Source organism: Allobosea sp. MMO-172 (assembly GCF_037147855.1).
GTDB lineage: Bacteria > Pseudomonadota > Alphaproteobacteria > Rhizobiales > Beijerinckiaceae > Allobosea.
This window is the reverse complement of the sequence record NZ_JBBCUM010000014.1, coordinates 52872-108585: the sequence shown is the minus strand read 5'-3', so window position 1 is coordinate 108585 and position 55714 is coordinate 52872. Positions and strand designations below refer to the sequence as shown.

At 67.8% G+C, this 55714-nt stretch carries 55 protein-coding genes (2 of these 55 only partly in view); 29 read left to right on the top strand and 26 right to left on the bottom strand.

Annotated elements, in window-relative coordinates:
• The 3 genes in view from WFK61_RS19850 to WFK61_RS19840 are tightly spaced (at most 36 nt apart) and all read right to left on the bottom strand, a layout consistent with a single transcriptional unit that may run on beyond the window.
• A protein-coding gene (locus tag WFK61_RS19850) for a glycosyltransferase family 4 protein (RefSeq protein ID WP_336813807.1) crosses the window boundary here: on the bottom strand, nucleotides 1–1054 show its 5' portion. 68 nt of this gene lie to the left of the window's left edge; only the first 1054 of its 1122 coding nucleotides appear in the window; its start codon is at nucleotides 1052–1054; the stop codon falls past the left edge of the window.
• On the bottom strand, nucleotides 1051–1452 hold the full coding sequence (locus WFK61_RS19845) for a 6-pyruvoyl trahydropterin synthase family protein (protein ID WP_336813806.1): 402 nt from the start codon (nucleotides 1450–1452) through the stop codon (nucleotides 1051–1053). Before WFK61_RS19845 ends, WFK61_RS19850 begins: the two co-directional genes overlap by 4 nt.
• A 36-nt stretch (nucleotides 1453–1488) precedes the next feature.
• Entirely contained in the window at nucleotides 1489–2508 is a 1020-nt protein-coding gene (locus WFK61_RS19840) for a zinc-dependent alcohol dehydrogenase (protein WP_442896337.1), read from the bottom strand.
• A 54-nt stretch (nucleotides 2509–2562) separates the two neighbouring features.
• Between WFK61_RS19840 and mdoH the strand changes: the two genes are divergently transcribed.
• Entirely contained in the window at nucleotides 2563–4377 is a 1815-nt protein-coding gene (gene mdoH / locus WFK61_RS19835) for a glucans biosynthesis glucosyltransferase MdoH (RefSeq protein WP_336813804.1), read from the top strand.
• Complete coding sequence (locus WFK61_RS19830; protein ID WP_336813803.1) at nucleotides 4374–5132, top strand: FkbM family methyltransferase; 759 nt, start codon at nucleotides 4374–4376, stop codon at nucleotides 5130–5132. Before mdoH ends, WFK61_RS19830 begins: the two co-directional genes overlap by 4 nt.
• A 9-nt stretch (nucleotides 5133–5141) precedes the next feature.
• On the opposite strand, the gene WFK61_RS19825 is transcribed toward WFK61_RS19830, so the two are convergent.
• Nucleotides 5142–5534: a hypothetical protein gene (locus tag WFK61_RS19825; RefSeq protein WP_336813802.1), complete on the bottom strand. Its 393-nt coding sequence runs from the start codon at nucleotides 5532–5534 to the stop codon at nucleotides 5142–5144.
• Nucleotides 5535–5711: 177 nt separating this feature from the next.
• Here WFK61_RS19825 and WFK61_RS19820 point away from each other — a divergent pair, with 177 nt between their 5' ends.
• The 4 genes from WFK61_RS19820 (at nucleotide 5712) to WFK61_RS19805 (ending at nucleotide 9803) form a co-directional block, all read left to right on the top strand.
• Complete coding sequence (locus tag WFK61_RS19820) at nucleotides 5712–6689, top strand: hypothetical protein (RefSeq protein WP_336813801.1); 978 nt, start codon at nucleotides 5712–5714, stop codon at nucleotides 6687–6689.
• Between the two features lie 252 nt (nucleotides 6690–6941).
• Complete coding sequence (gene otnI, locus WFK61_RS19815; RefSeq protein WP_336813800.1) at nucleotides 6942–7721, top strand: 2-oxo-tetronate isomerase; 780 nt, start codon at nucleotides 6942–6944, stop codon at nucleotides 7719–7721.
• Nucleotides 7721–8725 carry a glucokinase gene (locus tag WFK61_RS19810; protein WP_336813799.1) on the top strand — a complete coding sequence of 335 codons (1005 nt, stop codon included), beginning with the start codon at nucleotides 7721–7723 and terminating at the stop codon, nucleotides 8723–8725. The genes otnI and WFK61_RS19810 overlap by 1 nt, the downstream gene beginning before the upstream one ends.
• 31 nt (nucleotides 8726–8756) lie before the next feature.
• Nucleotides 8757–9803 (top strand): acyltransferase family protein, encoded by a 1047-nt coding sequence (locus WFK61_RS19805; RefSeq protein WP_336813798.1) that lies wholly within the window; start codon nucleotides 8757–8759, stop codon nucleotides 9801–9803.
• Nucleotides 9804–9939: 136 nt separating this feature from the next.
• Here the strand turns inward: WFK61_RS19805 and WFK61_RS19800 are convergent, their stop codons facing one another.
• Nucleotides 9940–10278: a hypothetical protein gene (locus WFK61_RS19800; RefSeq protein WP_336813797.1), complete on the bottom strand. Its 339-nt coding sequence runs from the start codon at nucleotides 10276–10278 to the stop codon at nucleotides 9940–9942.
• 304 nt (nucleotides 10279–10582) lie between these two features.
• Here WFK61_RS19800 and WFK61_RS19795 point away from each other — a divergent pair, with 304 nt between their 5' ends.
• Nucleotides 10583–12394: an ABC-F family ATP-binding cassette domain-containing protein gene (locus tag WFK61_RS19795; protein ID WP_336813857.1), complete on the top strand. Its 1812-nt coding sequence runs from the start codon at nucleotides 10583–10585 to the stop codon at nucleotides 12392–12394.
• 104 nt (nucleotides 12395–12498) lie between these two features.
• Nucleotides 12499–13245, top strand: coding sequence for a glucose 1-dehydrogenase (locus WFK61_RS19790; RefSeq protein WP_133562802.1), 747 nt, complete (start codon nucleotides 12499–12501; stop codon nucleotides 13243–13245).
• Between the two features lie 10 nt (nucleotides 13246–13255).
• On the opposite strand, the gene WFK61_RS19785 is transcribed toward WFK61_RS19790, so the two are convergent.
• Entirely contained in the window at nucleotides 13256–13891 is a 636-nt protein-coding gene (locus WFK61_RS19785) for a hypothetical protein (RefSeq protein ID WP_336813796.1), read from the bottom strand.
• Nucleotides 13892–13974: 83 nt separating this feature from the next.
• Complete coding sequence (locus WFK61_RS19780; protein WP_336813856.1) at nucleotides 13975–14868, bottom strand: metallophosphoesterase family protein; 894 nt, start codon at nucleotides 14866–14868, stop codon at nucleotides 13975–13977.
• 356 nt (nucleotides 14869–15224) lie between these two features.
• On the opposite strand from WFK61_RS19780, the gene WFK61_RS19775 reads away from it, so the two are divergent.
• Nucleotides 15225–15710 carry an NUDIX domain-containing protein gene (locus WFK61_RS19775; protein WP_442896336.1) on the top strand — a complete coding sequence of 162 codons (486 nt, stop codon included), beginning with the start codon at nucleotides 15225–15227 and terminating at the stop codon, nucleotides 15708–15710.
• Nucleotides 15711–15728: 18 nt separating this feature from the next.
• Here the strand turns inward: WFK61_RS19775 and WFK61_RS19770 are convergent, their stop codons facing one another.
• A complete protein-coding gene (locus tag WFK61_RS19770; RefSeq protein WP_336813795.1) occupies nucleotides 15729–17252 on the bottom strand; it encodes an argininosuccinate lyase in 1524 nt (507 codons plus the stop codon).
• A gap of 343 nt (nucleotides 17253–17595) precedes the next feature.
• Here WFK61_RS19770 and WFK61_RS19765 point away from each other — a divergent pair, with 343 nt between their 5' ends.
• Nucleotides 17596–18111, top strand: a complete 516-nt coding sequence (locus WFK61_RS19765; protein ID WP_336813794.1) for a GNAT family N-acetyltransferase — start codon at nucleotides 17596–17598, stop codon at nucleotides 18109–18111.
• Here the strand turns inward: WFK61_RS19765 and WFK61_RS19760 are convergent.
• From WFK61_RS19760 to WFK61_RS19740, 5 genes are read right to left on the bottom strand one after another with little or no spacing between them, the layout of a single operon-like run.
• The gene (locus WFK61_RS19760; RefSeq protein ID WP_336813793.1) at nucleotides 18095–20185 is read right to left on the bottom strand and encodes a hypothetical protein; all 2091 of its coding nucleotides are present in this window, start codon (nucleotides 20183–20185) and stop codon (nucleotides 18095–18097) included. The two genes, WFK61_RS19765 and WFK61_RS19760, sit on opposite strands and share 17 nt — an antisense overlap.
• On the bottom strand, nucleotides 20185–20355 hold the full coding sequence (locus WFK61_RS19755) for a hypothetical protein (protein WP_336813792.1): 171 nt from the start codon (nucleotides 20353–20355) through the stop codon (nucleotides 20185–20187). Before WFK61_RS19755 ends, WFK61_RS19760 begins: the two co-directional genes overlap by 1 nt.
• Complete coding sequence (locus WFK61_RS19750; protein ID WP_336813791.1) at nucleotides 20355–23183, bottom strand: DUF4159 domain-containing protein; 2829 nt, start codon at nucleotides 23181–23183, stop codon at nucleotides 20355–20357. Before WFK61_RS19750 ends, WFK61_RS19755 begins: the two co-directional genes overlap by 1 nt.
• Before the next feature lie 12 nt (nucleotides 23184–23195).
• Complete coding sequence (locus WFK61_RS19745; RefSeq protein ID WP_336813790.1) at nucleotides 23196–24113, bottom strand: DUF58 domain-containing protein; 918 nt, start codon at nucleotides 24111–24113, stop codon at nucleotides 23196–23198.
• A gap of 4 nt (nucleotides 24114–24117) precedes the next feature.
• A complete protein-coding gene (locus WFK61_RS19740; RefSeq protein ID WP_336813789.1) occupies nucleotides 24118–25140 on the bottom strand; it encodes an AAA family ATPase in 1023 nt (340 codons plus the stop codon).
• 202 nt (nucleotides 25141–25342) lie between these two features.
• Here WFK61_RS19740 and WFK61_RS19735 point away from each other — a divergent pair, with 202 nt between their 5' ends.
• The 4 genes from WFK61_RS19735 (at nucleotide 25343) to WFK61_RS19720 (ending at nucleotide 28174) form a co-directional block, all read left to right on the top strand.
• The gene (locus tag WFK61_RS19735) at nucleotides 25343–25924 is read left to right on the top strand and encodes a DUF1285 domain-containing protein (RefSeq protein WP_336813788.1); all 582 of its coding nucleotides are present in this window, start codon (nucleotides 25343–25345) and stop codon (nucleotides 25922–25924) included.
• Between the two features lie 5 nt (nucleotides 25925–25929).
• The gene (locus WFK61_RS19730) at nucleotides 25930–26583 is read left to right on the top strand and encodes a CoA pyrophosphatase (RefSeq protein WP_336813787.1); all 654 of its coding nucleotides are present in this window, start codon (nucleotides 25930–25932) and stop codon (nucleotides 26581–26583) included.
• A gap of 98 nt (nucleotides 26584–26681) precedes the next feature.
• Nucleotides 26682–26939 carry a DUF6111 family protein gene (locus tag WFK61_RS19725; RefSeq protein ID WP_336813786.1) on the top strand — a complete coding sequence of 86 codons (258 nt, stop codon included), beginning with the start codon at nucleotides 26682–26684 and terminating at the stop codon, nucleotides 26937–26939.
• On the top strand, nucleotides 26936–28174 hold the full coding sequence (locus tag WFK61_RS19720) for a CCA tRNA nucleotidyltransferase (RefSeq protein WP_336813785.1): 1239 nt from the start codon (nucleotides 26936–26938) through the stop codon (nucleotides 28172–28174). The genes WFK61_RS19725 and WFK61_RS19720 overlap by 4 nt, the downstream gene beginning before the upstream one ends.
• On the opposite strand, the gene hemF is transcribed toward WFK61_RS19720, so the two are convergent.
• The 3 genes from hemF to WFK61_RS19705 form a co-directional block, all read right to left on the bottom strand.
• A complete protein-coding gene (gene hemF, locus WFK61_RS19715) occupies nucleotides 28171–29097 on the bottom strand; it encodes an oxygen-dependent coproporphyrinogen oxidase (protein WP_336813784.1) in 927 nt (308 codons plus the stop codon). The genes WFK61_RS19720 and hemF overlap by 4 nt on opposite strands.
• The gene (locus tag WFK61_RS19710; RefSeq protein ID WP_336813783.1) at nucleotides 29075–29572 is read right to left on the bottom strand and encodes a tRNA (cytidine(34)-2'-O)-methyltransferase; all 498 of its coding nucleotides are present in this window, start codon (nucleotides 29570–29572) and stop codon (nucleotides 29075–29077) included. The genes hemF and WFK61_RS19710 overlap by 23 nt, the downstream gene beginning before the upstream one ends.
• Nucleotides 29573–29689: 117 nt before the next feature.
• Nucleotides 29690–30235 (bottom strand): hypothetical protein, encoded by a 546-nt coding sequence (locus WFK61_RS19705; protein ID WP_336813782.1) that lies wholly within the window; start codon nucleotides 30233–30235, stop codon nucleotides 29690–29692.
• Nucleotides 30236–30722: 487 nt separating this feature from the next.
• On the opposite strand from WFK61_RS19705, the gene WFK61_RS19700 reads away from it, so the two are divergent.
• The 9 genes from WFK61_RS19700 (at nucleotide 30723) to WFK61_RS19660 (ending at nucleotide 40384) form a co-directional block, all read left to right on the top strand.
• Nucleotides 30723–32588, top strand: coding sequence for an ABC transporter ATP-binding protein (locus WFK61_RS19700; RefSeq protein WP_336813781.1), 1866 nt, complete (start codon nucleotides 30723–30725; stop codon nucleotides 32586–32588).
• Nucleotides 32589–32779: 191 nt separating this feature from the next.
• A complete protein-coding gene (petA, locus tag WFK61_RS19695; protein ID WP_336813780.1) occupies nucleotides 32780–33328 on the top strand; it encodes a ubiquinol-cytochrome c reductase iron-sulfur subunit in 549 nt (182 codons plus the stop codon).
• Between the two features lie 53 nt (nucleotides 33329–33381).
• Entirely contained in the window at nucleotides 33382–34665 is a 1284-nt protein-coding gene (locus WFK61_RS19690) for a cytochrome b (protein ID WP_336813779.1), read from the top strand.
• Nucleotides 34666–34672: 7 nt separating this feature from the next.
• Entirely contained in the window at nucleotides 34673–35551 is an 879-nt protein-coding gene (locus WFK61_RS19685; RefSeq protein WP_336813778.1) for a cytochrome c1, read from the top strand.
• 237 nt (nucleotides 35552–35788) lie between these two features.
• Nucleotides 35789–36682, top strand: coding sequence for an S-methyl-5'-thioadenosine phosphorylase (locus WFK61_RS19680; RefSeq protein ID WP_336813777.1), 894 nt, complete (start codon nucleotides 35789–35791; stop codon nucleotides 36680–36682).
• A 56-nt stretch (nucleotides 36683–36738) separates the two neighbouring features.
• Nucleotides 36739–37266: an adenine phosphoribosyltransferase gene (locus tag WFK61_RS19675; RefSeq protein ID WP_293806207.1), complete on the top strand. Its 528-nt coding sequence runs from the start codon at nucleotides 36739–36741 to the stop codon at nucleotides 37264–37266.
• A gap of 6 nt (nucleotides 37267–37272) precedes the next feature.
• A complete protein-coding gene (gene mtnA, locus WFK61_RS19670; RefSeq protein WP_336813776.1) occupies nucleotides 37273–38382 on the top strand; it encodes an S-methyl-5-thioribose-1-phosphate isomerase in 1110 nt (369 codons plus the stop codon).
• The gene (locus WFK61_RS19665) at nucleotides 38379–39023 is read left to right on the top strand and encodes a class II aldolase/adducin family protein (RefSeq protein WP_336813775.1); all 645 of its coding nucleotides are present in this window, start codon (nucleotides 38379–38381) and stop codon (nucleotides 39021–39023) included. Before mtnA ends, WFK61_RS19665 begins: the two co-directional genes overlap by 4 nt.
• Nucleotides 39024–39076: 53 nt before the next feature.
• Entirely contained in the window at nucleotides 39077–40384 is a 1308-nt protein-coding gene (locus tag WFK61_RS19660; RefSeq protein WP_336813774.1) for a sensor domain-containing diguanylate cyclase, read from the top strand.
• A gap of 162 nt (nucleotides 40385–40546) precedes the next feature.
• Here WFK61_RS19660 and WFK61_RS19655 read toward each other — a convergent pair whose 3' ends face one another.
• Together WFK61_RS19655 and ychF are read right to left on the bottom strand one after the other, a co-directional pair.
• Nucleotides 40547–41563, bottom strand: a complete 1017-nt coding sequence (locus tag WFK61_RS19655) for a MaoC family dehydratase (RefSeq protein WP_336813773.1) — start codon at nucleotides 41561–41563, stop codon at nucleotides 40547–40549.
• A gap of 14 nt (nucleotides 41564–41577) precedes the next feature.
• Complete coding sequence (gene ychF / locus WFK61_RS19650) at nucleotides 41578–42675, bottom strand: redox-regulated ATPase YchF (protein ID WP_173044831.1); 1098 nt, start codon at nucleotides 42673–42675, stop codon at nucleotides 41578–41580.
• Nucleotides 42676–42884: 209 nt separating this feature from the next.
• Here ychF and WFK61_RS19645 point away from each other — a divergent pair, with 209 nt between their 5' ends.
• On the top strand, nucleotides 42885–43490 hold the full coding sequence (locus WFK61_RS19645) for a DUF5666 domain-containing protein (RefSeq protein WP_336813772.1): 606 nt from the start codon (nucleotides 42885–42887) through the stop codon (nucleotides 43488–43490).
• A 3-nt stretch (nucleotides 43491–43493) separates the two neighbouring features.
• On the opposite strand, the gene pth is transcribed toward WFK61_RS19645, so the two are convergent.
• From pth to WFK61_RS19605, 8 genes are all read right to left on the bottom strand, one after another.
• A complete protein-coding gene (pth, locus tag WFK61_RS19640; RefSeq protein WP_336813771.1) occupies nucleotides 43494–44108 on the bottom strand; it encodes an aminoacyl-tRNA hydrolase in 615 nt (204 codons plus the stop codon).
• A gap of 128 nt (nucleotides 44109–44236) precedes the next feature.
• Nucleotides 44237–44854, bottom strand: coding sequence for a 50S ribosomal protein L25/general stress protein Ctc (locus tag WFK61_RS19635; RefSeq protein ID WP_336813770.1), 618 nt, complete (start codon nucleotides 44852–44854; stop codon nucleotides 44237–44239).
• Nucleotides 44855–44989: 135 nt separating this feature from the next.
• Nucleotides 44990–46843 (bottom strand): putative bifunctional diguanylate cyclase/phosphodiesterase, encoded by a 1854-nt coding sequence (locus tag WFK61_RS19630; protein WP_336813769.1) that lies wholly within the window; start codon nucleotides 46841–46843, stop codon nucleotides 44990–44992.
• Nucleotides 46844–46951: 108 nt separating this feature from the next.
• Entirely contained in the window at nucleotides 46952–47515 is a 564-nt protein-coding gene (locus tag WFK61_RS19625) for a VUT family protein (RefSeq protein WP_336813768.1), read from the bottom strand.
• Complete coding sequence (gene queC / locus WFK61_RS19620; RefSeq protein WP_336813767.1) at nucleotides 47512–48231, bottom strand: 7-cyano-7-deazaguanine synthase QueC; 720 nt, start codon at nucleotides 48229–48231, stop codon at nucleotides 47512–47514. The genes WFK61_RS19625 and queC overlap by 4 nt, the downstream gene beginning before the upstream one ends.
• Before the next feature lie 164 nt (nucleotides 48232–48395).
• Nucleotides 48396–49340, bottom strand: a complete 945-nt coding sequence (locus WFK61_RS19615; protein WP_336813766.1) for a ribose-phosphate pyrophosphokinase — start codon at nucleotides 49338–49340, stop codon at nucleotides 48396–48398.
• Between the two features lie 197 nt (nucleotides 49341–49537).
• A complete protein-coding gene (locus WFK61_RS19610) occupies nucleotides 49538–50098 on the bottom strand; it encodes a hypothetical protein (protein WP_336813765.1) in 561 nt (186 codons plus the stop codon).
• Nucleotides 50099–50319: 221 nt separating this feature from the next.
• A complete protein-coding gene (locus tag WFK61_RS19605) occupies nucleotides 50320–51471 on the bottom strand; it encodes a M24 family metallopeptidase (protein WP_336813764.1) in 1152 nt (383 codons plus the stop codon).
• Between the two features lie 141 nt (nucleotides 51472–51612).
• Between WFK61_RS19605 and WFK61_RS19600 the strand changes: the two genes are divergently transcribed.
• From WFK61_RS19600 to WFK61_RS19580, 5 genes are all read left to right on the top strand, one after another.
• Entirely contained in the window at nucleotides 51613–51867 is a 255-nt protein-coding gene (locus WFK61_RS19600; RefSeq protein WP_047577935.1) for an accessory factor UbiK family protein, read from the top strand.
• A 468-nt stretch (nucleotides 51868–52335) separates the two neighbouring features.
• Nucleotides 52336–52842 (top strand): type III secretion system chaperone family protein, encoded by a 507-nt coding sequence (locus tag WFK61_RS19595; RefSeq protein ID WP_257731321.1) that lies wholly within the window; start codon nucleotides 52336–52338, stop codon nucleotides 52840–52842.
• A 118-nt stretch (nucleotides 52843–52960) separates the two neighbouring features.
• Nucleotides 52961–53782: a pyrroline-5-carboxylate reductase gene (gene proC, locus WFK61_RS19590; RefSeq protein WP_336813763.1), complete on the top strand. Its 822-nt coding sequence runs from the start codon at nucleotides 52961–52963 to the stop codon at nucleotides 53780–53782.
• A gap of 167 nt (nucleotides 53783–53949) precedes the next feature.
• Nucleotides 53950–54684 (top strand): TetR/AcrR family transcriptional regulator, encoded by a 735-nt coding sequence (locus WFK61_RS19585; RefSeq protein ID WP_336813762.1) that lies wholly within the window; start codon nucleotides 53950–53952, stop codon nucleotides 54682–54684.
• A 118-nt stretch (nucleotides 54685–54802) separates the two neighbouring features.
• Nucleotides 54803–55714, top strand: the start of a protein-coding gene (locus tag WFK61_RS19580) for a methyl-accepting chemotaxis protein (protein ID WP_336813761.1). The gene runs 1056 nt beyond the window's last position; only the first 912 of its 1968 coding nucleotides appear in the window; its start codon is at nucleotides 54803–54805; the stop codon falls past the right edge of the window.

Genomic DNA, 55714 nt, shown 5'->3' with positions numbered 1-55714 from the left:
CCGATGCTCTATCGCACAGGCAAACATCTGCGACGATGCGCGCGGTCTCGCTCCACCGCGGCAGATCGCCGGCTGCGGCCCACGCGGCATCGGCACGCTGCCGACGCTCTGCCGGCGCATCAATCAGCCTCGCAAGCGCCTTGGCAAGTGCCGCAGCGTCGCCGGGCGGCACCTTGAGGGCAGCCGCAGCGGGCACGGTCTCGGCCCCGGCGCCGCTCAGCGTGGTGACGATCGGCAGGCCGCGCGCCAGCGCCTCTGTCAGCACCATGCCGTAGCCCTCATACAGCGATGACATCACGAAAAGATCCGCTTCGTCATAGAGTTGCGCGAGCCTGTCCGCTCCGACGCCGCCTGCGAGCCATATCCGTTCCGCCAGTCCGGCACGGGCGATGCCGTCGCGCAATTCCGCTGCTGTTGCCGGGGCATGATCGGGCGAGCCGGCGATGGTGAGGGTCCAGGGCCTGTCGGCGATGGCCGTCAGCGCCTCGATCAGGATGTCGTAGCCTTTGCGGGGAATGAGGGAGCCGACCGCCAGCAGGCGGAGCGAGACATCGCTGCCTGATCCCGAAGCGCGCGAAGCGGGGTCGCAGCCGGGTACCGCGACCGCAATCTCGCCTGCGGGGATGCCGAACTCGGCCTCCAGCGTCGCCTGCGTCGTGGGGCTCGAGGCAACGATGCGGCGCGCCCGCACGAGTGCCAGCCTTTCACTCTGCCGCAGCGCGTCGGCGGCCACCGGGCTCAGCCCCGTTTCCAGCGCCAGCGGATGGTGCACCAGCGCGACCAGCCGCCCGGCGAACCGCGCGGCGAGGGCTTCCGGGAAGGCGCCATAGGCGAGGCCGTCGACGAGCAGGACGTCGTCAGGTGCGGTTGCGGCGAGGAGCTGCTCGGTCGTGGCGAGATCGGCATCCGTGGGGAAGGGAAACGAGCCCGGTAGGGCGAGATGGCGCGCCTCGATACCGGCCTCGCGCCATTCGCGCAGGAGGCGCCGGTCATAGCCGTAGCCGCCTGTCGGCGCATCGATATCGCCGGGGATGGCGAAGACGATGCCGCTCACGCCAGCGCGCCCTCGTAGCTGGCGCGGGCCAGATCGGTCTCGTGGAGCGTGACGCGTATCCGGTCCAACCCTGTGCCGTCAGCGCCGAGCGCGCCGGATTTCGCCGCAGCCGCCATGGCGTCGAAGATATGCTTGCAGAGGAATTCGGTGGTGGTCAGCACGCCCGCGAATTGCGGGAGGGCGTCGAGATTCTGGTATTTCAGCGGCTTCAGCGTCTCGGCGAGGGTGTCGAGCGCGGCGCCGATATCGACGACGACGTTCTGCTTGTTCAGCCTCTCCCGGAAGAAGGCGACATCGACCACGAAGGTGGCGCCGTGCATGTTCTGCGCCGGACCGAAGAAGGGATCGGGCAGGGAATGGCCGATCATGATGCGGTCACGGACTTCGACGGAAAACATGCGATCTCCCGGAGATGGGTTTCGACGGCGGCCCGGTCAGGGCCGCGCTTCATAGCAAATCGCGGCGGTGAGGCCAGCGGCGCCCGGCGCGAGCAGGCCGGGCAGGCGCTGCGGCAACTCGCGAAAGGCGATCTCGTCGGTAATCAAGGCATCGAGCCGGTCGTCGGCGAGCAGCGCCATCGCGGCCTCCGCCCGGCGGGCATAGCTCCAGCGGGCGCGGCGCGAAGCCGAGACCAGTCCGACCTGGGAGGAAACAAGCTGCAAGCGGCGAGCATGGAAGGCGCCGCCGAGCGTGGCGGGAACGGCGCCTTCGCCATACCAGCTGAGCTCGACGATCCGGGCCTCGGTGCCTGCGGCCGCGATGGCGGTTTCGAGGCCTGCCGCCGTCGCGCTGGCATGGAAGACGAGATCGGCATCGCGCGGCGCGGTCTCCGGCGTGGCGAAGTGGAAGCCCAGTGCCGTGGCGAGCCTGGCCCGGCCCGGTTCGACATCGACGAGCGTGACCTCGGAGCCCGGCAAGCGGGCCGCCAGCCAGGCGACGAGCAGGCCGAGAACGCCACCGCCGACGATCACGATCCTGTCAGCGGGGCCGGAGCCGGCATCCCAATGGGCGTTGAGCGCGGTCTCCATATTGGCGGCGAGGATGGCGCGCCGGGGCGGCACCGTATCGGGCACGAGGACGAGCCTGTCGCGCGGGGCGACGAAGCGATCCTGATGCGGATGCAGGCAGAAGGCGATGCGGCCGAGCAGGTCCCGAGGGCCGGCCTCGACGCGGCCGACGGCGCAATAGCCGTACTTCACGGGGAACGGGAAGCTGCCCTCCTGGAAGGGCGCGCGCATGCGCTCGTGCTCGGAACAGGGCACGCGGCCCTCGCAGACCAGCCGCTCGGTGCCACGGCTGACGCCGCTCCACAGCGTCGTCAGCAGGCAGTCGGCCGCGCCCAGCGCGGGCAAGGCGACTTCATTCAGGTTGCATTCACGGGGCGCTGTATACCAAAGCGCAAGAGCCTTGGTCCTTGCGTCAATCGGTGTTGCAGGCTTTAGCTCCCGCGCCATTCGCGTCCGATCCCGTCCGTCCGAGCCTGTCTGCCTACCATGACAGAGACCGCCATGAACCAGCGTCCCGCTCCGACCACGTTCCGGCGGGCGGCGCAAGAGGCCGGGCCGAGCGGTCTGACCCCGGCCGGGCTGCAGGCGGAAACGGTGCTGCGCCGCCGGCGGTTCCTCGTCCTCGTCCTGAATCTCGGAACCTTGGCCCTGCTGCTGGCCGGTGTGGCGCGCGTGCTCGGCGCGGGCGGCTGGAGCGTCGCGGATGTCGTGATCTTCATCGCCTTCCTGTTCGGCGCGCCCTGGACCGTGCTCGGCTTCTGGAATGCCGCGATCGGGCTCTGGCTCCTGCATGGCAAGGCGGATGGGCTTGCCGAGGTCGCGCCCTTCGCTGCGGATGGCGAACAGGCGGTGCCGCTGACCCTGCGCACCGCCGTTCTGATGACCTTGCGCAACGAGGACCCGGCGCGTGCCTTCCGGCGGTTGAAGGTCGTCAAGGATAGCCTCGATGCGACGGGCGAGGGCGCCTGGTTCGACTATTTCGTGCTGTCCGACACCAATGATCCCGCGGTTGCTGCGGCCGAGGAGCAACTGGCTGCGGCCTGGGCGCGCGAACTCGGCGATCCGGCAAGGCTGACCTATCGCCGCCGCGACGACAATGCCGGGTTCAAGGCCGGCAATCTCCGCGATTTCTGCGAGCGCTGGGGCGAACGCTACGAATTGATGCTGCCGCTCGATGCCGACAGCGTGATGGCGGGCGAGACGATCCTCGGGATGGCCCGAATGATGCAGGCGCATCCGAAGCTCGGAATCCTGCAGAGTCTCGTGGTCGGCATGCCCAGCCGTTCGGCCTTCGCCCGCATCTTCCAGTTCGGCATGCGCCACGGCATGCGGCCCTACACCATGGGCTCGGCCTGGTGGGGCGGCGATTGCGGGCCGTTCTGGGGGCATAACGCGCTGGTGCGGATCGCGCCGTTCCGCGAGCACTGTCATCTGCCGGTGCTGCCGGGCGGGCCGCCTCTGGGCGGAGCCGTGATGAGCCATGATCAGGTCGAGGCGACCTTGATGCGCCGCGCCGGCTACGAGGTGCGCGTGCTGCCGGTCGAGGGCGGGAGCTGGGAAGAGAACCCGCCGACCATGCTGGAATTCGCCAAGCGCGACCTGCGCTGGTGCCTCGGCAACCTGCAATATCTCAAGCTGCTCGACATCCCCGGCCTGAAGCCGATGAGCCGGTTCCAGCTGGTCTGGGCGATCCTGATGTTCCTCGGCCTGCCGGCCTGGACGCTGATGATCGCGCTCTTGCCGCTGAAGGTCTTCGAGGATCGGGCGATCGCCGATTACCCGGCCGTGCTGGCCGCCGGGCTCTATCTGCTGTTCCTGGCGATGTATCTCTCGCCGAAGCTCGCCGGCTTTGCCGACATCCTGCTGACGCAAGGCGGCGTCGCGCGCTATGGCGGCAAGGCGCGGTTTCTCGTCTCGGCGGCGATCGAACTCGTCTTTTCCTTCCTGCAGGGCGCGGTCTCAAGCTTCCGGACGACGCTGTTCATGATCGGGCTTGCCTTCGGGCGGGCGGAGATCGGCTGGAACGGGCAGGCGCGCGATGCCCATGCCCTGTCCTTCGCGACGGCTTTTGCCGGCCTGTGGCCGCACCTGCTGTTCGGGGCCTGGCTCTTCGTCACGCTGGGCATCATGGCCCCGGCGGTGCTGATCTGGTCGCTGCCACTGACCGCGGGCTATGTGCTGGCGATCCCCTTCGCCATGCTGACGGCGGCGCCGGCCTGCGGCGCCTGGCTGGCGCGGCGCGGGCTCTGCGGCATCCCCGAGGATTTCGACCTGCCACCGGTGCTTGTCGCGATCCGCGACGAGGAGGCGGCATGAACGCCGTCGTCTATCCCAAGGGGACGGTGAAGGCGCTGTCGCGCTCGCTGCGCGTCTATCACGGCGACAAGGAGCGCCATGCGGCGATGGACCGGCTCTATGGAGCCTTCCTGAAGCCGGGCGATCTCGCCTTCGATATCGGCGCCCATGTTGGCGACCGCATCTCTTCCTTCCGCCGGCTGGGCGCGCGCGTCGTGGCGCTGGAGCCGCAGCCCGGTCCGGCCCGCGTCATCCGCCTGATCCACCGGCGCGACCCGCTGGTGACGCTGGTCGAGGCGGCTTGCGGCGATCACGAGGGCTCGATCGCGCTGCGGATCAACAGCGAGAACCCCACGGTCTCGACCGCCTCGGCCGCCTTCATCGGCGCGGCCGCGGGGGCGGGCGGCTGGGAGGGGCAGGTCTGGGACTATGAGATCACCGTGCCCTGCACCACGCTCGACCGGTTGATCCAGCGCTACGGCCTGCCGAAGCTGCTCAAGATCGATGTCGAGGGCTTCGAGGCGCATGTGCTGGCCGGTCTGACCAAGGCGGTACCGGTCATTTCCTTCGAGTTCACGACGATCCAGCGCGATGTCGCCGAAGCCTGCCTCGTGCTGCTGGAGACGCTTGGCCCCTATCGCTTCAATGTCGCGATCGGCGAGAGCCAGGCGCTCGAACTCGCGGAACCGGCGAGTGCCGAAGCGATGGGCGATTACCTGCGCAGCTTGCCGCATGAGGCCAATTCGGGCGATGTCTACGCCATCCTGACGGGCTGAAGCGCAAACTCAGAGGCTGTCGGCGCCGAGCCAGGCGAGGATTGCTGCGACCAGCAGGCTGAACCAGCCGGGATGGCGCCCGCGCGTCGCGAACAGGACCAGAGCCGAACCCGCCAGCGACGCCGCGATCGCGACCTTCAGCAGCAACGTGTTCGGCAGAGACGTGGCCGGTGCCTGCGCCATCGCGATCAGGATCGCGGCGAGCGCCCAGCCGAGGATGCTGACGAGGTGCCAGCTCGCCCAGAGGATCCTGACATGACGCTCCCGGAGCAGCAGGCCGCCTTCGGTCGGAACGATGCCGCCGCTGCGCAGTTGCCGGAAGATCAGGAGCTCGCCGACGACCGAATGGACCAGCGCCGTCAACGCCATCACCACCCCGGCACCCAAAAGCAGCGGCTGCATCGATCGCTCCGTGCGTTGCGGAGATGGGAACTTCTGTGTCTTCCGTTCGTAGCAGTGCTGCGCCGGCCGCCGGAAGCGGGCTCGTTGTCGCGGTTGCCGCCGTTTCGCCATAAGCCGGTCAGCCGCGGTTCATCTCATAGCGCTCAGGCTGGCCGAACCTCATCATCAGGGATCACCATGACTCGCTGTCTTCGCCCACTCGCGGTTTCGCTCGCTCTCCTTGCCTCGCTGACGGTCGCGCGGGCAGCAGGCGAGGTCGCCGTCGAGGTGAAGAACGAATCCGAGCCGGTGCTCTGCGCCGAGAAGGACAACGTCACGATCAAGGCGATCTCGCCCGAGGTCCGGCGTTTCCAGATCGAGGCGGCGCATCCCGCCTATGTCGCCGGGCTCGTGCGCGACAACTGGGATGCCGACTGGACGAATTGCGACATGAAGGGCGACCCGTCCTTCACGCCGCCGACGCCGCCGCGCCGCGTCACCTTCTACGAATCGATCGATTACTGGCTGGTCGGCTACACCTTCCCGAGTTTCTGGCGCCCGGCCGAGGCGACCTTCCGCGTCGGCGACCGCGTGGAGAAGAATCTGCATCTCGTCCAGCTCTGGAAGCTCGGCAAGGACAAGTCCCACGAGGTGCTCGTCGTCTATCCGCAGGACGGCAACTGGCGTGCCCGGCCGCTGCCGCCGGAGCATCTTGGCTTCTCCTCCTACGGTTCCTCCTTCCTGTTCGGGCCGATCGAGCATGAGGGGCGCCCCGTCGTGAACATCCGCGAAATCGAGTTCGATCCGAAGACGCTGACCTTCAAGCTGAACTTCAAGGACGGTTCGTCCGGCAGCTTGAAGCTCGACAGCGTCGACGAGAACCGGATGGTACTCGATGCCGTGCTCGACAAGCCGGTCACCGGCGGCAAGGGCTTCCTGGCGCTGCGCTCGATGTATGTCACCGAGTTCAACAACGATGTCGCGCGGATCGCCTTGCGCGAGCCCGGCGCCAAGGGCTGGCGCGAGGAGGCGCTGATGTCCTATCCCGGCGGCAAGGCGACCGATATCTGGATGGGGCGCACGACGCATTCGCGCCACAACACCTCCTCGCCCGACATGGTGTTCCGGCGTTTCTCGACCGATCCCAATCCGCCGCCGAAGCCGGAGAAGAAGTGACGTTTAAAGGGCCTGCGGCTTCAAGGTGATGTCATCCCGGACAAGCGGCGATCCGGGATCCATTCCTGAACCTTTATCGGCCGCGTTCCGGAATGGATCCCGGTTCTGCGCTGCGCTTCGCCCGGGACGACCCGTTCTCTGGATCGTGGCCGTAGCGGAACGCATTGCCTCCCTGCCGCGTTTGGCCATGACGCGGCGGGCGCATCGGTTTAGCCTGCGGCGACTGATACCGCCCAGCCTGCAGAGAGACCCATGCCGCGTTTTGCCGCCAACCTGTCGATGATGTTCACCGAGTGGGAATTCCTCGATCGCTTCAAGGCGGCCGCCGAGGCGGGGTTCGAGGCGGTCGAATTCCTCTTTCCCTACGAGCATACGCCCGAGCAGGTCGGGCTCGCGCTGACGGGCGGCAACCTCACGCAGGCGCTCTACAACCTGCCGCCCGGCGATTTCGCCAAGGGCGAGCGCGGCATCGCCTCACTCGCGGGCCGCGAGGACGAGTTCCGGGCTTCGGTCGAAACCGCGCTGTCCTATGTCCACGAGACCGGGGTCAAGCGCCTGCACATGATGGCCGGGCTTGCCGACCCGAACGACCCCGTCGCGCAGAAGACCTACCGGGCTTCGCTCGCCTACGCCGCCGACAAGCTCGGCGAGCAGGGCATCGACCTCCTGCTGGAGCCGATCAACGGCAAGGACATGCCGGGCTATTTCCTCAACGATTTCGATCAGGCCGCAGCTTATGTCCGCGAATCCGGCCGGCCGAATGTCCGGCTGCAATTCGACATGTACCATTGTGAACTGATCCATGGCGACGTCTCGGCCAGGCTGAAGGCGCTCTATCCGCTCGTCGGCCATGTCCAGATCGCCCGCGCCAACGGCCGGCACGAGCCGGACGCCTCCGGGCCGGACTATCCGACGCTGTTCAACGAGCTCGACGGCCTCGGCTATGATGGCTTCGTCGGCTGCGAGTACCGGCCGGAGGCCGGCACCCTTGAGGGCCTCGGCTGGTTCGCGCCCTGGCGGAAGCCGCTCTGATGCGCCCGCCGTCGATCTCCTATCCGGTTCTGGTGGCCGATATCGGCGGTACGAACTGCCGCCTGTCGCTGGTGAGCGATGCGGACTGCGCGCACCGGCCGCTGGCGCGGATCGGCACGGGTAGCCATCCGACGGCGGAAGCGGCCTTTGCCGCCGTGCTCGCCGATCTGCCGGAGAAGCCGCGTTCGGCCGTGCTGGCTGTGGCCGGCCCGCTCGATGGCCGGCAGGCGCAACTGACGAACGCGGTCTGGCATCTCGATGGGCCGCGGATCGCGGAAGCGCTCGGCTTCACCCAGGGGCTGATGGTCAATGATTTCGAGGCGCTTTCGGCTTCGCTCGCCGTGCTGAAGCCGGGCGATCTCACGACCCTGGTCGCAGGCGATTCGGAGCCTGAAGGCGTTAAGCTGGTGCTGGGGCCGGGAACCGGCTTTGGCGCGGCGGCCCTGCTGATGCGTGGCGAGCGCGGCGTGCTGATCCCCACCGAATCCGGCCATATCGGCATCGGACCCGAGGACCAGACCGAGCAGAAGATCTGGCCGGCGTTGAGCGAGGGCATCCCGCGCCTCACCGTCGAGCATCTCCTGAGCGGCGACGGGCTTGTGCGCCTGCACAAGGCGGTGGCACGGACCTCCGGCATGCTGGAGGCCGAGGTCAGCGCGGCCGATGTCTCCCGCCTTGCGCATGACGGTGATCCGGCAGCGCTGATGGCAGTGGTCTGCTTCTGGCGGCTGCTGGGGCGTGTCGCCGGCGATCTCGCTCTGGTCTTCAAGGCGACCGGCGGCGTCTACATCGCTGGTGGCATCGCGCCGCATCTGCTGCCGCTCGCCGACAAGGCGGCGATTCGCGCGGCCTTCGCCGGCAAGCCGCCGATGGAAGACCTGGCGGAGCGTTTCTCGCTGCATGTCATCACCGCGACGGACGCGGCCGAGCAAGGATTGGCCGCGATCGCCGCCAATCTGCATCGCTTCGGGCTCGACGATCCCAAGCGGCTGTGGTTTGGCTGAGCGGCCTTCTCACCATGTCGCACAGGTTCGCGTGCAGCCCATCCATTCGATCCAGGTCCTGCGCGCGCTCGCGGCCTTCATGGTCGCGATCCACCATGTCCAGCCGGATGCGGCCGTCGTCGCCGCGCGCGCGGGCCTGAGCTTCACGCGCAGCGATATCCTGCCCTGGATGGCCGGCGTCGACATCTTCTTCGTCGTCTCCGGCTTCATCATGGTCCATGCCTCGCAGGACCTGTTCGGCCGGGACGGCGCAGCGGGACTGTTTCTCAAGCGGCGGCTGGCGCGGATCGTGCCGCTCTACTGGGCGATGACGACCTTGTTCCTGCTGGTCGGGCTTGCGGCTCCGGCCGTGCTCAATTCCGGCGCGCCAAACCTCCAGCAGGTGCTCGGCGCCTACCTGTTCTGGCCGGTTGTCTCGACGCAAGGGATGGTTCAGCCGGTCTATTCGCTGGGCTGGACGCTGAATTACGAGATGCTATTCTACGTCCTGTTCGCCGCCGGGCTGATGCTGCCGCGGCGCTGGACCTTGCCGGCGATCACGCTCCTTCTGGCGCTGCTTGTCGGCGCCGAAAGCCTGAAAGGACCGCTCCCGCTGCCCTTCGGCTTCTGGGGGCAGCCGATCGTGCTCGAATTCGCGGCCGGCATGGGCATCGCGGTGCTCCGGCAGAAGGGCCTGCGACTGCACGGGGCATGGCGGATCGTGATCGCGCTGGCCGGTGCCTCGCTGCTGATCACGGCTGCCCATGTTCCGGGCACGGGCGGGCCGTGGAGCGGCGTGCTATGGCGCGGCGGGGCGGCTGTCCTGCTGATGCTCGCCGCCGGCTGCGGCCGCGAGGGCATCGTGCCGCTGCCGCCGGTGAAGGCGCTGGCTGCGGTGGGGGACGCCTCCTATGCGCTCTATCTGGTCCATCCCTTCGTGATCCGGGGGATGCGCGAGATCGTGCTGAGGCTCGGGCTCTATTCGCCCGCGCTCTATATCGCGCTGGCGCTTGCCGGCTCGGTGATCGCGGCGCTGCTGCTCTATCGCTTCTTCGAGAAGCCGGCGACGCGCCTGGCCCGGCGCTGGCTCGGCAGCTGAGAGAGCCGTCATGCTCGCCCTTGTGGCGAGCATCCACGTCTTGAACACGGCGCTTGATGAAGGAAGACGTGGATGGTCGGGACAAGCCCGACCATGACGGGAAGGGCAGTGCGCGCCATTGGCCCCGCGGTGTCGCTCAGCTCAGCTTCATGCCCTTGAGCGACTGGCCGACGACGCCGCCATCCTTGCGGCGCTGGGCCCGCTTCGACTTGATCGTCTCGACATGCTCGGGCTGCGGGTAATAGCCGCGCTCCATGATCTCCAGCGAGTATTCCTCATAGGTCAGGCCAAGGGCCGAGGCCTTTTCCTCGCGCCGGAGAGCGATCTCGCGCGGCTTCTTCCAGGCCTTGCGATGGGCGAAGCGCCAGTCGAAATAGCGGCCGATCTGGCCGGAGCCCGTGGCGGCGCGGCGCTTGCGCTCCTTCAAGGGCGGGCCGCCATTATGGCCGATCCCGATCGGGCGTTCGCTGGGCATCGCTCTTGGACTCATCAGGGCTCGATCCCGATCACGATAAGGGGCGGGGAGGAGCTGGCAAGGGCCGTGCCATGGCAGTGATCGCGCGGCTTTGGGGCACCCGCTTGTCATTCCGGGGCGCGCCATAGGCGCGAACCCGGAACCCACGGCTGGGCAGGACATTTTGTGCCGCGTTGCCGCCGGCTCGCCCGGTCGTGGGTTCCGGGTTCTTCGCTATGCGAAGCCCCGGAATGACAAAGGTGGGTTCTGTCAGGAGTGACAGCGGAGCAGTGGCGGTCTATCCCGCAGGCCGAACACAGGACGGATCATGGCCCCCTTGCTGCATCTGCGCGACGTCGCGCTCACTTTCGGCGGACAGCCCTTGCTCGAAGCCGCCGAGATCGCGGTCTCGGCCGGGGAACGCGTCTGCCTCGTCGGCCGCAACGGCTCGGGCAAGTCGACGCTGCTCAAGATCGCGGCGGGGATCGTCGAGCCGGATCATGCCGAGCGCTTCGTTCAGCCGGGCGCGACCATCCGCTACCTGCCGCAGGAGCCGGATTTCACCGGGTTCGACACCGCGCTCGCCTATGTCGAGGCTGGCCTCGGACCGGGCGACGACGCCTATCGCGCGCAATATCTGCTCACTGAGCTCGGCCTGACCGGGCAGGAGAACCCGGCTTCGATGTCGGGCGGCGAGGGGCGTCGCGCCGCGCTGGCGCGCGTACTGGCGCCGGAGCCCGACATCCTGCTGCTGGACGAGCCGACCAACCATCTCGACCTGCCGGTGATCGAATGGCTGGAGCAGGAGCTGAAATCGCTGCGCTCGGCCATGGTGCTGATCAGCCACGACAGGCGCTTCCTGACCTCGCTCTCGCGCGCGACGATCTGGCTCGACCGCGGCGTGACCAAGCGGGCCGAGAGGGGATTCGGCGAGTTCGAGGCCTGGCGCGACGAGGTGCTGGCGCAGGAGGAACTCGACCGCCACAAGCTCGACCGCAAGATCGCCCGCGAGGAGGACTGGCTGCGCTATGGCGTCAGCGCCCGGCGCACCCGTAACCAGCGCCGGCTCGGCGAGCTGCATGCGCTGCGCGACCAGCGCCGCACCGCGCGGGCCGCGCAGGGCAATGTCCGGCTGGAAGCGAGCGAGGCGCAGGCCTCCGGCAAGCTCGTCATCGAGGCGATCGACGTTGCCAAGGCCTATGGCGACAACACCATCGTCAAGAGCCTGTCGCTGCGCGTCGCGCGCGGCGACCGGATCGGCATCGTCGGGCCGAACGGCGCCGGCAAGACCACGCTGATCAACCTGCTGACCGGGGCGCTTGCGCCGGATTCCGGCAAGGTGAAGCTCGGCACGGCGCTGGAGATGGTGACGCTCGATCAGCGCCGCGAAAGCCTCGATCCGGAAACACCGCTCGGCGACGTTCTGACCGGCGGCGGCTCCGACCAGGTCATGGTCGGTGGCCAGCCGCGCCATGTCATCTCCTATATGAAGGACTTCCTGTTCCAGCCGATCCAGCGCGGCACGCCGGTCGGCGCGCTCTCAGGCGGCGAACGCGGGCGACTGATGCTGGCACGGGCGCTGGCCAAGCCCTCGAACCTGCTGGTGCTGGACGAGCCGACCAACGATCTCGATCTGGAGACCCTCGACCTGCTGCAGGAACTGCTCGCCGACTATCAGGGCACGGTGCTGCTGGTCAGCCACGATCGCGATTTCATCGACCGCGTCGTCTCCTCCGTGCTCATTTCGGATGGCGACGGTGTCTGGACCGAGTTCGCCGGCGGCTATTCCGACATGCTGGCGCAACGTGGGCGCGGCGTCGGGGCCAAGGCGCGACCGGTCGAGAAGGCGGCGCCCGCTGCGCCCAAGGCTGCGGCCTCGGCGCCAGCTGCATCCGCCGCCAAACGCAAGCTCTCCTTCAACGAGAAGCATGCGCTGGAGACGCTGCCGAAAAAGATCGACGCCTTGCAGGCCGAGGCTACGAAGCTCAACGCCGCCGTGGCCGGCGATCTCTACACGCGCGATCCGAAGCTCTTCGCCAAGGCCACGGCCCGGCTGGAGGAGGTCGCGCGCGAGATCGGCGAGGCCGAGGAGCGCTGGCTGGAGCTGGAGATGCTGCGCGAGGAGATCGGGGCCTAAGGTCCCGCTATTCGATTTCCGTATCGGCCTGCGCGCGAAAGCGCATTTACGGCCAAGCTCAATCGTTTCAAACATCGCGCAATCGCAGAGCACGAGGAGCGACCATGAGACTGAAGGGCAAGACCGCGCTGGTGACCGGCGCGGCGCAAGGGTTCGGCTTCGGCATCGCCGAGACCTTCGTGCGCGAGGGCGCGCGCGTCGCGGTGCTGGACATCAATGGCGACAAGGCCAAGGAAGCCGCCAAGGCGATCGGCCGCAAGGCTTTCGCCGTGACCTGCGATGTCGGCAAGGCCAAGAGCGTCGACAAGGCGGTCGAGAAGATCCTCGCCAAGGTCGGGCGGCTCGACATCGTCGTGAACAATGCCGGCACCACCCATCGCAACAAGCCGATGACCGAGGTGACCGAGGAGGAGTTCGACCGGATCTTCGCGGTGAACGTGAAGTCGATCTACCTGATGGCGCGCGCCACCGTGCCGCATTTCCGGCAGCATGGCGGCGGCGTGATCCTGAACATCGGCTCGACGGCCGGCGTCCGCCCGCGTCCGGGCCTGACCTGGTATAACGGCTCGAAGGGCGCCGCGAACCTGATCTCGCAGTCGATGGCGGTCGAGCTCGCGCCGGACAAGATCCGCGTCAACGCGATCGCCCCCGTCGCCGGCGAGACGCCGCTGCTCGCCACCTTTATGGGCGAGGACACTCCGGAGCGCCGCGCGCAGTTCACCGCCTCGATCCCGTGGGGGCGCTTCTCGACGCCGCAGGACATCGCCAATGCCGCGCTGTTCCTGTGCTCGGACGAGGCCGACATGGTGACGGGCTCGGTGCTCGCCGTCGATGGTGGCCGCTGCGTCTGATCGCAGACGGTTACTTGACGCCGCGCCGGCCGAACTGGGTGCGCTGGGGCGGCGGCGGAGGCCGCCGGACCGACCCGAGGAAGCCCTGCGGCTGGGCCGGCACCGGAGCTGCCGGGATCGGCTTGGTACCGGCGATCGCCTGTTCCATGGCGAGCGAGAGATGGGAGGGGGCGGCGGTCGTGTCGCCCTCGCTGGCGCGGCTGAAGCCCGAGGAAAACGAACCGCTCGCGGCTGTGGCACCCGGAACGGAAGCTGCGAACAGCAGGTAGAGCCACATGCCGATCAGGATGAAGGCGAGCCCCCCGGCATATTCCGTGCTGTTGAACGGGCTGTCATTCGTCCGCACGATGAGCGCCTGGGTCTGCAGGACCAGCGCCGTGCAGATGCCGATGGCATAGAGGCCGGGGAAGATATCGCCGCCGCCGGCATCGCGATTGCGGCGGATGGCAAAGCCGATGCGCTTGAAGGCGAAGAAGGCGCTGACCAGGAAGGTGGTCGCCGCCAGCCGGTGCCGCCCCTCTCCGGGAGGGCCTAGGAACACCTCGTATTGCAGGGCGACGCAGATCGTGAGCAGGACGGCTTCGGAGATGCCGACCAGGCAGGATCTAACGAAGAACTGGCTTCTGCCGAGCGTCCCAGCGAACATGGCGCATTCCTTCCGCTAGGGAATTCTAGGCGCCCGCCGTGAAAGACCCGTAAACGGCACTCCGGAAACCGCGTGGTATCGCCTCAGGCGGGCTTTGCGTGCAGCGCGATCTCCTGGCGGCGGATGACGGTGCCGTCCGGCTCGAAGCCGCGCTGCTCCAGCGTGATCCGCGGCCGGGCCGCGTCGCCCTCGATTCGGAAGAGATGCCAGGTGCCGAGTTCGCCATGGCCGCGCGGGCCGATCGAGGCCGAGGGTACGCCGACGATCGGCACGTCGCGGCCGGCGCCGGGGCGCCAGGCCAGCGAGAAGCTGTGATTATGGCCGTGCAGGACGAGATCGGCGCCCTTGCGCTTCAGCATGGCCTCGAAGGCCGAGGCATCGACCAGCTCGCGGCCGCGCTTGGCGCCGCCGACATAGGGCGGGTGATGGATCAGCACGACGCGGATCAAGCCTTCGTCGCGGGCGCGGTCGAGCAGCGCCTCGGTGCGGGCGATCTGCTCGCGGCCGACGCGGCCTGTCGCCATCAAGGGGAGAGTAGGTACGCCGCTATTGACGCCGATCAGCGCGACGGGGCCACGGTGGCGATACCAGGGATAGCCGGCCTTGCCCTCGTCATCGGCGATCCAGGGCGCCAGCATGCCGGCCAGCGGCTTCAGCGAGGAGCGCGCATAGGCATCGTGATTGCCCGGCACGAAGCTGACCGTCTCGCGCGGGCCGAGTTCGTCGAGGAAGGCGATGGCGGTCTTGAATTCGTCGGGCAGGCCGATATGCGCGACATCGCCGGTGCAGGCGACATGGTCGGGCTCATGTGCGTGGATGTCGGCGACGATGCGCGCCAGGATATCCATGTCATGGGCGTGCCTGCGCTTGCGACGCCAGTTGACGTAGCCGGTCGCGCGCTTGCCGAAAAGCTGATGCAGCGAAAACCCGGCGAGCGGGCCGAGATGCGGGTCGGACAGATGCGCGAGCTTGAACACGCTCAAGCGCTTGCCCCCGCAGGAGGCCGTCAGTCAAGCGCGCCGATGGCGCGCCTGGACTGCGGAAGGGTCGTGAGACCTCAGTTGGCGGCGCCGGTCAGTTCCGACACGATGCGCGAATCAGTCAGGGTGACGGCGGGCTTCCAGACATAGGCCGGCTTGGCCTTGAAGCGAGCGATGATGAAAGAGAGCAGCATGGTCCTAGTGTCCTGTGGTTGGGCGGCGATATCTGCCTCATTTGGGGCGCGTTTGTGGCAGGGCAACTGATCTACTTGACGGTCCGTCATGCGGTTTTTGCATAGACAATTAACTCGCCCTTGAGAATCGATCGGATGCAATCGTCAAATCCGCAGTCCGTGGCCGATCCCGAGCAGAAGCGGGCGCTCGCGCAGCGTGCGTTGACGCGGGTGCTCCATCTTTATTTCCGGTTCGCGCGGGGCATGACCTTCGGCGTGCGCGCCGTCGTGCTGAACGATCGCGGCGAGGTCTTCCTGATTCGCCATACCTATGTGCCCGGCTGGCACTTCCCCGGCGGCGGGGTCGAGGTCGGGGAGACGGCGGAACTGTCGCTGGAGCGCGAATTATCGGAGGAGGCGGGGATCGCCTCGACCGAGCGGCCCGTCCTGCATGGGCTGTTCTTCAACCGCAGGATCTCACGGCGCGACCATGTCGCCGTCTATGTGATCAGCCGGTTCCGGGTCGAGTCCGTCAAGCAGCCGGACCGCGAGATCGCCGAAGCCGGGTTCTTTCCGCTCGACAACCTGCCGGAGGGCACGACGCCGGCCACGCGGCGGCGGCTGGTGGAGATCACTTCCGGGCAGCCGCCTTCGACGGAGTGGTGAAGGCCGCGCCGGGGCTGTTCAGTTCGCGCTTTTCGCCAGCGTGGCGAAATCGGCGTCGAGCTTCGCCAGCCCGGCTGCGATCCTGGCGCGGCGCTCCTTGATCCAGGCATCTTGCCGGTCGAGGCGCTGCCTGGCCTCGGCCAGCATCCGGTCCATTTCCGCCGGCTGCGGCCCGCCCGACGTGGCGCGGTTCTTGATGATCGCGACGGGATCGAGCGTGGCGCGGAACTCGGTCTCGCTCATCGGCAGATCGGCGGCGGCAAGGCCCATCTCCGGCGCGGCCTTGCGGTAGATCGCCTGCGCCTGGGCATAGGGGAATTCGGTCGGCCTGATATTGTTGAGCTTGGCGTAGTCGACGATTTCCGATGCGAAATGATGGCCGGCGCGGAAGGGCAGCTTGTATTTGCGCATCAGGACATCGGCGAGTTCCTGCGATGCGGTCCAGTCGCTGTTCAGTTCTTCAAGCGCGCGTTCCGGGTCGATGGCGAGCGCCTTCAGGATGCGGTCGAGCCCCTGCAGAGCCCTGGTCGCGCTGTCGGTCATGGCGCTGTTGGTCTTGGCGTCCTTGGCGTCGGGCATGCCGGGCGGGATGTTATGCGCCCTGAAGACCGGCCCGATTGCCAGCGAGAGCGCGGTCGAGGCGTCCTCGCGGGTTCCGTTCAGCAGGCCCGGATTGCGCTTCTGCGGCATGGCGCTGGAAACATAGGTGTTGCCGCCGCCCTCGCGCAGGATGATCCAGGGCCGCGACTGCGCGTATTGCGTCATCACGTCCTCGATGAAGCCGCCGACATGCAGAGCTATGCCGGTGACGATGCCGCCGACCTCCACGGGCAGGTCGGCGGCGGCGATCTGCGAGGCGTCATAGGCGTTCTCGACGAGGCCGGCGAAGCCGAGATAATCCGCCATGCGCTGGCGATCGAGCGGCCAGCTCGTGCCGTTCAGCACCGTCGTGCCCATCGGCGAGCGATCGACGCGGGCATAGGTTTCGCGGATGCGTTGCGCGTCGCGGTCGAGCCCGGCGACGAGGCCGAGCAGGTAATGGCCGTAGCTGTTGGGCTGGGCGGCGACGCCGTTGGTGTAGTTGGGCACGATCGTGTCGCGATGCGCCGCGGCGAGCTCGACCATGGTCCGCGTCGCGCGGTTGAGCTCACCGGCCAGCGTCAGGAGCCGGTCGCGCATGATCGCGGCGCGGTATGTCGCGTGCATATCCTGGCTGGAGCGGCCGGCATGGATCAGGGTGACCTCGACGCCGGCTTCCTTGATCATCAGGGGCTCGAAGGTGATGACGGTCGAGGGCCGCCTGGCGCCGGGCTGGTTGCCGGCCTCGATCACCTTGGCGATGCCCTGCGCCAGCTTCGGTGCCAGCGCCCGGTCGAGCAGGCCCTGCTCGGCGTTGATGACGGTGCTCGCCTTGTTGATCTCGCCGAGCCAGAAGAATTCGTCGCGGACGGGCTCTTTCGGCGGAGCCGGCTGTTGAGCCAGCGCCGGCAGGCAGAGGGCCGCGAGAAGCAGGGCAGGGGCAAGTGGTTTGAATCCGGGCATCGGTTTCCTCCGCTCCGACAGGCGAAACCGCCTGCGGCTTTCGTGACCTGTTCCCCCGCTGGAAGGCGGAGTTGAGACCAATCCGACAAGGCGAGCAAGTCTCCGCGGGGGAACGCCGCAGGATGGATGGACGTCACTCCAAAGCCATTCGGCGCCGCCTCGGATTATTCCGAAAAGTGGATTTCCCTTTCCGGCCCGATGCTGTAGAGGCGCTGTCATGATGATCCGGCTGAGCCTGCGAGACCTGCGACGACCGGCGCGCTGAATGCGCCCTTCCGGTCATGCGCCCGCACGCGCCTGCCCTCGCTCTGCCGATCCGCCTCCCGCTTAAGCGTCGATCATCATGACATCCCTGCCTCTGACCATCCGCCACGAACTCCCCGTGGACGCCGCCGCGATCGAGCGCCTGCATGAGCGCGCCTTCGGCCCCGGCCGCTTCGCTCGCACCGCTTTCCGCCTGCGCGAAGGCGTGCCGCCCGACCACGCCCTGTCCTTCGCCGCCCATGTCGGCACCTTCCTTGTCGGTTCTGTCAAGGTGACGGCGGTGCTGGCGGGCGGCCACAAGGCGCTGATGCTCGGCCCGCTCACCGTCGATCCCGCTTTCGAGGGCCGGGGCATCGGCGCTGCACTGATGAACCGCTCGATCGAGGCGGCGCGCGAAACCGGGCATGACCTGATCATGCTGATCGGGGACGCACCCTATTACGCCCGCTTCGGCTTCAAGGTCCTGCCGCCCGGCCAGCTCGTGCTGCCGGGCCCGGCCGATCCGGCGCGCTTCCTCGCGCTGGAGCTGGTCGAGGGCGTGCTGAAGCAGCGCAGCGGGGCGGTGACCTCGATGCGCTTCAGCTCTGGCGCCTGAGGCGCCTGCCGCTCTCGCCGAGCCAGCCGGCGACCAGGGCGCCGAACAGAACGGCCAGGCCGAGCAATCCGATGAAGAGCGGCGAGATGCGCACGCCGCGCACGATGCCGGAATCGCTGATCCGCAGGCCGATCCAGTCATTGCCGGCGAACTGGCTGCCCGAGCGCACCGGCACGATGCGCGGCACGTTGACGGCCGAGCCGCTCTCGCGGCCGATGCGGCGCGAGGAACCGCCGGTGGCTTGCGCCAAGGTCTGAAGCGCGCCGGGGTCGCTGACCACTTCCATCAGTTCGCGCGGGTTCTCCGGCCCGACGCTGGCGAAGGCGGTGAGGTTGTCGGAGGTCAGCCGGTAGAGGCCGAGGTCGCTGGTCGGGATGCGGGCAGTGAACAGGCCGGGGCGGCCGGGCTCCAGCGTCACCGTGCGCGACTGGCCGTCGGGGCCGGTGATGGTGATCGGGCCGGGATTGTCGCGCAGCGTCTGGCGCTCGACCTCGACGGTCGCGCCGCGCACGGTCGCGCGCAGCGCCTCCTCCTCAAGCTCCGGCTCCTTCATCAGCCAATGGCTGAGGCGGCGCAGCAGGTCGAGATAGGGGCCGCCATCGCGGAAGCCGCGGGCCCAGAGCCAGGCATGATCGGAGAGGAAGAGCGCGACGCGGCCCTTCTGCTCACGCGCCAGCATCAGGAGCGGCCGGTCGCCCGGGCCGGTCATGACCGGCGCACCGCCGGCCCGCGCCTGGGCGCCGACCATGCGCAGCCATTCGCCCCAGCGCGGCGGCGAGACTTCCGAACCCGGCAGGTCGCGGGTGACGGGGTGGCGCTTGCCGGGCTCGCTGACCTGGGCGCGATAGGCTTCGTCGATGACGCTGCCATCGGGCAGGGCGGGCAGAATCTGGCCGAGCGGGGTACGCGCCAGCGTCTGCGAACCCGCATATTCGGGACCTGCGGCGACGAGCAGCGCGCCGCCGTCGCGGACATAGCGCACGATGTTCTCGAAATAGAGCAGCGGCAGGATCGACTGGTTGGCGTAGCGGTCGAAGATGATCAGGTCGAACTCCTTGATCTTGACCTGAAACAGCTCGCGCGTCGGGAAGGCGATCAGCGAGAGCTCGTTGATCGGCGTGCCGTCCTGCTTCTCCGGCGGGCGCAGGATGGTGAAATGCACGAGGTCGACATTGGCGTCGGCCTTGAGGAGGTTGCGCCAGGTGCGCTCGCCCGGATGCGGCTCGCCCGAGACCAGCAGCACGCGAAGTTTGTCGCGCACGCCTTCGATGGTGATCACGGCGCGGTTGTTCGCGAGCGTCAATTCGTTGTCGATGGCTTGCGCCTCGATCTCGACGACATTCGGCCCGCCCCGGTCGATGCGGACGGGGACCTGCACGGTCTGGCCGGTTGCAACCTCGCGGCGGGCGACGATCTCGCCGTCGCGGCGGATGGTCAGGCCGGCGCGGCCGGGGCCGCCCTTGTCGACGACGCGCAGGCGGATGATCTGGTCCTTGCCGACGATGCCGAAACGCGGCGAATCGACCAGCACGATGCGTCGGTCGATCTCGGCATTGCGGCCGGTGGTCAGGACATGCAGTGGCGCGCGCAGGCCGAGCGCCTCGGCCGTGGCCGGTGCATCATGGGCGAGACCGTCGGTGATCGCGATGGCTCCAGCGACGCGTTCGGAAGGTACATCGGCAAGGCTCGACGACAGGGCCTCGAACAGGCGGGTGCCGTCATTGGTGCCTTGCGCGTCGCGCAGCTCGACGATCCGCGGCTCGACATTGGGGATGCCGCGCAATTGCCGCTCGATCTCGGCGACGGCTGCGTCGGTCTGGGCCGCGCGGTCGGCGAGGCGGTTCGAGGCCGAGCGGTCGACCACGACGGAGACGACGTCCTTGACCGGCTCGCGATCCTCGAAGACCAGCGAGGGATCGGCCAGCGCCGCCGTCAGCACGACGAGCGCGAGCGCGCGCAGGATGGCGCTGCGGCCGGCCAGCACGATGGCGGCGCCGGCAGCCAGCGCCGCGAGCACGGCGAGGCCGATCAACAGCGGCAGGGGCACCATTGGGGCGAGGGAGACGCTCCACATCAGCGGATACCTCCCAGCATCCCGTCCTCAGCCCTCATCCTGAGGAGCGCCGCAGGCGCGTCTCGAAGGATGCTCCAGATGGTTCCAGAGCCTCCTGAAACATCCTTCGAGACGCCGTTCCTGACGGAACGGCTCCTCAGGATGAGGGCTGAGGAGAAGAGATCGCTCATCACTGGCCCAGCCTTTCGAGCAGGGCCGGGACATGGACCTGATCGGCCTTGTAGTTGCCGGTGAGCGCGTACATTACGAGGTTGACGCCAGCACGCAGCGCCATTTCGCGCTGGCGCGGATCGCCGCCAGAGAGCGGTACCAGCCCTTCGCCGCGACGATCGATCGCCCAGGCGGAGGCGAGGTCGTTGGCGGTGATGATGATCGGCGAGACGTTGTCGCCGGCGCGCGCCGGGCGGCGCCCGTCGCTATCGGCGGGCGGCAGGGTCTCGACCCAGGTCGTGCCGGTGTCGTAGCGGCCGACGAGCTCGTCGAGGATGTAGAAGGTCTTGGTCAGGACGTGGTCGCGCGGCAGCGGCTCCAGCTCGGGAATGTCGAGCGTCTGCAGCATACGCTTGAGCTGGTCGCCTTCGGGCGTGGTGCCGCCGCCGGGCCGCGCGCTCATTGCGTCGCGGGTATCGAAGATCACGAGCCCGCCGCCCTTCATATAGGCCTCGAGCTTGCGCAGGGTCTCCGCCGAAGGCAGCGGCCGGCCGGCGACGATCGGCCAGTACAGCACCGGGAAGAAGGCGAGCTCGTCGCGCTCGACGCTGACGCCGACCGGTTCGCCCGGCTCCAGCGCCGTGCGGGCGCCGAGGACCGTGTTGAGGCCGAGGAGTCCGGCCTTCGACATATTGTCGACGGCTGTCTCGCCGGTGACGACATAAGCCAGCCGCGTCTGCGCGCCATTGGCGAGCAGCGCGCGGGGGATCGGCGGGCGGGTATCGGCCTGCGCATTCGGGGCGGGCTGCTGGGCGCGGGCGGTATCGGGCACCAGCGCAACGGAGGCGCCGAGCGCGAGCAGGATCGCGGCCGGCGCGGCGGCCTTGCGCAGGCGCGCGACGTTGAGGCGGCCACCGAGCCAGAGCGTCGCCAGGGTGTCGGCGACGAGCAGGAGCAGCGCTAGGACGAGGAGCAGCGGGCGGATATCGCGCGCGACCGGCTCGTCGATCGGCAGCACGGCGACGCCCAGGCTGGCGAGGTCGAGTGCCGCGAGCGTGTCGGTCGGCGTCAGCGCGTTGACGGCGAGCGAGCCGTCGGTCGGCCCATAGAGGCCGGGCGGATGGGCGAGCGTCGCGTGGCCGGCATAGTTGCGGGCCACCGGCTGGGCTGTCGCGGGCGCTGAGCGGAACTGGCCGATGCCGTCGAGCACGCGGGCCGGCGACAAGGTCTCGACGCGCGCATCGTCAGCTTGCGCTTCGGCTGCGGCGGGGCCGTTGCCGGCGAGATTGACGATCTTGCGGAGCATGTCGACGAAGAGGCCCGAGAGCGGAAGATTGGACCAGGTGGTGTCGGCTGTGACATGGACCATGGCGATCAGGCCGTCGCCGCGCCGCTCGCCGGTGACGACCGGCGTGCCGTCCTCCAGCGCCGCCCAGGTCTTGCGCGACAGGTTGGGCTCGGGCTCGGCCAGGATCTGGCGGCTGACGCGGATGTCGTCGCTGATATTCAGGCCGAAGAAGGGGCTTTCGCGGGTGAAGGGCGCGAGCTTGCGCGGCGTCTCCCAGGAGAGGCCGCCGCCGAGCGTGCGGCCGCCGCGGCGCAGGCGCACCGGCGTCAGGTCGTCGGAAGCGGCGGCGAGGCGCGCACCGGCGAAGCGTAGCAGCACGCCGCCGCGCTCGACGAAGCTCGTCACCTTCTCGGCCGTCTCGCGATCGAGCGCGCCGATATCGGCAAGGACGAGCACCGAGAGGTTCTGCGCCAGCAACTCGCCGATCGGATCGGTCGAGCCCTGACGCGGCTCGCGGATTTCGGCGAAGGGCTGGAGGGCGCGGGAGAGATAGTAGGTCGGCGAGAGCAGCGGCTGCGCGGTGTCGGCTGTCGCGCCGGAGACGAGGCCGATGCGGCGGCGCTTGGCGCGGTCGTCGAGCAGCGCCACGGCGCCGGCGCTGCGCTCGCCGACGATCTCCAGCCGCGAGACGGCGTTGCGGACCTCGATCGGCAAGGTCAGGCGCGCGGTCGTTTCGAGGTTGCTGCCCTCGAAGATGAAGGGCGCGTTGCCGAGCGGCAGGCCCTTGAGGTCAAGGGCGCGGACCTGCCCCGTCGCGGCGGCGCTCGTGGTCGGGCGCAGTACCTTGACGGTCAGGGCGCCCGCGAGGTTCTCAGGCGCGGAAAGGGCGAGCTGCGCGGCGGGGGCGGCATGAACAGCGAGGCGACGGGCCTCGGCATCCTGCTTCAGGCGCGCGAGGAAGCTGCCATCGTCGGATACGGCGAGCCCATCGGCGACCCAGACGATCTCGGCTGTGGGAGAGCCCTGCAGGAAGGCCTCGATGCGCTGGAGATGCGCGGCACGATCCGGCGCATGGGGCTGGAGCGGGAGCGCGCGCAAGCGGTCGAGCGCGATGCGGGGCTCAGCCAACGCAATCGCGGCCGGCGCTTCGGCAAGGCCGAGCACGGCGACCGGGCGGCCTTCGCGGGTCGCGGCGGCGATGCGGGATTCGGCAACCGCGATGCGCTCGGACCAGTCGGTCGCGGCGCCGAAGCCGTTATCGATCAGCAGCAGGACGGGGCCGCGCGAAGGGGCGGCGTCGCGCACCGGATTCCAGACCGGGCCGGCGACGGCGAGGATCGCGAGCGCGGCCACCGCCATGCGCAGCGCGAGCAGCCACCAGGGCGTATGGGCCGGCGTCTCGCGCTTGGCGATCAGGTCCGCCATGATCTTCAGCGGCGGGAAATCGATCCGGCGCGGGCGCGGCGGCGTCACGCGCAGGATCAGCCAGAGCGCCGGTAGCAGGGCGAGCGCGGCGAGAGCGAGCGGGGCGGTGAAGCTGAAGGGCAGGGCGCTGAGCATCGGCGTTTCCCCTCAGAAGCCCGAGGCGCTGCGCGAGGCGGCGACGAGGCTTGCGATGCGCAGAACCGCCTCGCTGGCCGGCCGGTCGGTGCGATGCAGCGTCAGGGTCCAGCCGGCCTTGCGGCAGGCCTCCGCAATGGCTTCGCGATGGGCGGCGAGGCGCTGGCGGTATTCATCGCCCCAGGCGCCGGCATCGCCGACGCGCAAGCTCAGTCCATCCTCCAGGTCGAAGAGTTCGGCCTGGCCGCTGAAGGGGAAGGTCTCCTCGATCGGATCGGCGATCAGCAGGACATGGCCGCGTGCGCCGGATGAAGCGAGGGTTGCGATCCTCTGGGCAAGTCTGGAGGCCGGCGAGAGCCCGTCGGTGATGATGATCGCGTCCGCCAGTCGCGGCAGCGGCGCTTCCGGCGGCAGGTCGGAGGCGGCGTTGCGCTCGTCGGCGAGGATCGCTTGCGCCAGCATCTCGACGATGCGGCGCGAGGCCAGCGCTCGCGTCAGGCCCAGATGTCCGACGCGCTCGCCGCCCTCGACCATCGTCTCTGCCAGCGCGAAGCCCGCAACCAATGCGCGGTCGAGCTTCGAGGTCATCGCCAGCGAGGAGGCGAAGCCCATCGAGGGCGAGCGGTCGATCCAGAGCCAGATCGAGTGCGAGGCTTCCCATTCGCGCTCGCGGACGAAGAGATGGCCATCGCGGGCGGAGCGGCGCCAGTCGATGCGCGAGGCCGATTCGCCGGCGACCAGCGGGCGGTACTGCCAGAAGGTCTCGCCGGGGCCGGAGCGGCGCCTTCCATGGATGCCGTGGATGCTGGCGGAGACGCGGCGCGCCTCCAGGATCAGGCGCGGCAGGCGCGCGGCGAGGTCGAGCGATTCCGTGAGGACCGGCCGCGACGGCCGCCTTTCGCCCGGAGCCAGGACGCGCGTGCGCAACATCGGCTTATCCCAGCCGTTCCACGAGCTTGCCGATCAGCCCCTCGACCGTCTCGCCATCGGCGCGGGCGGCGAAGGTCAGCGCGACGCGGTGCTTCAAGACGGGGATGGCCAGCGCCGCAACGTCGTCGACGGATGGGGCAAGCCGGCCTTCGACGAGCGCGCGGGCGCGCACGGCCAGCGTCAGCGACTGGCTGGCGCGGGGGCCGGGACCCCAGGACAGTTTGTCGGTGACCGAGGCCTCGCCTTCGCCAGGGCGGGCGGAGCGGACGAGATCGAGGATCGCCTCGACGACCGCGTCGCCGACCGGCAGGCGGCGGACGAGGCGCTGGATCGACATCAGCGTTTCCGAAGTCATCGCCGGGGAAGGCTTGTATTCGGCGGCGCCGGTCGTCTCCAGCAGGATGCGGCGCTCGGCCTCGCGGTCGGGATAGCCGACATCGATCTCGAGCAGGAAGCGGTCGAGCTGGGCTTCGGGCAGGGGATAGGTGCCTTCCTGCTCGATCGGGTTCTGCGTCGCCAGGACATGGAAGGGCGCCGGCAGGTCGTAGCGCTCGCCGGCGACCGTGACATGGTGCTCCTGCATCGCCTGGAGCAGGGCCGACTGGGTGCGCGGCGAGGCGCGGTTGATCTCGTCCGCCATCAGCAACTGGGCGAAGACCGGGCCCTTGATGAAGCGGAAATGGCGCTTGCCATCGCTCGATTCGTCGAGAACCTCGGAGCCGAGGATGTCGGATGGCATCAGGTCCGGCGTGAACTGGACGCGGCGGGCCGCGAGGCCGAGCACGGTGCCCATCGCCTCGACGAGCTTGGTCTTGGCGAGGCCGGGAACGCCGACGAGCAGGCCATGGCCGCCCGAAAGCAGCGTCACCAGCGAGAGATCGACGACCTTCTGCTGGCCGAAGATGACCTGGCCGATCTCCTTGCGCGCCGCGCCGATGGCACTGAGCGCGGCTTCGGCCGCCTCGACGATGCCTGTGTCGAGGTCGATCGGCGAAGTGCTCTCGTTTGCCCGGGCTTGCGCCGCCATGTCGGTCTCCTTCACTGTCGCGGGCCGTTGCGCCGCCATGCGAACCGTCGATGCGTTCGGCCGTTCAGTGTGGACGGGCCATCACGACGGCTCAAGCGCCGAATGGAATGGTACACATCAACTCGGCTTCACGATTATGTGGAGTTCAAGGCGGAAACGCGATGCAAGCAGGATGCCGCAGCCGATGGCCGGGGAGGGCGAGATGACGGGACCGGGCCATGCGATGGAGCGCCTGATGACCTCGCTCGGGGCTGGCCGGGCGCGCGGCCTCCCGCCGGTGGAGCGCTGGAATCCGCCTTTCTGCGGCGATCTCGACATGCGCATCGCCGCCGACGGCACCTGGTTCTACATGGGCACGCCGATCGGCCGGCCTGCCCTGGTGAAGCTGTTCTCCTCGGTTTTGAAGCGCGAGGACGAGGATTACTTTCTCGTGACCCCGGTCGAGAAGGTCGGGATCACCGTCGATGACGCGCCGTTCCAGGCCGTCGAGATGCAGGTCGACGGCGCGGGAGACAGCCGCACGCTGGCATTCCGAACGCAGGTCGACGATCTCGTCTGCGTCGGGCCGGACCACGCCTTGCGTTTCGCGCGGGCTGCACAGGACGGGCTGACACCTTATGTCCATGTCCGGCGCGGCCTCTGGGCCCGGCTGACGCGAGCGCTGACCTATGACCTGCTGGCGCTCGGCGAAGTGCGGGACGTCGAAGGCGAGGCGATGTTCGGGGTTGCCGCCGCAGGACAATTCTATCCGGCAGTGCCGGCGAGCGAGATCGAGGGCCTCTAGCGTTGATGAGATCGGAAATTGCTCTCAACCTGAGCAGCGAGGGTTTTGCGGCGCTGGCGCGTGAACGGCTGCGGGCCGAGCCGCCCCTGTTGGGCGACGTGATCAGCCGGCCGCGCGGCGATCATGAGAATCAGGCGGCATCCGTGCCGATCCCCGACGAGAAGCGCGCTGTCCCGGCCGCCGTGCTGATCGGCATCGTGCCGCGCCCCGAGGGGCCGACCGTGCTGCTGACGCAGCGCGCTGCGGCGCTCCGCAACCATTCGGCCCAGGTCGCCTTTCCCGGCGGGCGGGTCGATGCCGTCGACGGCTCGCCGCTCGTCACGGCCTTGCGCGAGACGGAGGAGGAGATCGGCCTGTCGCGCTCGCATATCCGCACGCTCGGCTTCCTCGACGCTTATCTGACCGGCACCGGCTATCGGATCGTGCCGGTGGTGGCGCTGGTCGAGCCGCCCTTCTCGCTGACGATCAACCATAACGAGGTCGACGAGGCCTTCGAGACGCCGCTTTCCTTCCTGCTCGATCCCGCCAACCACAAGCGCGAGGGCATCGAATGGAAGGGGCATTTCCGCACCTACTATGCGATGCCATTCGAGGGTCGCTATATCTGGGGTGCGACCGCCGGCATGATCCGCAATCTCTACGAGCGGCTGGCGGGCTAGAGCGTCGGACCGAAAGGTGGAATGCACTTTTCGGACGAATCCGATGCGGCGATGTAAACTGAGACTGCGCGGATGACGCGCCCGGGAACGACGAAGCGATGCTGCGCGCGATCATCGAAGAGGTTCTGCTCTTCGTTCTGCCCTTCTGTCTTTTTGCAGGCTATCTCGTCATCAACAGGCGCAACCCCTTCGATGTCGAGCACTGGAGCCCGCATATCTTCCGGCTGGCGGTGGCGGGCTTCCTGCTGGCGATCGCCGTGCTGATCTATGGCGGCTTCATCGCGCCGCGCAGCCAAGGCGCCTACGAGCCGCCGCATATGGAGAACGGGGTTCTGGTGCCCGGCCGCTTCAAATGATCGATGACCGGGCCGGCGAGATCGCGGGCTTCCTGGCCCAGCCGGTGCTGTCGCGGCTGCTGTCCGCGCTGGACGGAGACGGCGAGGAAACCCGGGTCGTCGGCGGCGCTGTACGCAATCTCCTGCTCGGCGAGGCTGCGAGCGATATCGATCTCGCGACCACGGCCCTGCCGCAGGAGACGATGCGGCGCGGCAAGGCGGCCGGTTTCAAGGCGGTGCCGACCGGGTTCGAGCACGGCACGGTGACGCTCGTCGCGGAGGGCGCGAGCTTCGAGGTGACGACGCTGCGGCGCGATGTCGAGACGGACGGGCGCCGGGCCAAGGTCCTGTTCGGCCGCGATTTCGTCGCGGATGCGCTGCGGCGAGACTTCACCATCAATGCGCTCGGGCTCGGCCGCGACGGCAGGCTTCACGATTATTGCGGTGGGCTCGACGATCTCGCGCAGCGGCGCGTACGCTTCATCGGCGATGCGACGGCCCGCATCCGCGAGGACTATCTGCGCATCCTGCGCTTCTTCCGCTTCCATGCCCGCTATGGTGTCGGTGCGCCCGATGCCGAGGGCTTGAATGCCTGCATTGCTGGCCGCGAAGGGCTCGGCGGCCTGTCGCGCGAGCGGGTGCGGGCGGAATTGCTGAAGCTTCTGGTGGCGCCCGGTGTCGTCGCGACCATTGGGGCGATGGCCGGCGCCGGGCTATTGATGCCGGTGATCGGCGGTGTGCCGCATCTCTCGCGCTTTGCCGCGATCGCGGGAGATGACAGCGCGGGCGTCCATCCGGCCTTCCGGCTCGCGGCGCTGGCGGTTTCGGTTGGCGAGGACGCCTTGCGTCTGCGCGAAGGCCTGCGGCTTTCGAACGCGGAATTCGACCGGATCGAGCGGATCGCACGGGCTCTGGAAGCTCTGGGCGGCCGGGCGGACCTGCCCGGCATCGCGGCCTTGCGTCATGTCGCCCATGATGCCGGGAGCGATGCGATGGCTGCGACGCTCGTCCTGCTCAACGCCTCGGCGGGAGGCGAGGGCAGGGATGATGTGCAGCGGCTCATCGCCGAGCTCGGCCGGACGCCGCCCTTCCTGCCGACGGGTAAGGACGTCATCGGGCGCGGCATCCCGCCCGGGCCGCGCGTCGGGCAGGTGCTTGCGGTGGCCCGACAGGATTGGATCGAAGCCGGTTGCCCGGCTTCGGCTGAGGCCCAGTTCGCGCTGCTCGATGCCGCGACCGGGCAAGCGCAGCCTTAAGGCCAGCGGACCGTCGGCGGCATCGAGGACAGGATGGAATCGACATTGCCGCCGGTCTTCAGGCCGAAGATCGTGCCGCGGTCATAGAGCAGGTTGAACTCGACATAGCGGCCGCGCCGGACCTGCTGCTCGTGGCGCTCGGCCTCGCTCCAGGGCTTGCCGAGATTGCGGCGCAGGATCTCGGGATAGCTGACGAGGAAGGCCTCGCCGACGGCGCGCGTGAAGGCCAGATCGGCCTCGACGTCGCCGGTCCAGACATAGTCGTAGAAGATGCCGCCGATGCCGCGCGGCTCGTTGCGGTGCTTCAGGAAGAAATACTCGTCGCACCAGGCCTTGAAGCGCGGGTAATCCGCCACGGCGGGGTGATCGTCGCAGGGCTGGCGCATCGCGGCGTGGAAATCGCGCGCGTCGGGGTCGTCCTGATTGCGGCGCGCGTCGAGCACTGGCGTGAGATCGGCGCCGCCGCCGAACCACGGCTTCGTGGTGACGACGAAGCGGGTGTTCATGTGCACGGTCGGTGCATGCGGGTTCCAGGGATGGGCGATCAGCGAGATGCCGGTGGCATGGAAGCGCGGGTCTTCCGCCGCGCCCGGTATCTGGCCTGCGAAATCGGGATGGAAACTGCCATGCACCGTCGAGACATGGACGCCGACCTTCTCGAAGACGCGGCCCTTCATGATCGACATGACGCCGCCGCCACCGGGCACGCCGTCATGATTGGTGCGCTGCCAGGGCGTGCGGACGAAGCGCCCTGCCGTGTTCGTCTCGGGCGGGAAGGGCCCGGCCGCCTCGTCCTCGACCGCCTCGAAGGCGGCGCAGATGCGGTCACGCAGGCTCTCGAACCAGGCGGCGGCGCGCGGCTTCAGCGCTTCGACGACGGCCGGATCGGCGGGCGGGGATTCAACGGGTTTCGAGGTGGTCATCGTCTGTTCCATCGCGGCCAGGGAAGCCGCCTGTCTGTCGCAATGCCTCGCCCATTACCATTGCCGCCGCCAGCGCGACATTGAGCGAGCGCAAACCGGTGCGCATGGGAATATGGAGGCTGGTATCCGCCGCGACGCGGGCCTCTGCCGTCACGCCGGCCGATTCACGCCCGAGCAGGACGATGTCGCCGGGCTGGAAGTGAAAATCCGGCAGCGGGATCGCGCCGTCGGTCTCGGCAAGGACGAGGCGATGGCCTTCCGACCGGCGCCAGCCGTCGAAGGCCGTGAACGAATCATGGCGCCGGACGGCGGCGCGCTCGAGATAGTCCATGCCCGAGCGGCGGAAATGCCGGTCCGAGACGTCGAAGGCGGCCGGCTCGACGATGTCGACGGCGATGCCGAGACAAGCGGCCATGCGGATCATCGTGCCGGCGTTCTGCGGAATATCCGGCTGGAAAAGGGCGAGACGAAGCATGCCGGGGTGATGACGGGTCGCGCTGGGCGGCGTCAAGGCCGGCCGGGCTGAACCGGGGGACCGTGGCAGCGCTCAGCCGACACAGCCTCCCGATTCCGGATTTGGTTGGTCCCTGGCTCAGTTGAGGCCCAGGCCGACGCCGATGCCTCCACCGCCGATGCCGACGCCGGCCCCGATACCGCCTCCGGCATTGCCGACACCTGCTCCGGCTCCGACGCCGTCGCCACCGATTCCCGCGCCTGCACCCGCTCCAACCCCGCCGCTGGAATCGCCGATGCCGGCACCGACACCGGCACCCACGCCACCATTGCCGACGCCGGCGCCTACTCCGGCTCCGACGCCGCCGCTGCTGGCGTTACCGATCCCTGCGCCCACTCCGGCACCGATGCCGCCATTGCCAACGCCTGCACCTGCGGCGGCGCCGACTCCGCTATTGCCCGTGCCTGCATTCGCTGCGGCTCCGGCGCCGATGCTGCCATTGCCGACACCGGCGCCGGCCCCGGCATTGGCGCCGAGCCCGGCGGTGTTGGCGCCGAGGCCCAGACCGAGACCGAAGAGGCCGCTCGAGCTGCCTCCGCCGGAAGAACCGGGCGCGCCGGGATTGTTCGGGCTACCCGACGTCCCGGCGCTTCCCGGATTGAGGCCCGATCCAGGGCCTGTCATGGAGCCGCGCGAACTCACTGTGGGGCTATAGGATGCGGCGAGCTTGAGGCATTTGCTCATCGCCGCGCCGCGCAGGCCGTCGCATCCATCGAATGAGGTGTATTCCGCAGCGCTGTTGCAAGCAGCGACAAGTGTGCAGGCGCTCAACGCGCCGAGTATTCGTAGCCGCATGGCTCTCTCCTTGGCGGTTAGTCTACGCAGCCGAGAACAGAGGCGATTGCTTCGGGGTTCCTCTGAAACGATTCCGAGAGCTACCAGGCGCTATACGCCATCGCGATGATTTTATGATTATTTGATCTTTGCCCTTCGCTTGGTACTCAGGCGCTTAGCGACACTTCGTCATCGCCCTAATCCCGCCACCGGAGGCGCCTAGCTGCGTCTGCGGCGACGCCTGCCCGGCTGCCTCCTGACAGGAGGTGGCATGGGGAAAGCCGGTATCCCGAATTGTCGTTTGTTCCGCCCTCTCATTCCCGCTAGCCAAGCAGGCATGTTCGCTCCGCTCTTCCGTTGGCTCGAAAGCCGAATCGACGTCTTCGCTCCCTTCGACGAGCGGGAGACGCCGCCGCGCGGCGTGTGGCCCTTCATGTGGCATCACATCAAGGGCGTGAAGGGCTGGATGGCCCTGATCATGATCACGGGCCTGGGCTTCAGCGGCATCGAGGCGGCGATGTACCTGATGGTCGGCTGGTTCGTGGACCTGCTCTCGACGCAGTCGCCGGAGACGATCTTCCGCGACCATGGCTGGCTCTTGGCGGGCGCGGCCTTCCTGCTCGTCGTCGTCCGGCCGCTGATCTATTTCGCCAACCACGCTATCGTCGATCAGGTCGTGGTGCCGCAGATCACCAACCAGATCCGCTGGCGCAACCATGTCTACACGCTCGGCCACGCGCTGGGATACTTTCAGAATGACTTTGCAGGGCGCCTGTCCGCCCGCGTCATCCAGGCCGGCCAGTCGATTCGCGGCGCGACGATCGAGGTCATCGACGATCTCTGGTACGCGCTGGTCTTCGCCACGGTCGCGATCGGCTTCTTCGGCAAGACCAGCCTGTGGCTGGCGCTGCCGGTGGTCCTGTGGCTTGCGGCCTATGTCACGCTGCTGATCTATTTCGTGCCGCGGGCGAAGCAGCGCTCGGAGGCGAATTCGCTGGGGCGTTCGACCACGACGGGGCGCATCGTCGATTCCTACACCAACATCCTGACGGTGAAGCTGTTCGCGCGCGCCGATGCCGAGCGTTCGGCCGTCCGCGACTCGTTGACGCGGTGGAACGCCTCCTTCCTCAATCTGTCGCGCCTGATCACGGGCGTCAGCGTCATCCTGCAGACGATGAACAGCCTGCTCGTCGTGGCCACGGCCTGGCTCGCGCTGCTGCTCTGGAGCCAGGGCGAGATGACGCCGGGCGCGGTCGCCGCCGCGATCGGCCTCGTGCTCCGGCTGGTGCAGATGTCTGGCTGGCTGATCCATCTCGTGCGCGGCATCTTCGAGAATATCGGCTCGGTGCAGGAGAGCATGGAGACGATCGCCAAGCCGCACGACCTGCCGGATGCGGCCGATGCGGTGCCGCTGGTCGTCGACAAAGGCGCGATCAGCTTCGACAAGATCCGCTTCAATTACGGGCGAGGGCAGGGGCTGTTCGAGGGGCTCGACCTGCAGATCAGGCCGGGCGAGCGCGTGGGCCTCGTCGGTCCGTCGGGTGCCGGCAAGTCGACTTTGGTGAACCTGCTGCTGCGGCTTTATCCGCTCGAAGGTGGCCGCATCCTGATCGACGGGCAGGATATCGCCTATGTCACGCAGGATACGCTTCGCGCCCAGATCGGCATGGTGACGCAGGATAATTCGCTGCTGCACCGCTCGATCGGCGACAATATCGCCTATGGCCGCATCGGCGCGAGCGAGGCTGAGATCGCGCTCGCGGCGCGGCAGGCCGAAGCACACGACTTCATCCAGGGGCTCGGCGACCAGGACGGCCGCAAGGGCTTCGATTCGCGCGTCGGCGAGCGCGGCGTGAAGCTTTCGGGCGGCCAGCGCCAGCGCATCGCGATCGCCCGCGTGCTGCTCAAGGACGCGCCGATCCTGATCCTCGACGAGGCGACTTCGGCGCTCGACTCTGAGGTCGAGGCGGCGATCCAGCAGCAGCTCGCGGCCCTGATGCAGGGCAAGACCGTGATCGCGATCGCGCACCGGCTCTCGACCATCGCCGCGCTGGACCGGCTGATCGTGCTCGATCAAGGGCGGATCGCCGATATCGGCAGCCATGACGAGCTGATCGCGCGGGGCGGGCTCTATGCCCGGCTCTGGGCACGCCAATCGGGCGGATTCCTGGCCGCCGCCGATCCGGAAAAGCTCGTCGTCTGAGGTCTTCCCCTGCCGTCTGTGCGCCATGCATGGCCGGGGCGTTCCAGACAGTAGACTTCGTCCAATCTGCATGTCAAAGAGCCGAAGGTGACGCACCGCCGCATTGCGGCGGCAGCGGCGCGCCCCTATGAGGGCGAGAGGCGATAATTTCGAGCTGTTCCAGCTCGCAAGACGTGTAAGAGGATTGGATCGTGGCGCACGCGACCGATACATCGACCGGAACAACCCGCCGCGACTTCCTGATGCTGGCTACCGGCGCCGCTGGTGCGGTCGGCGTCGGCGCACTCGTCATTCCGCTGATCAGCCAGCTCGCGCCCGACGCGCAGACCGTCGCCGCCGGCGCCCCGGTCGATGTCGATCTGGCCCCGATCGCCGAAGGTCAGGCGATCAAGCTGTTCTGGCGCGGCAAGCCGATCTTCGTGCGCCATCGCACCAAGAAGGAAATCGACGAGGCCAAGGCGGTCGACGTCGCCACGCTGCGCGACCCGCAGACCGACGCCCAGCGTACCAAGGCCGGCCACGAGCAGTTCCTCGTCGTCTTCGGCAACTGCACCCATCTCGGCTGCATTCCGCTGGGCACCGCGCCCGGCGAATCGAAGGGCGACTACGACGGCTGGTTCTGCCCCTGCCACGGCTCGCACTACGATTCCTCCGGCCGCATTCGCAAGGGCCCGGCACCGCTCAACCTGCCGGTGCCGCCCTACGCCTTCAACGGCGACACCAAGATCCGGATCGGCTGAGCAATGCGCTCGACGCTTTCCCGCCAAGATGAGACAGCCTTGAGGCATTCTTCATGAGTGGTCACAGTTCCTACGTCCCGAAGACCGGTATCGAGCGCTGGCTCGACGCGCGCCTGCCGATCATCCGCCTCGCGCATGACTCGGCGGTCTCCTACCCGGTCCCGCGCAACCTGAACTACCTGTGGACCTTCGGCGGCATCCTCGTGTTCATGCTGGTGGCGCAGATCATCACCGGCATCATCCTGGTGATGCACTACACGCCACATGCGACGATGGCCTTCAACTCCGTCGAGCACATCATGCGCGACGTGAACTACGGCTGGCTGCTGCGCTACCTGCACTCCAACGGCGCCTCGATGTTCTTCATCGCCGTCTACGTGCACATCTTCCGCGGGCTTTATTATGGCTCGTACAAGGCGCCGCGCGAGGTGCTGTGGATTCTCGGCGTCGTCATCTTCCTGCTGATGATGGCCACCGCCTTCATGGGCTACGTGCTGCCCTGGGGCCAGATGTCCTTCTGGGGCGCGACCGTCATCACCAACCTGTTCTCGGCGCTGCCGGTGATCGGCGAGACGATCGTCACCTATCTGTGGGGCGGCTACTCGGTCGACAACCCGACGCTGAACCGCTTCTTCTCGCTGCACTACCTGCTGCCGTTCATGATCTTCGGCGTCGTCGTGCTGCATATCTGGGCGCTGCATGTCGTCGGCCAGAACAACCCGACCGGCGTCGAGGTGAAGAACGTCGCCAAGGACACCGTGCCGTTCACGCCCTATGCGACCGTGAAGGACATCTTCGGCATGGTCGTGTTCATGATCCTGTTCTCCTGGTTCGTGTTCTACCAGCCGAATTTCATGGGCCATGCCGACAACTACATCCCGGCGAACCCGGCTTCGACCCCGGCCCACATCGTTCCGGAATGGTACTTCCTGCCGTTCTACGCGATCCTGCGCGCCATTCCCGACAAGCTCGGCGGCGTGCTGGCCATGGGCGCGGCCATCGTCGTGCTCGCCTTCCTGCCCTGGATCGACACCTCGAAGGTCAAGTCGATGAGCTACCGGCCGATCGGTCGCCAGCTGTTCTGGGCCTTCGTGGTGGTCTGCATCGGCCTCGGTTATCTCGGCGCCATGCCGGCTGAGGGCGGCTACGTCATCGCCTCGCAGATCTTCACCGTGCTGTATTTCGGCTTCTTCGTGGCGCTCTTCGTCGTCGGCTTGTTCGAGCGGCCGAAGGCGCTGCCGACCTCGATCGCAGACTCCGTGCTTGCTTCCGCCAAGGGCGGGTCGGCGGCCAGCGTCGCGGCCGCCACCGCTGCCGAACCGAACGTCAAGGGCTGACGGAACCATGAGCAGAATCTCGTTTCGTCTCGCCCTGACCGGGCTCGCCGCCGGCCTCTCGCTGGCGCTCATCCAGCCGGCGGCGCAGGCCGCCGAGGCCGGCCCGAAGCCGCCGCAATTGACTTGGTCGTTCTCCGGGCCGGTCGGCAAGTTCGACCGGGCCCAGCTGCAGCGCGGCTTCAAGGTCTACAAGGAGGTCTGCGCGAGCTGCCATGGCGCGAGCCTTGTCGCCTTCCGCAACCTGTCGCAGCCCGGTGGCCCCGAGTTCACGCAGGGCCAGGTCTCCGCGCTTGCCGCGACCTACCAGATCAAGGACGGCCCGAACGAGGCCGGCGAGATGTTCGAGCGGCCCGGTCGCCCGGCCGATCGCTTCCCGTCGCCTTTCGCCAACGAGCAGGCCGCCCGCGCGGCTCAGGGCGGCGCCTATCCGCCGGACTTCTCGGTCCTCGCCAAGGCGCGCACCTATACCCGCGGCTTCCCGACCTTCGTCTTCGATATCTTCACGCAGTATCAGGAGCAGGGGCCGGATTATATCCACGCCCTGCTGACCGGGTATGAGGATCCGCCGGCGGGCGTCACCTTGCTGCCGGGACAGAACTACAACCGGTATATGCCTGGCCACTTGATCGCGATGCCGAAGCCGCTCGCCGATGGCCAGGTCGAGTATCCGAAGGGCCCGGACGGCAAGCCGAGCGCGCCCGAGACCGTCGATCAGTATGCCCGCGACGTTACCGCTTTCATGATGTGGATGGCGGAGCCGCATCTCGAGGCGCGCAAGCGCATCGGCCTGCAGGTGATGCTCTTCCTCATCATCTTCGCCGGGCTGCTCTACTACACCAAGAAGAAGGTGTGGTCGCGCATGCCGGACGGCTCGCCGGCCCACTGATCCGGCTGGATATCGTTTCAGGAAAAGGCCCCGGTGACGGGGCCTTTTTCGTTATGAAACCCGTCGTTCTCGGACGAAGCGAAGCGTAGATCCGAGAAACTCAGGCAGGACAAAGTCCCGGAGCTTCTTCCGGCGGGAGGCGCGCGGGACAGGCCCGAGCATGACGGCATCCTGTCCCACCGTATTGCGACCGTCATCGAAAGGTGGTCCCTTCCGCGCCGAAACAGGGAATCGACCATGAGCGAAGCCGTTCTCGGAATCATTGGCGGATCGGGCATCTACGATCTGCCGGGCCTGACCGACCTGCGCGAGGAGCGCATCGAAAGCCCCTGGGGCGAGCCTTCTGACGTCCTGCGGATCGGCCGGATGGGCCAGACCAAGATCGTCTTCCTGCCCCGTCACGGCCGTGGCCATTCGATCCCGCCCTCCGAGATCAACTACCGCGCCAATATCGACGTGCTGAAGCGGGCGGGCGTGACCGATCTCGTCTCGCTCTCGGCCTGCGGCTCCTACAAGGCCGAGCTTTATCCCGGCCTGTTCGTGCTGGTCGACCAGTTCGTCGACCGGACGAGCCGGCGCGAGAACTCCTTCTTCGGCAAGGGCTGCGTCGCCCATGTCTCGGTCGCCCACCCGGTCGGCCCCGTCCTGCAGGCCCGCGTGGCGGCGGCGGCGCAGGCCGAGGAGCTGGCTTTCGTGCGCGGCGGCACGCTGGTCACGATGGAAGGTCCGCAGTTCTCGACCTATGCCGAATCCACGACCTATCGCGGCCTCGGCTACGACCTGATCGGCATGACGGCGATGCCCGAGGCCAAGCTCGCCCGCGAGGCCGAGATCACCTATGCGACCGTCGCGATGGTGACCGACTACGACTGCTGGCATGAACTCCACGGCGCCGTCGATGTCGCGGCCGTCATCGCCGTGCTGCATGAGAATGCCGACAAGGCGCGGCGCCTCGTGGCGCGGCTCGCGGCGGATTTCCCGGCCGAGCGCGAGCCGTGCCCCGCCGGCTCCCATAACGCGCTCGACGCCGCCATCGTGACGGCGCCGGCCTTCCGCGATCCGGCCCTGCTGGCGAAGCTCGATGCCGTCGCGGGACGCGTGCTCAAGGCGGCGCGATGTCGGCGCCCTTGACGAAGCCGGCCCGGCGTCCGACCAAGGCGACCGTCAGTCCGCATGAGACGGTGCCCATGAACCTCGCCGACAGCATCCGCGCGATCCCGGATTATCCCCGGCCCGGCATCGTCTTCCGCGACATCACCACGCTGCTCGGCGATGCGCGGGCCTTCCGCCGTGCCGTCGACGAGCTGGTGCAGCCCTTCGCCGGCCTGAAGATCGCCAAGATCGCGGGGATCGAGGCGCGCGGCTTCATCCTGGGCGGCGCGGTGGCGCATCAGCTCTCGGCCGGCTTCATCCCCGTGCGCAAGAAGGGCAAGCTGCCGCTGGAGACGCTGCGCGCGACCTATGCGCTGGAATACGGCACGGACGAGATCGAGATCCATCGCGACGCGGTGCAGCCGGGCGAGCGGGTCCTGCTGGTCGATGACCTGATCGCCACCGGCGGCACGGCGGAGGCGGCGGTCAATCTGCTCGCCGGCCTCGGCGCCGAGGTCGTGGCGGCCTGCTTCATCGTCGATCTGCCGGAGCTCGGCGGCGCCGACAAGATCCGGCGGCTCGGCGTGCCCGTGCGGACGCTGGTCTCCTTCGCGGGTGACTGAGCGGCGATGAAGATCAACGGCCAGCATTACCGGACGATCTGGCTGGCCCAGGACGGCTGGCGCGTCGTGGTGATCGACCAGACGCGCTTGCCCTTCCGCTTCGAGACCGTGGCGCTGGGGACGGCCGAGCAGGCGGCGGATGCGATCCGCAGCATGGTGGTGCGCGGGGCGCCCTTGATCGGCGCGACCGCGGCCTACGGCGTGGCGCTGGCCATGTGGGCCGATGCTTCGGACGCGGCGCTGGAGGCTGCACTCGCGCTGCTTGGCGCGACCCGGCCGACCGCCGTCAATCTGCACTGGGCGCTGGCGCGGATGCGCGGTGCCCTCGCAGGCCTGCAGCCGGAGGCACGCGCCGCTGTGGCCTATGCCGAGGCTGCGGCGATCTGCGACGAGGATGTCGCGCTGTGCCGCGCGATCGGCGAGCACGGGCTGCCATTGATCGCGGAGATCGCGGCGCGCAAGCCCGCCGGCACGCCGGTCAATATCCTCACCCATTGCAATGCCGGCTGGATCGCCACGGTGGACTGGGGCACGGCCCTGGCGCCGATCTATCTCGCGCATGATGCCGGCATTGCCGTCCATGTCTGGGTCGACGAGACCAGGCCACGCAACCAGGGCGCGGCGCTGACGGCCTATGAGCTCGGCGCCCATGGCGTGCCGCATACGGTGATCACCGACAATGCCGGCGGCCACCTGATGCAGCGCGGACAGGTCGACATGGCGATCGTCGGCACCGACCGGACGACGGCTTCCGGCGATGTGGCCAACAAGATCGGGACCTATCTCAAGGCGCTCGCGGCCCATGACAACGGCGTGCCCTTCTATGTGGCGCTGCCCTCGCCGACGATCGACTGGAGCATTCATGATGGCCTTGCCGATATTCCGATCGAGGAGCGCGCGGCGCGCGAGGTGACGCATCTCTCGGGGCTCGCCGATGACGGCGAGGTCAGGACCGTGCGCGTCGTGGCGCCGGGCAGCGGCGCGGCCAATCCCGCCTTCGACGTGACGCCGGCGCGGCTCGTCACCGGGCTCATCACCGAGCGCGGCGTCTGCGCGGCCAGCAGGGACGGCCTCGCACGACTCTTTCCCGATCTGGCGAACAGGGACAGGACATGACCGAGCAGGAACTGCGGCAGGAGATCGTCGCGGTCGCACAGGCGATCGATCGGGCGGGGTTTTGCCCGTCGAAATCGGGCAATGTCTCCGCGCGTTTCGGCGGTGGCCTGCTGATCACGCCCTCGGGCCTGCCCTATGCGCAGACGAAGCCGGAAGACCTGATCCATCTCGGACTCGACGGCTCCGTGCTCGGCGGCAGCCGCAAGCCATCCTCGGAATGGCCCTTCCATGTCGCGATCTACCAGGCGCGCCCGGATGCGCAGGCGATCGTGCATACCCATTCGCCGCGTGCGACCGCGCTCTCCTGCACCCGGCGCGGCATCCCGGCCTTCCATTACATGATCGCGCTCTGCGGCGGCGCCGATGTGCGCTGCGCCGAATACGCGACCTTCGGCACGCCGGAACTGGCCGGGAATGCGGTGAAGGCGCTTGAGGGGCGCAAGGCGGTGCTGCTCGCCAATCACGGCGTGATCGCGCTCGGCCAGACGCTGGCAGGCGCGCATACCATCGTCGCGGAGGTTGAGAATCTCGCGGGGCAGTATCTCGATATTCTGGCCGCCGGCATCGAGCCGGTGATCCTCGACGCGGCCGAGATGGAGCGCGTCGGCGCCAAATTCGCGGGTTACGGCAAGGTCGGTTGATCTGGCCCCAATCGTCTTACGCAACGTTAAACACTGCCACCCTAGGGTGGCGCATGATCGTTTCGCGCTACCTGCACGAGTCATTCGATGTGCTGTCGGTCGGCGTCTGCGAGTACGATGCGGAGCATCGTGCCGTCGGCTGGAATCGCACGTTCCTGCACTTCTTCCCTGAAGATGACGGGCTGATCTATCCCGGCGAGCCCTATATCGAGAATCTCAGGCGCTTCTACACGCTCAGGCTCGCGCCCGAGGAGATGCACGATATCGACCGCTACATCGCCGAGGGCATGGCGCGGCACGAGAACCAGACACAGGCCTTCGAATTCCTCCATAACGGCCGGCGCTTGCGCGCGACCTCGCTGCTGGCGCCCTGCGGCGGGCGTGTGCGGATGTGGCAGATGCTGGAGGCGCCAAGCCGGGCCGGTGCCGTGACCGACGCGCTGCTGCCCGCCTTCGAGGCGCTGCGCTTCATCCCGGACGGTGCGATGCTGCTGGATGGCGAGGACCGGATCATCGCCACCAACGACGCCTTCCGCGAGCTCTACGACATCCCGCCGGACACTCTGGTCGTCGGTTTGAAGTTCGATGAGATCGTCAGCGAGTGCTGGCGCGGGGTCTCGGCCGTCGCAGGCCTGCGCGCCAGCATCCTCAATGGCTTGCGTTATGACGGCGCGCCCTTCGAGATCGAATTGCCCGGCCAGCGCTGGCGGCGCGTCGTCGCCCGGCACACGCTGGAAGGCCTGAGCTGCTTCATCCATGCCGATACGACGGCGGCGAAGCGCCAGCAGGCGGCGCTGCTCAGCGCACAGGACGCTCTGCGCCAGGCCAATGCCGAGCTGGTCAAGCTCGCGCAGACGGACGGGCTGACCGGGCTCGCCAACCGCCGCCGCTTCATCGAGTGCCTCGCGAGCGAGGCGGCGCGCCCGCAATCGCTGGCGCTGCTGATCGTCGATGTCGATCACTTCAAGGCGATCAACGACCAGTTCGGCCATGTCGCCGGCGATACATGCCTGCGGCTGGTGGCGCAGATCATCGACGGCCCGCCGACCGGTGCGGCCCGCCTTGTCGCTCGGCTCGGCGGCGAGGAATTCGGCGTCCTGATCGCGGATGCGACACAGAGCGAGGCAATGGCGGTCGCGGAAGCGATCCGTCAGGCGCTGGCGCAGGCGCCCTGGCGTGCGGTCGATGCGCAGTTGCAGGGCGCGACGGTGTCGATCGGGCTCTGCTGCGGGCACGGGCCGCTCGATGGCGACGCGCTCTATGCCCATGCCGATGCGGCGCTCTATGCCGCCAAGCGCAATGGCCGCGACCGGGTCGAGATCACGCTTCTCTCCGCGGCGGCCGGGCTGAAGGTGGGCTGAGTTCAGCGTCGCTCCAAATAACCACAACCCTCATCCTGAGGAGCGCTTCGTAGAAGCGCGTCTCGAAGGGTGTTCAGTAGGCGCAGGTGATATCTGGAACATCCTTCGAGACGCAGCCTTCGGCTGCTCCTCAGGATGAGGGCTCACACTTTTAACAAGTGCTCAGGTCTGAGGTTTCCGCTCGACGAAAACGCAGCCGTCGAAGCTGAAGACCTCTTCGCCGTGCTGGTTCGTCCCGGTATTGCGGTGGAAGAACAGGCCCCATTGCGGACGCGAGGCGCTCTCACGCTTGTCCACCACCTCGGAGCGATAGGTGACCCGGTCGCCGGCGAAGACCGGCTTCGTCCAGCGCAGATTCTTGAAACCCGGGGAAGGGCCGAGGCGTGCGGGGCGATCGGGGGCGGCCGCGAGCTGGTTCTTGCGGTGCTGGACCATGCAGGCCATCCAGACGGCGGCGGTGTGCCAGCCGGAGGCCGCGAGCTTGCCGAAGGAGCTGTTGCGGGCCGCCGCCTCGTCCATGTGGAAGGGCTGCGGATCGAAGCTGCGGGCGAAGGCGACGATCTCCTCGGCCGTGAAGACGAAGCTGCCGAGTTCATGGCTGTCGCCGACCGAAAGCTCCTCGAAGAAACGCGGCGGGCCGGGTGGCTCGGCCGGCGCTTCCAGCGGGCTTTCGACGAGCGGGCGCTCATAGATCGGCACATGGTCGAGCCAGGGACCGGCAGGGTGCGTGCCGATGCCGGAGCCCTTGCGGCCGAACATGATCCAGTTGGTCTGTTCCAGGATCGGCTCGTCGCGCTGATTCAGCAATTCAAGCTTGAAGCGCACGAGGCCCATCTCGGGGCGCGAGCGCGAGGCCTTGCTTTCCAGCACGGTGCGGCGGGCGCTGACGCTGTCGCCGGGGAGAAGCGGGCGCAGCCACTTCACCTCGTCGATGCCCGGCGCGCCCATGCTGGCGGCGTCGAGCAGGAAATCCTCCGCCATTAGCCGCATCAGCAGGGAGCAGCTATGCCAGCCCGAGCCGATCAGGCGGCCGACGAAGCTCGTCCTGGCGGCTTCGGGATCGACATGGAAATCCTGCGCGTCAAAGCGCGAGGCGAAGGCGACGATGTCGTCCTGCGAGACCGCCAGACTGCGCGAGCGGGCGCTCGTGCCGGGGACGAAATCCTCGAAATACGACATCGCCAGCGGGCTCTTCAGTTCGCGAAGCGGAAATGCAGCACGTCGCCGTCGGCGACGACATACTCCTTGCCTTCGAGCCGGAACTTGCCGGCTTCGCGCGCGCCGGACTCGCCCTTGTTGGCGATATAGTCGTCATAGGCGATGGTTTCGGCGCGGATATAGCCCTTCTCGAAATCGGTATGGATCACGCCGGCGGCCTGCGGCCCCTTGGTGCCCTTCTCGATCGTCCAGGCGCGGGCCTCCTTGGGGCCGACCGTGAAATAGGTGACGAGATGGAGCAGGGCGTAGCCGGCGCGGATCACGCGGTTCAGGCCCGGCTCGTCGAGGCCGACGGCCTCCAGATACTCGGTCTGCTCCTCGGCCGGTAGCACGGCGATCTCGCTCTCGATCTTGGCGGAGACGACGACCGCGACGGCGCCCTCTTCGGCGGCGCGCTTCTTCACCAGCTCGGAGAAGCTGTTGCCCTTGTCGGCGCTGGCCTCCTCGACATTGCAGACATAGAGCACGGGCTTCGACGAGAGCAGGCCGAGCAGTTCGAACGGGCGGCGCTCCTCGGGCGAAAGCTGGACCAGCCGGGCGGGCTTGCCGTCACGCAGCAGGGTGAGGCAGCGGTTCATCAGGTCGACCGCTTCCTTGGCCTCCTTGTCGCCGGACTTCGCCTTCTTCTCCAGCGGCAGCACGCGCTTTTCGAGGCTGTCGAGATCGGCCAGCATCAATTCGGTCTCGATCGTCTCGATATCGTCGACCGGCGAGACCTTGCCCTCGACATGGGTGATGTCGCCATCCTCGAAGCAACGCACGACATGGGCGATGGCGTCGCATTCGCGGATATTGGCGAGGAACTGGTTGCCCAGCCCTTCGCCGCGCGAGGCGCCACGCACGAGGCCGGCGATGTCGACGAAGGTCAGCCGTGTCGGGATGATCTCCTTGGAGCCGGCGATGGCGGCGAGCTTCTCCAGCCGCTCGTCGGGCACGGCGACGTCACCGACATTTGGCTCGATCGTGCAGAACGGGTAGTTCGCAGCCTGCGCCGCGGCCGTCTGCGTCAGCGCGTTGAAGAGGGTCGACTTGCCGACATTCGGCAGGCCGACGATTCCGCATTTGAAGCCCATGATCGCCTGTTCCGTTGCCCGCGGCGGAGGGACCGCTGCCGGGCGTGAAGCTTTTGAAAGTTGCGGCCTTATTGGGGGGCTTGCGCGATAAAGACAAGTGCTGCGCGCCTTATGGCGGCCGTGCCCCTCACGCGAACGTGCATGGCGGCATGGCAGGTGCGGGTGCTGGATCGGGCAGGTTGCCTATCCGCACCACTCGGAGCTTCGCCATGAACCGCATTCGCCTCGCGTTCGCCCTGTCGGTCTTTGCCCTTGCCAGCGGCGTGGCCGTCGCTCAGGCGCCGGGAACGCGGTTGCGCGGCACCGTCGAGCGGATGGAGGGGGCGACGCTGGAGCTCAAGGCTGCCGACGGCCGGGAGATCAAGGTCGCGCTCGCGCCGGGCTTCTCCGTCGGGGGCATGGTCGCGGCGAAGGCCTCCGATATCGCCAAGGGCAGCTTCATCGGGGTCGGTGCGAAGCCGCAGGCCGACGGGACGCTGCTCGCCGTACAGGTCGTGATCTTCCCGGAAGCGATGCGCGGCACGGGCGAGGGGCATCGGCCCTGGGGCGTGCTGCCGGACGCGACGATGACCAATGCGACGGTGGCGGAGACGGTCTCCAAGGTGGACGGCGCCAGTCTGGTGCTGAGCTATCCCGGTGGCGAGCAGAAGGTCGCGATCACGCCTGAGGCGACGATCCTGATGGCGGCGCCGGCCGAGGCTAGCGAGCTCAAGCCCGGCGCACAGGTCGCGATGACGGCGAGCCGGCAAGCCGATGGCAGCTACAGCACGAGCCGGGTCACGGTGGCGAAGGCGGGCGCGAAGTTGCCCCTTTAGGACTCAGCCGTCGCTTTTTTCGCCGAGGCGCTTCACCACCGCATGGCCGCGCGCGTCCATGAAGAGATGCACCTTGTTCTGGAAGCCGGTGTCGTCGTGGGCGGCGAGCAGGGCGGCGTGGTCGGCGGAGGCGGTGCAGAGATCCTCGACCCAGGGCTGCTCGGGCTTGCCGAAATCGTTGAGCACATAGGCGTGGACTAGCGCCTTGTCGCCGGGATGGCCGATGCCCATCCGCACGCGGCGATAGTCGTTGCCGATCGCGGCGGTGGTCGAGCGCAGGCCGTTATGCCCGGCATTGCCGCCGCCGAGCTTCACGCGCAGCTTGGCCGGGGCGAGGTCGAGCTCGTCATGGAAGACGACGACATCGGCGGGCGCGATCTTGAAGAAGCGCGCGGCCTCGCCGATCGAGCGGCCCGACTCGTTCATATAGGTCTGCGGCTTGAGCAGGATGACCTTCTCGCCGCCGATCGTCGCCTCGCAAGACTCGGCCTGGAAGCGGGCGCGCCAGGGCGAGGCACGGTGCAGCCGCGCGATCTCGTCCACGGCCATGAAGCCGATATTGTGCCGGTTGCGGGCATAGCGCGCGCCGGGATTGCCGAGGCCGGCGAAGATCAGCATGGCGGGACTCCGGCAGGCTTGTCAGTTCGGCATCGAGCGGGTTCGACGCCATAGCAAAACGGCCGGGGCTGGCCCGGCCGTCTCGTGATCGTTCCAGGATGGAAGCGGCGCCGGTTGGCGCCGTTTCATCAGGCCTTGGCTTCGGTCGAAGCTTCGGCAGCGTCGGCGGCCGGCTCGGCCTCGACGGTCGGCGCGGAGACCGTGACGATCGTGGCTTCAGCGCCAACCGAGAGCTTGGCACCGGCCGGGAGCTTGATCGCATCGGCATGGACGGAGTCGCCGATGTTCAGGCCGGCGACCGAGACGTCGATCGACTCCGGAATGCTATCGGGCTCGACGGTGACTTCGAGAGCGTGCTCGACGATCTGGACGAGGCCGCCGGCCTTGACGCCGGGGCTCTTCTCCTGACCGACGACGTGCACCGGAACCTGGACCGTGACGGTCTGGCCCTTGGCGACGCGCAGGAAGTCGACATGGATCGGGAAATCCTTGACCGGGTCGAGCTGGTAATCGCGCGGAATGACGCGCTGCTTCTTACCGGCGACGCTGATCTCGAAGATCGTGGTCAGGAAGTGGCCGCCGAAAATCAGCTGGCGGGTCTTGTTGGCGTCGAGCGCGATGGCTTCGGGAGCAGCGCCCCCACCATAGATCACGGCAGGCGTCTGGCCCTGGCGGCGAACAGCACGAGCGGCCCCCTTGCCGACCTGTGCGCGCGCCGAAGCCTCGATTTGCTTCACGGCGGTCATGTTGGATGTCCTTGACTTGTAAATGACAAGGCCGCCTCGTGGCGGCCATTGGGTTGGCGCGTTCAGAGCCTCCAAGGGTGTCAGCCGAACGCAGGGGTGCTCATAGGCGAAAATCGCCGCGATCTCAAGCCCGACTCAGGCGGCGTTCGCGACCTTGCCTGCGGCGGGGGGCGTCGTCTGTATCGGCTGGGCGAAGCGCAGCAGCCATTCACGGATGACCGAGGCTGGAACCGGCGGCGAATAGAGATAGCCCTGGCCGAGGCGGCAGCCCATTTCCGTGAGCCGCTCGGCTTGCGCCTGGCGCTCGATGCCTTCGGCGACGATCTTCATGCCGAGGCGGCGGGTCATGGTCAGCAGCGCCTCGATGATGATCTCGCTGCGGGCGCCGCTATCGATCGAGCCGACGAAGGAGCGGTCGATCTTGATGATGTCGATGGGGAAATCGAGCAGATGGGTGAGCGAGGCGAAGCCGGTGCCGAAATCGTCGAGCGCCACAGGCGAGCCGCAGGCGCGCAATGCTTCCATGGTGCGCGCGACGCCGTCCTTGCGGCCGCCCATGAAGACCTGCTCGGTGACTTCGACCACGAGGTGCTGCATCGGCACGCCGGCCTTTTCCAGGATGCGGCTGGCGCGCTGCACCAGATCGCCCTTCTGGAAATCGGCCGAGGTGACGTTGACCGCGACATGCTGGAAATTCAGGCCGCCCGCCCGCCACTCGGCCATGTCGGCGGCGACCGCCGTCAGCATCTGGGTGGTGGTGCGGTGGGCGATCTTCGGATCGCGCAGCGCATCCTGGAACTCGCCGGCGGTGACGATACGGCCGTCGTCGAGGCGCATCCGGGCGAGGGCCTCGAGGCCGACGACCTCGGTCGTGTCGAGGCGGATGACCGGCTGGTAATAGGGAATGATACGCTCGTCGCCGAGCGCGCCATCGACGTCCCGGCGCACGCGGATGCGCTGCATCATCGCGCTGCGCAACTGCCGGCGGAAGCGGACATAGCGGCCGCGCCGCGTCTCCTTGGCGTGATAGAGCGCGAGATCGGCATTCTGCCGCAGCGTGACGCTGTCCAGCCCGTCCTCACCCGCGATGGCGCCGCCGATGGTGACGCTCGGAACGACGCTGTGGCCGTCATGCTCGAGGGGCAGAGCCATCGCGGCCGTCGCGGCGGAGGCGAGGGAGCGCATGCGCGAGGGTCCCTCGCAATCGGGAATCAGGACGGCGAATTCGTCGCCGCCGATCCGGCAGGTCAGGCAATCGGCGAGCGCGGTGCCGAGCCGGGAGCCGACCTCGGCGATCAGAGCGTCCCCGGCGGCGTGGCCGAGCGTGTCGTTGACCAGCTTGAGATGGTCGATATCGATCAGCATTAGTCCATAGCGGCGGCCGGCGGCGCTCATCTCCGCGATCGCGCCGTTGAACTGGCTGCGGTTCGGCAGGCCGGTCAGCGTGTCGAAATAGGCGAGGCGGTGATTGCGGGTGCGGACCTCGTCATGCTCGATGGCGATGGCGCAGAGATGGACGCAGGTCGCGACGATCTGGCGTTCGAGCAGCTGCGCGTGGCGGGGCCGGTTGAAATAGAAGGCGAAGGCGCCGACGACGCGGCCGTCACGCGCCTTGATCGGGGTCGACCAGCAGGCCCGCAGGCCGAGCGGCAGGGCAAGGCCGGTATAGGGCGCCCAGAGCGGATCGGTGGCGATATCGGTGACTTCGACGGGTTCTCCGCGGAAGACCGCGGTTCCGCAGGAGCCGACATTGGGTCCGACCGGCAATCCCCTGACGCAATTCACGTAATGCGTGGGCAGGCTGGGCGAGGCGAGGGGCTGCAGGCAGCCCTGGTCGTCGACCGTGACGACGGAACAGATCACGCCGGGCGAGATCGCCTCGGCACGATGGCAGAGCCGCTCCATGCAGGCGACCAGAGGCTCGCCGCGTGCGATATCTTCAAGAATATCGTTCTGGAGAGCCTGCAGGCGGCCCGAAGGTCTGATCACGGATTATCCGACTGAGTGCTCGTCGAAGAACCCGCTTCTACCCCAAATGCCTTAAGGTCAGATTGAGGCGCCGCTGCAAAGTTTATGCGGCGCGGCGCTTTCCCGTTCTCAGGCGGCCGCGAGGCCGAGCCGCTCGTCGCGGCGGCGCAGGAGGTGCATCAGCGGCAGTGCGAGCAGCACCATCCAGGCCTTGCCGATGATCTGGCCGGCGAGGAAGTCGAGGCTGCCGAAGGCGAGATGCAGGAAGACGAGGCTGTCGACGACGAGGCCGGTGACGCTCGAGGCGAAGACGGCGGTGACGAAGCGGCGGCGCTGGAGCGGCGTGTAGACCGCGAAATCGGCCAGCTCCGAGAGCAGGAAGGCGGCGACCGAGGCCAGCACGATGGCGGGTGGCGCCAGCATGGCCGAGATCAGCGTGCCGACCGCGATGGCGCCGAGGCCGGCGAGCGGGCCGAGGCGGCGCTGGACGATGTCGCGCAGGACGAGGGCGAGGCCGACCATCAGGACGCCGCTCGGCGCCATGATGCCCGGCCAGACCGGGACCAGGCAGGGGCCGTTCGGCACGCAGACCGCGCCGGCATTGCCGATCAGCCAGTTGGCCGCGGGGATGGTCAGGCCGAACAGGACCAGGGCGATAGTGCCCTCCGTCAGGCGCTGGCGGTCACGGGTCATGGAATAAGTCCAGTATCGTCGGGGGCTTCGAGATAGGCCGCGAAGCCTTTTGATCGCAAATCGCATGCCGGGCAATGGCCGCAGCCGTAACCCCAGCCATGCCGGGTCGTCCTGTCGCCGAGATAGCAGCTATGGCTGTCCTCGATCACGAGGTCGAGCAGGGGCTTTCCGCCGATGGCGCGCGCCAGCGCGAAGGTCTGGGCCTTGTCGCGCCACATCAAGGGCGTGTGCAGAACGAGCCTCCGGTCGAGACCGAGGCTGAGCGCGACCTGCATCGCCTTGATCGTGTCGTCACGGCAATCGGGATAGCCGGAATAGTCGGTTTCGCAGACGCCGAGCACGATATGCTTGAGGTCGCGGCGATAGGCCAGCGCCGCGGCAAAGGTCAGGAAGATCAGGTTGCGGCCGGGCACGAAGGTCGTGGGCAGGCCGGTCTCGGCAAAGGCGATCTCGGTCTCGCGCGTGAGCGCCGTCTCGGAGATCGCGCCGAGTGCCTTGAGGTCGACGACATGGTCGGGGCCGAGCCGCTCGGCATAGCGGGCGGACAGGCCCGGCAGCTTGGCGCGGATCGTCTCGCGGCATTCCATCTCGATGCGGTGGCGCTGGCCGTAGTCGAAGCCGATCGTCTCGACCGCGTCAAAGCGGTCGAGCGCCCAGGCCAGGGTCGTGGTGGAGTCCTGGCCGCCGGAGAACAGGACGAGGGCGCGGGAGGTCATGGCTTTGCTCGTGCCGGAACCACGCCGTCATCCCGGACGCAGCGAAGCGGAGATCCGGGATCCATCGTAGGGAACTGCGCTCTACGATGGATCCCGGGACGACCTTTGGCTGCCCGGGATGACGGGGCGGATGAAACCACCGGCATTCACTCCGACGATTTAGTTCAGTCGAACAGGCTCGACACGCTGGTCTCGCTCGCCGTGCGCTCGATGGCCTCGCCCATCAGGCCGGCGATGGAGATGACGCGGATGTTGCGGGCGACCTTCACGGCCTCGGTCGGCATGATCGAGTCGGTGATGACCAGCTCCTTGAGCTTGGAGCCGGCGATACGGGCGACCGCGCCGCCGGAGAGCACGCCATGGGTGATGTAGGCGTAGACTTCCTTGGCGCCCTGCTCGAGCAGGGCATCGGCCGCATTCACCAGCGTACCGCCGGAATCGACGATGTCGTCGATCAGGATGCAGGAGCGGCCCTCGACGGAACCGATGATGTTCATGACCTCGGACTCGCCCGGCCGGTCACGGCGCTTGTCGACGATGGCCAGCGGGGCATCGATGCGCTTGGCGAGCGCACGCGCCCGGACCACGCCGCCGACGTCGGGCGAGACGACCATGGCGTTCTTCCATTCCAGCCGGTCCTTGATGTCGCGCGCCATCAGCGGGGCGCCGAACAGGTTGTCGGTCGGGATGTCGAAGAAGCCCTGGATCTGGCCGGCATGGAGATCGAGCGTCAGCACGCGATCGACGCCGGCATGGGTGATCAGGTTGGAGACGAGCTTGGCCGAGATCGGGGTGCGGCCCGAGGCGCGCCGGTCCTGACGGGCATAGCCGAAATACGGAATCACCGCCGTGATGCGGCGCGCCGAGGAGCGGCGCAAGGCATCGGTGATGATCAGCAGTTCCATCAGATGGTCGTTGGTCGGGAACGAGGTCGACTGGATGATGAAGACATCCTGTCCGCGCACGTTCTCCTGAATCTCGACGAAGACCTCCATGTCGGCGAAGCGCCGAACGGAAGCCTTGGCGAGCGGTATGCTGAGATGATGGCAGATCGCCTCGGCCAGCGGACGATTGGAGTTGCCGGCGACGACTTTGAAGTGGGAGGCCATGCCGTAGCGCACCGTTGCAGTAAGGCTGAGCAGGGAGGGCCGGCATTGCCGGCTCAATTCGAACGGCTCTTAACAGCGCGGTCGGACGGAGTCGACCATTGCAGTGCAATATCGGTGCTCAAAAAGCGCAGGGCGGTGCGCCGTGACCCGGAAACCACTGCCGCAGCGTCGCCGAGAGGCGACGCGCGCTTGCAGACTCAACTCTTCTTGTCAGCGGTCGCGGCGACGCGGGTGCCCGCCCTTGCGGGTTTCGCGGGTTTGTCGTCGACCGAGAGCGTTTCGACGCCCGGGGCGGTGACGAGGAAGCCGGCGATCGCGTCCATCGAGTCGGACGCCGCCTTGGCGACGATCGTCTGATCGATGCCGGCCCAGGGGTCGGAACCGCCGCTGCGCTTGCCGATGCTCTCGCCCTGCACGCGCTGGGCGCGCTGCTTGGTCGAATCATAGACGTCCCAGACAAAGGCGAGCGCGGTCTGGCCGTCTTCGGTCGGCTGGGCGGTGAGGTAGCCCTTCACGCGGAAACGCGCCGGCTTGTTGCCGGGGACGATCTCCATCTTGCGCTCGGCCGCCGCCTCGCCGAGCAGGCCGGCGAAGCTTGTGGTGACGTTTTCCGGCGCGCCGGAGATACTCTGGACCGAGACCGGGACGCCGGGCGCATCGACGCGCGGCCGGGCAGCGGTCTGGGTGGTTTCCTGGCAGCCGGCGAGCGCCAGCGCGAAAACCGGCCCCAAAGCGAGGCCGCTAAAACGGTTGATCATGACGCCTCCCGCCCTTCGGGCTGTGGACTGCTTCGAGATTCCCTGCGCGCCCCTTTTAGAGGCTGCCAGGGGCTATGGGAAGGATTTGATGAGGTGAAAACGGCGGAGATGGGAGGAGCGCTGCGCAGCCGATACGTCCGTATCGGCAAGCGGTGCGACGCTGCAGCTCCGCCGTTTTCACCTCATCAAATCCTTCCCATAGCCCCTGGCAGCCTCTCAGCTCAACGGATGACGAGGTTCAGATCGGGCAGGTTCAAGGCCTCGGCGCCGCCTTCGCCGACGAGATAGGTCCGGCCCAGGCACATCGCGGTTTCGCTGGCGGAATCCATCAGGATCATATGGGCGAACATCACCATGCCCGGCACGATCGGCCAGTCATTGGCCTCGTAGAACATCGGCCAATCCATCCAGGACGGGGTGAATTTGGCGCCCAGCGAATAGCCGCAGGCATTGAGCCGGTGCTGCGCCAGGCCATGCTCGTCGAAGACGCGGGCATGGGCGGCGAAGACGTCTCCGGCGGTGCGGCCGGGCTTCAATTCGGCCTCGCAGGCGAGCAGGGCGTCGCGGGCGGCGGCGTGATAGGGGCGGTGGAGCGGGCGCGGCTCGCCGACGACCACGGTGCGCATCGCCGCGACGTGATAGTGCCGGTCGGTGCCGGCGAATTCGAGCGTGATCTGGTCGTCGGCATCGAGCCTGCGGCGGCCGGACTTGTAGCGGCAGAGCAGGGCGTCGCGGCCGGAACCGATGATGAACTCGTTGGCGGGATAGTCACCGCCGCCCGCGAAGATCGCGTTGTGCTGGGCGGCGAGGACCTCGCCCTCGTCGGCGCCCGCCCGGATCGCGGCGAGCGCCGCGCGGTCGGCCGCGTCGGCAAGCACGGCGGCACGCCTGACATAGGCGATCTCCTCCGCCGATTTCACCGCGCGCAGGCGGGTGACGATGAGCGATGTGTCGGCGAGCTCGGCCTGCCCGGCGAAACGGGTTTCGAGCTTGCGGTAGTTCGAGGCGACGAGGCCGTAGGATTCGAACTCCACGCCGATGCGCTTGCCGGCGAGGCCGAGATCGCGGGTCAGCGCGAGCAGGTCGGCCGTCGGGTCGGCGTCGCGGCCGTCCTTCCAGATGCGGATATCGCCTAGATTCGAGGTCTGTTGTGCCTGCCGGAGATCGGCGGAGCGGGTCAGAAGCGCCATCGTGCCGTCGGCTTTGACGACAAGGCACTGGAAGAAGCAGAAGCCGAAAGTGTCGTAACCGGTCAGCCAGAACATCGATTCCTGCTGGAACAGGAAGAGCGCATCGAGGCGCTCAGCTTGCATCGCGGCCAATAGGGTTTCACGGCGGCGGGCGAATTCGGCTGGCGTGAAATGCAAGGCCATGGCGCGGTTCCTCCGGAGCTGCCGCCATGTGAGCGCGCCGGCTGCCGGGGAGCAAGCCCGACATCGGGTCGCAATTGCGGGCTCAGCGCGGGCTGCCTATAGGCTGTTCACCAGAGAGCTTCATCCCGAAGGGAGAGAACCATGGTGAACCCCGGCAACCGCATCCTCGACGATATCGCCCGCCTCGCCACCGATGCCGCCGGCGCGGCGCAGGGCGTGCGGCGCGAGGTCGAGACGGTGGTGAAGACGCAGATCGAACGCCTGCTGCGCGACCTCGACGTCGTCACCCGCGAAGAGTTCGAAGCGGTGCGCGAGATGGCGCTGATCGCCCGCGAGGAGAACGACAAACTCGCCGCACGGCTGAAGGCGCTGGAAGAGAAGCTCGGCAAGGCCTGAGCGTCTGATCGGGAAACGGGTGAGCCCTCATCCTGAGGAGCCATCCCGCCAGGGATGGCGTCTCGAAGGATGTTTCAGGAGGATCAGGAGCCATCTGGACCATCCTTCGAGACGCAGCCTTTGGCTGCTCCTCAGGATGAGGACTGGTGTTCCGACTGACTCTGCAAAGGCGCCCTGACTGCCCTCAGGTTATGTCCACAGCCATGTGCTGTGGACAGCCCTCCAGAGGGATTGAGCCCGCCGGCCGAATCCGCGGAGCTTGGCGCCGTGTTGGGAGCGTCACAGCGCCTGCGCTATCGTCGGTGGAAAGAATTGATTCGTCGGGCGGATTCGTCCTGCCGCGCCGGATGGGAGCATCTCCGTCGAGAGGCTCCGGAGGTGTGTTGCGTTCCTTCGGCTTTCCAGTCGCCGTGTTCCTCTTCTCGAACGCGCCGGATGCACCCGCATCCGGAAGGTGGACCTTAGGGCATGATAGACCTCGATATGGACGCCGAGCTCGATCGGCCTTCCAACCCGCTCGACCTGTTCGAACGCCTCGCCGCACTCAATGACTGGGCGTTCGACCGCGACAGCGAGGACGAGCTTTCGGTCGCCGTCACCGGTGGCTGGTCGGAATACCAGGTTGCCGTCACCTGGCTCGCCGAGGTGGAGGCGCTGCATATCGCCTGCGCCTTCGACCTGAAGGTGCCGGAGCGGCGGCGCGGCGAGGTGCTTCAGCTCGTCAGCCTCGTCAACGAGCAGCTCTGGCTCGGCCATTTCGATCTCTGGAGCAGCGAAAGCGTGGTGATGTACCGCCACGGCCTGTTGCTCTCCGGCGGGGCCGAGCCGACTGAGGAGCAGGCGGCGGCGCTGGTGAAGGCCGCGGTCGAAGCCTGCGAACGCTACTACCAGGCTTTCCAGTTCGTCGTCTGGGCCGGCAAGACCGCCCGGGAAGGCATGGAAGGCGCGATCCTGGAGACGGTCGGCGAGGCCTGAGCCGCCGCGCTGCCGCCATGGCCGGGCTTGACCCGGTCAGCCCTTGCAGGCTCTGGTCCTGTGCTGTCCGGGAGCAAGCCCCGGGCGCATGCCCTGTCTCCAAGCGATGAGAACCGCCATGACCGCTTCCCTGCCGCAAACGCTCGTTCTCATCGGTGCGGGCAAGATGGGCGGCGCCATGCTGGAAGGCTGGCTGCGCATCGGCATCGACCCCAAGGGTATCAGCCTGATCGATCCCAAGCCGTCGGACGAGATGGTCGCGCTGGCCAATGAGAAGGGCATGCGGGTCAATCCTTCCGCCAAGGAGATTCCCGCCGCCGATGTCGTCGTGCTCGCGACCAAGCCGCAGATGCTCGACACGGCCGCCCCCGCCGTGCAGGCCTTCATCCACCCGCGCACGCTGCTGATCTCGATCCTCGCCGGCAAGACGCTGGGCGATCTCGCGGCGCGGCTGCCCAATGCCGGCGCGATCATCCGCGCCATGCCGAACCTGCCGGCGGCCGTGCAGCGCGGCGCGACCGCGGCTGCGCCCGGCAAGGGCGTGAGCGCGGCCCAGCGCGCCACCGCCGATGCGCTGCTCGGCAGCATCGGCAAGGTCGAATGGCTCGACGACGAGGGGCTGATCGATGCGGTCACCGCCGTGTCGGGCTCGGGCCCGGCCTATGTCTTCCATCTCGTCGAATGCCTGGCCGCCGCAGGCAGGGATGCCGGCCTGCCGGCCGATGTCGCCGAGCGGCTGGCGCGGGCGACCGTGGAAGGTGCGGGCGAACTGCTGTTCCAGTCGCCGCTGCCTCCGGGGACGCTGCGCCAGAACGTGACCTCGCCCGGCGGCACCACCGCTGCGGCGCTCGAGGTGCTGATGGCCGATGACGGCATGAAGCCGCTCATGCGCAAGGCGGTGGCTGCTGCCAAACGTCGCGCCGGCGAGCTTTCCGGTTGAATTTCCCCGCCTTTCTGTCGAAAAGGCCTGAAAATTCAGATTGTTGCATGACGCATTTTCTTCACGCGAACCGGTTTCCACTTCGCTTGAAAATGCTGTCGACAGCCTTCCACCCGCCACGATAGCGGCCTAACCTCCTCTCGACGCGAAGCGAGAGGAGCAGTCCCATGGCCCGCAAACCCGTTTCCACCCCGTCCGAGGCCGCGCCTGCGGTCGATCCGCGCCGTCGCGCGGTCGATGCCTTGATGAAGCTCGCCACCGAGCGGCCCTGGGACCAGATCGAATTGCCGGATATCGCGACCGAGGCCGGGTTGACGCTCTCGCAACTGCGCGGGCTGTTCCCGTCCAAGCTGGCCATGCTCGGCGGGGTGACCCGTATCGTCGACGATGCCGTCCTGGCCGGTTCCTCGGACGACCTTGCCGGCGAGCCGGTCAAGGAGCGGATGTTCGACCTCGTCATGCGCCGGCTCGATGCGATGGCACCTTACAAGGCTGGCTTGCGCAAGATCGCGCCGGTCATCCGCCGTGACCCGCTGGCGCTGGCGGCGCTCAATCGCGGCGCGGTCAATTCCTGGCGCTACATGCTAGCCTCGGCCGGCATCCCAACCGAGGATTCGCTGGGGCATCTGCGGGTGCAGGGCGCGGTGCTGCTGATGGCGCGGGTCTCCGAGACCTGGCTCGACGATGACGAGCCGGAACTGTCGAAGACGATGGCGCGACTGGATCGTGAGCTGAAGACGGCCGGGCGGATCATGGCCCGGGTCGAGGACGTTCATCGATTGACGGCGCCATTCCGAGGGCTGGCGCGGGCGATCTGCTCGGGGCGTCCCCTGAAAGGGCGCCGGCGTGAGCGGGCGTCGGAGCGCGGTGAAGAGAACGAGGATTACGCGCCGGCGATCTGAGCGCCGGGGCGGCCTCGCGGCACCTGCGACAAAATGTGGCGAAACTCGGTCAGCGTTAAGCGGGTTTTAGCCAATTTTGAGCGAATGAGGGGAATCCCCATCCGCGCAGGATACGCGAATGTCGTTCACCCGGAAGCTTGCTACCCTCTCGATCAGCCGTTCCTTCGGTCTGATCGCCGCTTTGGCCGTGCTGATCGCCGTAGGCGCCGTCGGCTATACGCTCAACGCTGCCCGCAACGAGATGATCACGCTCAAGCGGGCCGAGATGAAGAACGCCGTCGAGGCCGCGGCGACGACGGTCAAGGGCTACCTGGCACGTGTCCAGAGCGGTGAGCTGAAGGAAGACGAGGCCAAGAAGCTGGCGATGGCCGCGCTCGACAGCGCGCGCTTCGACAGCGGCAACTATTACTTCCTGATCAATTACGACGGCATCAGCGTCCTGCACGCGAACAAGAAGATCCAGTCGACGGACATGAAGCCGCTCAAGGACGCGGACGGCAAGTTCTTCGTCCAGGAGATGGTTTCGCTGGCCAAGGCGAAGACCGAGGGCTTCGTGGACTATGGCTGGCTCAAGCCCGGCGACAAGGACCCTTCGCTCAAGATCTCCTACATCATCGGCATTCCGCAATGGCAGTGGGTGGTCGGCTCCGGCCTGCATGTCCAGGATGTCGATGCGGCGTTCATGGGCATGGTCGGCGGCGTCGCCAAGGTTCTGGTGCCGCTCGGCCTGATCATGCTCGGCCTCGTGATCGTGCTCAGCCGCCGCGCGTCCGGCATGCTGCACTCCGTGCGCGGGTCGATGGAAGGCCTGGCTGCCGGCCAGCTCGATACCCCGATCGCGCATCAGGAGCGGTCCGACGAGATCGGCGCGATGGCGCGTACGCTCGTCGTCTTCCGTGATGCCGCCCTCGCCAAGGAAGCGATGGAGGCCGACAAGATTCGCATGGAGGAGGAGGCGGCCGGCCACCGCCACGCCGCAGATGGCGAACGCCGTCGCAACGAGGCCGACCGTGCGGAGCATTCCCGCGTG

Coding starts and splice junctions, on each gene's coding strand:
- WFK61_RS19645 (WP_336813772.1), top strand. CDS start 42,885: ATGAACCGCATTCGCCTCGCGTTCGCCCTGTCGGTCTTTGCCCTTGCC.
- mdoH (WP_336813804.1), top strand. CDS start 2,563: ATGAACCAGCGTCCCGCTCCGACCACGTTCCGGCGGGCGGCGCAAGAG.
- WFK61_RS19765 (WP_336813794.1), top strand. CDS start 17,596: ATGACATCCCTGCCTCTGACCATCCGCCACGAACTCCCCGTGGACGCC.
- WFK61_RS19705 (WP_336813782.1), bottom strand. CDS start 30,235: ATGACAGGCCCTGGATCGGGCCTCAATCCGGGAAGCGCCGGGACGTCG.
- WFK61_RS19625 (WP_336813768.1), bottom strand. CDS start 47,515: ATGACCCGTGACCGCCAGCGCCTGACGGAGGGCACTATCGCCCTGGTC.
- WFK61_RS19615 (WP_336813766.1), bottom strand. CDS start 49,340: ATGGCCTCCCACTTCAAAGTCGTCGCCGGCAACTCCAATCGTCCGCTG.
- hemF (WP_336813784.1), bottom strand. CDS start 29,097: ATGACCACCTCGAAACCCGTTGAATCCCCGCCCGCCGATCCGGCCGTC.
- WFK61_RS19790 (WP_133562802.1), top strand. CDS start 12,499: ATGAGACTGAAGGGCAAGACCGCGCTGGTGACCGGCGCGGCGCAAGGG.
- WFK61_RS19690 (WP_336813779.1), top strand. CDS start 33,382: ATGAGTGGTCACAGTTCCTACGTCCCGAAGACCGGTATCGAGCGCTGG.
- ychF (WP_173044831.1), bottom strand. CDS start 42,675: ATGGGCTTCAAATGCGGAATCGTCGGCCTGCCGAATGTCGGCAAGTCG.
- WFK61_RS19740 (WP_336813789.1), bottom strand. CDS start 25,140: ATGGCGGCGCAAGCCCGGGCAAACGAGAGCACTTCGCCGATCGACCTC.
- WFK61_RS19820 (WP_336813801.1), top strand. CDS start 5,712: ATGACTCGCTGTCTTCGCCCACTCGCGGTTTCGCTCGCTCTCCTTGCC.
- WFK61_RS19810 (WP_336813799.1), top strand. CDS start 7,721: ATGCGCCCGCCGTCGATCTCCTATCCGGTTCTGGTGGCCGATATCGGC.
- WFK61_RS19785 (WP_336813796.1), bottom strand. CDS start 13,891: ATGTTCGCTGGGACGCTCGGCAGAAGCCAGTTCTTCGTTAGATCCTGC.
- WFK61_RS19735 (WP_336813788.1), top strand. CDS start 25,343: ATGACGGGACCGGGCCATGCGATGGAGCGCCTGATGACCTCGCTCGGG.
- WFK61_RS19685 (WP_336813778.1), top strand. CDS start 34,673: ATGAGCAGAATCTCGTTTCGTCTCGCCCTGACCGGGCTCGCCGCCGGC.
- WFK61_RS19825 (WP_336813802.1), bottom strand. CDS start 5,534: ATGCAGCCGCTGCTTTTGGGTGCCGGGGTGGTGATGGCGTTGACGGCG.
- WFK61_RS19745 (WP_336813790.1), bottom strand. CDS start 24,113: ATGTTGCGCACGCGCGTCCTGGCTCCGGGCGAAAGGCGGCCGTCGCGG.
- WFK61_RS19655 (WP_336813773.1), bottom strand. CDS start 41,563: ATGTCGTATTTCGAGGATTTCGTCCCCGGCACGAGCGCCCGCTCGCGC.
- WFK61_RS19755 (WP_336813792.1), bottom strand. CDS start 20,355: ATGAGCGATCTCTTCTCCTCAGCCCTCATCCTGAGGAGCCGTTCCGTC.
- WFK61_RS19770 (WP_336813795.1), bottom strand. CDS start 17,252: ATGCCCGGATTCAAACCACTTGCCCCTGCCCTGCTTCTCGCGGCCCTC.
- mtnA (WP_336813776.1), top strand. CDS start 37,273: ATGAAGATCAACGGCCAGCATTACCGGACGATCTGGCTGGCCCAGGAC.
- WFK61_RS19720 (WP_336813785.1), top strand. CDS start 26,936: ATGATCGATGACCGGGCCGGCGAGATCGCGGGCTTCCTGGCCCAGCCG.
- WFK61_RS19585 (WP_336813762.1), top strand. CDS start 53,950: ATGGCCCGCAAACCCGTTTCCACCCCGTCCGAGGCCGCGCCTGCGGTC.
- WFK61_RS19840 (WP_442896337.1), bottom strand. CDS start 2,508: ATGGCGCGGGAGCTAAAGCCTGCAACACCGATTGACGCAAGGACCAAG.
- WFK61_RS19725 (WP_336813786.1), top strand. CDS start 26,682: ATGCTGCGCGCGATCATCGAAGAGGTTCTGCTCTTCGTTCTGCCCTTC.
- pth (WP_336813771.1), bottom strand. CDS start 44,108: ATGCTGATCTTCGCCGGCCTCGGCAATCCCGGCGCGCGCTATGCCCGC.
- WFK61_RS19605 (WP_336813764.1), bottom strand. CDS start 51,471: ATGGCCTTGCATTTCACGCCAGCCGAATTCGCCCGCCGCCGTGAAACC.
- WFK61_RS19760 (WP_336813793.1), bottom strand. CDS start 20,185: ATGTGGAGCGTCTCCCTCGCCCCAATGGTGCCCCTGCCGCTGTTGATC.
- WFK61_RS19730 (WP_336813787.1), top strand. CDS start 25,930: ATGAGATCGGAAATTGCTCTCAACCTGAGCAGCGAGGGTTTTGCGGCG.
- WFK61_RS19600 (WP_047577935.1), top strand. CDS start 51,613: ATGGTGAACCCCGGCAACCGCATCCTCGACGATATCGCCCGCCTCGCC.
- WFK61_RS19595 (WP_257731321.1), top strand. CDS start 52,336: ATGATAGACCTCGATATGGACGCCGAGCTCGATCGGCCTTCCAACCCG.
- WFK61_RS19750 (WP_336813791.1), bottom strand. CDS start 23,183: ATGCTCAGCGCCCTGCCCTTCAGCTTCACCGCCCCGCTCGCTCTCGCC.
- WFK61_RS19830 (WP_336813803.1), top strand. CDS start 4,374: ATGAACGCCGTCGTCTATCCCAAGGGGACGGTGAAGGCGCTGTCGCGC.
- WFK61_RS19680 (WP_336813777.1), top strand. CDS start 35,789: ATGAGCGAAGCCGTTCTCGGAATCATTGGCGGATCGGGCATCTACGAT.
- WFK61_RS19610 (WP_336813765.1), bottom strand. CDS start 50,098: ATGATCAACCGTTTTAGCGGCCTCGCTTTGGGGCCGGTTTTCGCGCTG.
- queC (WP_336813767.1), bottom strand. CDS start 48,231: ATGACCTCCCGCGCCCTCGTCCTGTTCTCCGGCGGCCAGGACTCCACC.
- WFK61_RS19710 (WP_336813783.1), bottom strand. CDS start 29,572: ATGCTTCGTCTCGCCCTTTTCCAGCCGGATATTCCGCAGAACGCCGGC.
- WFK61_RS19635 (WP_336813770.1), bottom strand. CDS start 44,854: ATGACCGCCGTGAAGCAAATCGAGGCTTCGGCGCGCGCACAGGTCGGC.
- proC (WP_336813763.1), top strand. CDS start 52,961: ATGACCGCTTCCCTGCCGCAAACGCTCGTTCTCATCGGTGCGGGCAAG.
- WFK61_RS19675 (WP_293806207.1), top strand. CDS start 36,739: ATGAACCTCGCCGACAGCATCCGCGCGATCCCGGATTATCCCCGGCCC.
- WFK61_RS19700 (WP_336813781.1), top strand. CDS start 30,723: ATGTTCGCTCCGCTCTTCCGTTGGCTCGAAAGCCGAATCGACGTCTTC.
- WFK61_RS19845 (WP_336813806.1), bottom strand. CDS start 1,452: ATGTTTTCCGTCGAAGTCCGTGACCGCATCATGATCGGCCATTCCCTG.
- otnI (WP_336813800.1), top strand. CDS start 6,942: ATGCCGCGTTTTGCCGCCAACCTGTCGATGATGTTCACCGAGTGGGAA.
- WFK61_RS19660 (WP_336813774.1), top strand. CDS start 39,077: ATGATCGTTTCGCGCTACCTGCACGAGTCATTCGATGTGCTGTCGGTC.
- WFK61_RS19800 (WP_336813797.1), bottom strand. CDS start 10,278: ATGCCCAGCGAACGCCCGATCGGGATCGGCCATAATGGCGGCCCGCCC.
- WFK61_RS19665 (WP_336813775.1), top strand. CDS start 38,379: ATGACCGAGCAGGAACTGCGGCAGGAGATCGTCGCGGTCGCACAGGCG.